The organism is Micromonospora sp. LZ34, from assembly GCF_052981855.1.
The window spans coordinates 1-57,671 of sequence record NZ_JBRIQN010000024.1; the positions used below are offsets into that span (position 1 = coordinate 1).

At 73.6% G+C, this 57,671-nt stretch carries 34 protein-coding genes and 3 pseudogenes (1 of these 37 running past the window's edge); 7 read left to right on the forward strand and 30 right to left on the reverse strand.

The annotated features are described in order from the left end of the window. Positions 1-329 precede the first annotated feature (329 nt). The 4 genes from ACVCAH_RS23460 to ACVCAH_RS23475 all read left to right on the forward strand — a co-directional run bounded on the left by ACVCAH_RS23460 (position 330) and on the right by ACVCAH_RS23475 (position 8,059). Positions 330-611, forward strand: coding sequence for a hypothetical protein (locus ACVCAH_RS23460; RefSeq protein ID WP_447138346.1), 282 nt, complete (start codon positions 330-332; stop codon positions 609-611). Between the two features lie 14 nt (positions 612-625). Further along, complete coding sequence (locus ACVCAH_RS23465; RefSeq protein WP_447138347.1) at positions 626-3,592, forward strand: hypothetical protein; 2,967 nt, start codon at positions 626-628, stop codon at positions 3,590-3,592. 497 nt (positions 3,593-4,089) lie between these two features. Next, positions 4,090-5,418, forward strand: coding sequence for an alkaline phosphatase PhoX (locus tag ACVCAH_RS23470; RefSeq protein ID WP_447138413.1), 1,329 nt, complete (start codon positions 4,090-4,092; stop codon positions 5,416-5,418). 247 nt (positions 5,419-5,665) lie between these two features. Continuing rightward, positions 5,666-8,059, forward strand: a complete 2,394-nt coding sequence (locus ACVCAH_RS23475) for an ATP-binding protein (protein WP_447138348.1) — start codon at positions 5,666-5,668, stop codon at positions 8,057-8,059. Positions 8,060-8,068: 9 nt separating this feature from the next. Here the strand turns inward: ACVCAH_RS23475 and ACVCAH_RS23480 are convergent, their stop codons facing one another. From ACVCAH_RS23480 to ACVCAH_RS23605, 26 genes are all read right to left on the reverse strand, one after another. Beyond that, the gene (locus ACVCAH_RS23480) at positions 8,069-8,818 is read right to left on the reverse strand and encodes a hypothetical protein (RefSeq protein ID WP_447138349.1); all 750 of its coding nucleotides are present in this window, start codon (positions 8,816-8,818) and stop codon (positions 8,069-8,071) included. Beyond that, positions 8,815-13,923, reverse strand: a complete 5,109-nt coding sequence (locus tag ACVCAH_RS23485) for a hypothetical protein (protein ID WP_447138350.1) — start codon at positions 13,921-13,923, stop codon at positions 8,815-8,817. Before ACVCAH_RS23485 ends, ACVCAH_RS23480 begins: the two co-directional genes overlap by 4 nt. Beyond that, a complete protein-coding gene (locus ACVCAH_RS23490; RefSeq protein WP_447138351.1) occupies positions 13,920-14,417 on the reverse strand; it encodes a hypothetical protein in 498 nt (165 codons plus the stop codon). Before ACVCAH_RS23490 ends, ACVCAH_RS23485 begins: the two co-directional genes overlap by 4 nt. Positions 14,418-15,598: 1,181 nt before the next feature. Continuing rightward, positions 15,599-18,052 carry a hypothetical protein gene (locus ACVCAH_RS23495; protein WP_447138352.1) on the reverse strand — a complete coding sequence of 818 codons (2,454 nt, stop codon included), beginning with the start codon at positions 18,050-18,052 and terminating at the stop codon, positions 15,599-15,601. After that, positions 18,049-19,659: a hypothetical protein gene (locus ACVCAH_RS23500; RefSeq protein WP_447138353.1), complete on the reverse strand. Its 1,611-nt coding sequence runs from the start codon at positions 19,657-19,659 to the stop codon at positions 18,049-18,051. Before ACVCAH_RS23500 ends, ACVCAH_RS23495 begins: the two co-directional genes overlap by 4 nt. Continuing rightward, positions 19,628-19,852, reverse strand: a complete 225-nt coding sequence (locus ACVCAH_RS23505) for a hypothetical protein (RefSeq protein ID WP_447138354.1) — start codon at positions 19,850-19,852, stop codon at positions 19,628-19,630. The genes ACVCAH_RS23500 and ACVCAH_RS23505 overlap by 32 nt, the downstream gene beginning before the upstream one ends. 5 nt (positions 19,853-19,857) lie before the next feature. Next, positions 19,858-21,078 (reverse strand): phage baseplate assembly protein V, encoded by a 1,221-nt coding sequence (locus ACVCAH_RS23510; RefSeq protein WP_447138355.1) that lies wholly within the window; start codon positions 21,076-21,078, stop codon positions 19,858-19,860. Beyond that, entirely contained in the window at positions 21,075-21,290 is a 216-nt protein-coding gene (locus ACVCAH_RS23515) for a hypothetical protein (protein ID WP_447138356.1), read from the reverse strand. The genes ACVCAH_RS23510 and ACVCAH_RS23515 overlap by 4 nt, the downstream gene beginning before the upstream one ends. Beyond that, a complete protein-coding gene (locus ACVCAH_RS23520) occupies positions 21,287-21,610 on the reverse strand; it encodes a hypothetical protein (protein ID WP_447138357.1) in 324 nt (107 codons plus the stop codon). Before ACVCAH_RS23520 ends, ACVCAH_RS23515 begins: the two co-directional genes overlap by 4 nt. Before the next feature lie 28 nt (positions 21,611-21,638). Next, on the reverse strand, positions 21,639-29,411 hold the full coding sequence (locus ACVCAH_RS23525) for a hypothetical protein (RefSeq protein WP_447138358.1): 7,773 nt from the start codon (positions 29,409-29,411) through the stop codon (positions 21,639-21,641). Positions 29,412-29,439: 28 nt separating this feature from the next. Next, positions 29,440-33,135: a phage tail protein gene (locus ACVCAH_RS23530; protein ID WP_447138359.1), complete on the reverse strand. Its 3,696-nt coding sequence runs from the start codon at positions 33,133-33,135 to the stop codon at positions 29,440-29,442. Next, positions 33,132-35,576 carry a baseplate J/gp47 family protein gene (locus ACVCAH_RS23535; RefSeq protein WP_447138360.1) on the reverse strand — a complete coding sequence of 815 codons (2,445 nt, stop codon included), beginning with the start codon at positions 35,574-35,576 and terminating at the stop codon, positions 33,132-33,134. Before ACVCAH_RS23535 ends, ACVCAH_RS23530 begins: the two co-directional genes overlap by 4 nt. After that, positions 35,573-40,096 (reverse strand): hypothetical protein, encoded by a 4,524-nt coding sequence (locus ACVCAH_RS23540; RefSeq protein ID WP_447138361.1) that lies wholly within the window; start codon positions 40,094-40,096, stop codon positions 35,573-35,575. Before ACVCAH_RS23540 ends, ACVCAH_RS23535 begins: the two co-directional genes overlap by 4 nt. After that, a complete protein-coding gene (locus ACVCAH_RS23545; protein WP_447138362.1) occupies positions 40,093-40,503 on the reverse strand; it encodes a GPW/gp25 family protein in 411 nt (136 codons plus the stop codon). The genes ACVCAH_RS23540 and ACVCAH_RS23545 overlap by 4 nt, the downstream gene beginning before the upstream one ends. Before the next feature lie 10 nt (positions 40,504-40,513). Beyond that, positions 40,514-41,815 carry a phage late control D family protein gene (locus ACVCAH_RS23550; RefSeq protein ID WP_447138363.1) on the reverse strand — a complete coding sequence of 434 codons (1,302 nt, stop codon included), beginning with the start codon at positions 41,813-41,815 and terminating at the stop codon, positions 40,514-40,516. Continuing rightward, positions 41,812-42,093 carry a hypothetical protein gene (locus ACVCAH_RS23555; RefSeq protein ID WP_447138364.1) on the reverse strand — a complete coding sequence of 94 codons (282 nt, stop codon included), beginning with the start codon at positions 42,091-42,093 and terminating at the stop codon, positions 41,812-41,814. Before ACVCAH_RS23555 ends, ACVCAH_RS23550 begins: the two co-directional genes overlap by 4 nt. Continuing rightward, positions 42,090-42,899, reverse strand: coding sequence for a CIS tube protein (locus ACVCAH_RS23560; RefSeq protein WP_447138365.1), 810 nt, complete (start codon positions 42,897-42,899; stop codon positions 42,090-42,092). The genes ACVCAH_RS23555 and ACVCAH_RS23560 overlap by 4 nt, the downstream gene beginning before the upstream one ends. Positions 42,900-42,912: 13 nt before the next feature. After that, complete coding sequence (locus ACVCAH_RS23565) at positions 42,913-43,116, reverse strand: hypothetical protein (RefSeq protein ID WP_447138366.1); 204 nt, start codon at positions 43,114-43,116, stop codon at positions 42,913-42,915. A gap of 15 nt (positions 43,117-43,131) precedes the next feature. Further along, positions 43,132-43,998 carry a hypothetical protein gene (locus ACVCAH_RS23570; protein ID WP_447138367.1) on the reverse strand — a complete coding sequence of 289 codons (867 nt, stop codon included), beginning with the start codon at positions 43,996-43,998 and terminating at the stop codon, positions 43,132-43,134. Continuing rightward, positions 43,998-44,486 (reverse strand): phage tail protein, encoded by a 489-nt coding sequence (locus ACVCAH_RS23575; RefSeq protein WP_447138368.1) that lies wholly within the window; start codon positions 44,484-44,486, stop codon positions 43,998-44,000. The genes ACVCAH_RS23570 and ACVCAH_RS23575 overlap by 1 nt, the downstream gene beginning before the upstream one ends. An 18-nt stretch (positions 44,487-44,504) precedes the next feature. After that, positions 44,505-45,017: a phage tail protein gene (locus ACVCAH_RS23580; RefSeq protein ID WP_447138369.1), complete on the reverse strand. Its 513-nt coding sequence runs from the start codon at positions 45,015-45,017 to the stop codon at positions 44,505-44,507. Positions 45,018-45,200: 183 nt separating this feature from the next. After that, the gene (locus ACVCAH_RS23585) at positions 45,201-47,576 is read right to left on the reverse strand and encodes a phage tail sheath family protein (protein WP_447138370.1); all 2,376 of its coding nucleotides are present in this window, start codon (positions 47,574-47,576) and stop codon (positions 45,201-45,203) included. Continuing rightward, positions 47,569-49,569, reverse strand: coding sequence for a hypothetical protein (locus ACVCAH_RS23590; RefSeq protein ID WP_447138371.1), 2,001 nt, complete (start codon positions 49,567-49,569; stop codon positions 47,569-47,571). The genes ACVCAH_RS23585 and ACVCAH_RS23590 overlap by 8 nt, the downstream gene beginning before the upstream one ends. Before the next feature lie 4 nt (positions 49,570-49,573). Then, positions 49,574-49,951, reverse strand: coding sequence for a hypothetical protein (locus tag ACVCAH_RS23595; protein ID WP_447138372.1), 378 nt, complete (start codon positions 49,949-49,951; stop codon positions 49,574-49,576). A gap of 80 nt (positions 49,952-50,031) precedes the next feature. Then, positions 50,032-50,706, reverse strand: coding sequence for a LuxR C-terminal-related transcriptional regulator (locus ACVCAH_RS23600; protein ID WP_447138373.1), 675 nt, complete (start codon positions 50,704-50,706; stop codon positions 50,032-50,034). Positions 50,707-51,025: 319 nt separating this feature from the next. Beyond that, complete coding sequence (locus ACVCAH_RS23605; RefSeq protein ID WP_447138374.1) at positions 51,026-51,337, reverse strand: DDE-type integrase/transposase/recombinase; 312 nt, start codon at positions 51,335-51,337, stop codon at positions 51,026-51,028. A 198-nt stretch (positions 51,338-51,535) separates the two neighbouring features. Here ACVCAH_RS23605 and ACVCAH_RS23610 point away from each other — a divergent pair. The 3 pseudogenes from ACVCAH_RS23610 to ACVCAH_RS23620 form a co-directional block, all read left to right on the forward strand. Next, positions 51,536-52,306, forward strand: a pseudogene (locus ACVCAH_RS23610) (transposase family protein); the annotation flags it as partial. Positions 52,307-52,471: 165 nt separating this feature from the next. Further along, positions 52,472-52,633: pseudogene (locus ACVCAH_RS23615) on the forward strand (IS3 family transposase); the annotation flags it as partial. After that, positions 52,599-52,988: pseudogene (locus tag ACVCAH_RS23620) on the forward strand (DDE-type integrase/transposase/recombinase); the annotation flags it as partial. The pseudogenes ACVCAH_RS23615 and ACVCAH_RS23620, both read left to right, overlap by 35 nt. A 413-nt stretch (positions 52,989-53,401) precedes the next feature. Here ACVCAH_RS23620 and ACVCAH_RS23625 read toward each other — a convergent pair. From ACVCAH_RS23625 to ACVCAH_RS23640, 4 genes are all read right to left on the reverse strand, one after another. Further along, positions 53,402-55,090, reverse strand: a complete 1,689-nt coding sequence (locus tag ACVCAH_RS23625; RefSeq protein ID WP_447138375.1) for a family 43 glycosylhydrolase — start codon at positions 55,088-55,090, stop codon at positions 53,402-53,404. 101 nt (positions 55,091-55,191) lie between these two features. Continuing rightward, the gene (locus ACVCAH_RS23630) at positions 55,192-56,199 is read right to left on the reverse strand and encodes a substrate-binding domain-containing protein (RefSeq protein ID WP_447138376.1); all 1,008 of its coding nucleotides are present in this window, start codon (positions 56,197-56,199) and stop codon (positions 55,192-55,194) included. Positions 56,200-56,223: 24 nt separating this feature from the next. Continuing rightward, entirely contained in the window at positions 56,224-57,288 is a 1,065-nt protein-coding gene (locus ACVCAH_RS23635; protein WP_447138377.1) for an ABC transporter permease, read from the reverse strand. Further along, on the reverse strand, positions 57,285-57,671 hold the final stretch of the coding sequence (locus ACVCAH_RS23640; protein WP_447138378.1) for a sugar ABC transporter ATP-binding protein. The gene runs 1,152 nt beyond the window's last position; 387 of the gene's 1,539 nt are visible here — the last part of the coding sequence; its start codon lies off the right edge, out of view; its stop codon occupies positions 57,285-57,287. Before ACVCAH_RS23640 ends, ACVCAH_RS23635 begins: the two co-directional genes overlap by 4 nt.

Here is a 57,671-nt window from a genome sequence, read left to right on the forward strand (position 1 = left end):
CGCCGTGCGCTACGAAGCCACCGTGCACGTCGCCGCGATCAGCGAGTGGCTGTGACCGACTTCGACACAGGCCCTAGGCCGCCGGCCAAGACGTCGACGATCGCGGCTAGGAGGCCCTCCTCGCCCAGCCCACCGCGCACCCGCCCGGCACCCCGGGCCGGGGCGCCCACACAGCTCGGCCTGCGACAGGCCGCTCTATTCCTCTTCCCGCTCCTTGTCGGCACGGCCCGCTACTCAACGCTGGTCGACGGAGTGACTCGTCGGTGACGGCGGGAGGCGTCGCTGAGCCGTGATCCGGATCCGCTTCGGCCGCGGGCACAATGTACGCCGTGCTCGCCGCCACCCGTACCCTGCTGACTTCGCTCGGTCCGCTGCCGTACCCCCAACGGATGAACCGCCTTGCGGAATGGGCGCGGACAGCGCCCGCGCGTGCCCGGGTCTGCGCCGACCTGCGCGAGCAGGGCCCCTACGAGCGGCATCTCGCGCTGTTCGCCGCGATGGTGGTCCAGGATGCCGACGGTATCGCCGCTGCGACGCGCGACCCGCAACCCTCGATCAGACTGCCGCGCTCACCACGGCGCTGCGCACCGGCATCCCGGTCGGCGATCTGACCGACCGGCCGGCGGTGGAGCGGCGGCGGGTCTATCGGGCCCTGCGCCGTCGGTATGCGCCGGCCGTCGCCGACGCGCTGATCAGCGAGGTACGTGCCCAGTTCGGTGACGAGGAGGCCGCCGCGCTGCTGCCGGCCTGCGGCGCCGATACCGTACGGGCGTTGCTGCCCGACCTGGAGCACGCGCTAAACCTTGAGCGGCTGGTCCGGCGGCACCCCGGCCCGTTGCTGGACCGGATCCGCGAGCGGCTGGCCGCGGCCCCGCCCGAGCTGCGCGGAAGGATCTGGAGCCGCGCCGCCGATGCGGTGTTGCGGTGTGACCCGGCGCAGGCGCTCGACCTGCTCGACCGGTACGCGTCCGAGGAGTCGCTGCCTGGCCCGCTGGACGCGTACGGGAGGCTCGCGGCACATGACGCGAGCCGCGTCGCCCGTCTGCTCACCACACCGGGCCGCACGGCCTGGCTGCAGCGGAACACGCTGCCGCCGGCCCTGCTGCGTCGCCTCGCGGCGCTGCCCACCGACGAGCTGGCGCCGCTGGCCAGCCGGTTGCGTGAACAGAGCAGGGCGTTGGCGGCGCTGCTCGACGCCGTCGCGCCGAGCCGACGTGGGGAGCTGTACGACCGGGCCTTGGCGGAGGTCGACAAGGCTGCGCTGGTTCCGGCCGCCGAGGTCATGGAGGTGCTGCCGACCGCGGTCCGGATCCGTGAGGCGACCCGGGTACTGGGCCTGGCGAGGATCCGTGAGCGGGAGGCCGAGGTGCGCTGCTGGAGTGCGTACCTGGCCTGGCCGGACGCGTCCGCGGCGCTGGACGTCGCGCTGCGCTCGGGTGACGCCGACGAGCGGGCGCATGGTTACGCCCTGTTGGTGGAGGCCGCCCGCCGCTCCCGCGACCCGCAGACGGTGGCTGAGGTGATCGTGCGGCTCGGCCGGCCGCGCAACGAGCAGGATCCGGTACGCGCGGCCGCGCTCACCGCGTTGGCGAAGGTGGCACCGCTGCTCGCCGCGGACACGGCGGCCCGGCTCACTCAGCTGACCACCGACGCGGTCGACGCCCGCGACGCCTCCGCCGCGACCACGACAGCGTTGAGCACGCTCGCCGCCGATGTCCTGCAGCACCACGTGGCCGTGCCGCAGCTGTGCGAGTGGGCGCTGCTCACGATTGACCTGGTGAGTACCGCCGCGAGCGTGCCGGTCCTGCGCCGCTTCGACACCGTGCTGCGCCGGGGGCAGGAGGCGATGGTCTTCGAGCGACTGCGCGGCTGGGTCGAGGCCGGCATCGCCCGCGGTCGGTACGGTCCGCTCTTCGCGCTCACCCACGCGCTCGGCAAGCGGGCCTGGCGGCTGCCGCAGCTGCAGGACCTGTTGCGTCGGGCGATCGGTCCGGGCACGCTGCCCTCGGTGGCTCGGACGGCGATCGGGCTGTGGCTCGACGATCCGCGTACGCGCTCGGAGCGGGTCGCCGAGGTGCTGATGATCGATCCGACGGCGGTGACGATCCACGAGGTGTGGGCTACGGTCTGCATGTCCCGCACCGACCTGCTCGACCAGGTGCTCGACCGCCGCCCGCGCGGCCGGTTCGTCGAAGCGGGGACGCGATGGGTGCCGGCCTGGGCGTCGCACGCCGAGCGGTGGCTGCCCCGCCAGCGGACCCGCTTCGTGGACCTGCAGGAGCTGGTCGTCGCCGACACCGAGCAGGGGGTGTGGCGGCGAGCGGCGGCGATCCGGGCTGCCGTCGGCGTCCCGGGTGTGGGCCGCGAACTGGTGTTGCGCCACCTCGGCGCCCCGGAGGTGCCGATCGCCGAGGCGGCGCTGGGCGCGCTGGTCTGGACGGACCAACCGGACGAGGCGCTTCCGGTGCTGCTTCGGTACGCCAACGAGGACCGGGCGCGGGTGGCGCTGTACGCGGCCGGCCGCGCTGCCCGGCACGTCCCGCCGTCCCGGCTGGCCGATCTGCTCGGCGAGGTGGTGACCGGCCCCGCGAAGATCACAAGCCGGAAGGAGGCGGCCCGGCTGCTGGCACGCTACGGGCCGCCGCGGGTGATGTCGACGCTGCTCGACGCGTACAGCCACCCGGACACGCACCGCGACGTGCGCGCGGCGATCGTCTCCGCCGCCCGGCGGCGGCTGCAAACCGAGGCGAGCTGGACCATCGTGCGGACCGCGGTCGACGGCAGCCGGGAGGAGCGGCGTGCGGTCCTGAGCGCGTACCCGTACACGATCCCGGAACGGCACCGCCCGCGCTTCGGCGCGCTCATCACCGCGGCGTGCCGTGCTGCGGACCGGGAGGTCCGGCGGGCCGCGTTCGGCCAGCTCGGGGAATGGTCGCCCTGGCTGGCCGGAATCACCGAACTGGTCGTGGACCGGCTCACCGACCTCGACGAGACGATCGTGCACATCGAGGTCGCCAACCTGCTGAAGGCCGGCGGCGACGGGGTGCTCGGCGACGCGCTGGCCCGGCTCGTGGACCGCGACGCGGACGACGATCATCCCGGAGACCCGACGGCGGACCGCCCCGCCCGACGCCGCATCGAACTCCTCGCACGCGGCGCGGTCGTTCGGTCCCGGAGCCGGCCGGCCAACACCGACCAGACCGCGCTGATCGAATCAGCGCGGTGGCTCGCCGGCCATCCCGCCCACGCCGGTACGGCCACGGGGCTGCTGGTCGACCTCGGCCGGCTGGACAACCTGGACGAGATCTCCGGGCTGTGCGGGGGCCGGCCCGTCCTCGCCATCCGCACCGCCGAACGCGTCGGCGCCCGCCTGCGAAGCCTCCGCGACTGGCCTGACCCGGCGATCCTCGCTGGCACCGTCGCGCGACTGGCCGGCCGCGGCGACCTCGCCGGCGGGCTGTTCGCGGTGGCGCTGGTCCGCCACGGGGCCAGCTTCGGTTGGAAGGCCCCGTGGCGGGATCTGCTGATCGGGCTACGCCGGCACCCGGACGCCGACGTACGAGAGGAGGCATACGCCATCGACATGAGCTGATGGTCCCTCGACGCGTTCCCACGATCGATGGCCGTAGGCGCGGCGGTCAGGGATGACCGAGCGATCATTGGGTTCCCACAGTGGTGCGCGCTTGCCGTGCGCAAATGCCGACTTGAGTGCGTCGTGGGTCCGGAATCCTCGACGGGTCGTGGCCCGACCTGCCCTCGCGCACGATCCGATGGTTCCTCCTTGTGGCTCGATCGTTAGCACCTGCCAACTGCGGTCGCGCCGTAGTTCGGCTTCGATGTGACGGCTGCCGAGGCGGCCTGGGACGGCTGTCTGGCGGCGCCGGACTGGGACCAGGAACCCGTATCGACACGGCGATCAAATCGACCGATGTCTTGACGGGTGGGGCGGGATGTGACGTAGTGGATCGAGCCGTTCGGGTCGATATCGGCCCGGGCCGCTACGGGCCGCGACGTCTAGGAGGTCTGTCCGTGTCTTTGTCTCGCCGCCAGTTTCTGTCCCGCTCGGCCGGAGCCGGTCTGGCTGTGGCCGTGGCCGGTTCGGTCGACGCCCTGTTCACCGCGGCACCCGCGCTGGGGGTGTCCGGCCCGGATGTCGGGTACGGTCCGCTCGTGCCTGACCCGGCCGGCATGCTCGACCTGCCGGTGGGCTTCCGCTACACGGTGCTGTCCCGCGAAGGCGCCGTCCGGCCGGACGGCGGCATCGTGCCGAGCCGGTTCGACGGTATGGGTGCCTTCGCCGACAAGGCGCGCGGTACCCGCCTGGTCCGCAACCATGAGTGCTCCCCAACCGCGACGATCAGGGTCGTGGCTCCGCCGGAACGCACGTACGACCCGGCCGCCGGGGGCGGGACCAGCACGATCATCGTCAAAGCATCAAGACGCGCCGTCTCTGAGCACGTCAGCCTGGGCGGCACGGCCATCAACTGTTCCGGCGGCCAAACCCCTTGGCGCACCTGGCTGACCTGTGAGGAGACCGAAGACAAGGCGGGTGCCCGCGGATACACAAAGGACCACGGGTTCATCTTCGAGGTTGACCCGTACGACGATGCTCGCAACACCGATCCGACACCGCTGACCGCAATGGGCCGGTTCCAGCACGAGGCAGTCGCGGTCGACCCGCACACCGGCATCGTCTACGAGACCGAGGACGCGTTCGTGGCGCCGCTGGGCAGCTTCTACCGCTTCCTGCCGAACCGGCCGCTCGGCGGTCACGGGAGCCTGCGGGCAGGCGGCGTGCTGCAGGCCCTGCACGTCCCGGACCTGCCGGACCTGTCCGTGGTGACCGAGGCGGGCGCGTCCTTCTCCGGCATCGAGTGGCTTGACGTGCCGGACCCGCTGGCGATGACGGAGTCAGTCCGAGCGCAGGACTACGGCAAGCCGATCACCGGTGGGTACAAGATCGAGGGCGCCTGGTGGGGGGAGAAGGACGCCTGCGCCTACTTCGTCTCGTCGTTCGCCCGGCGTGAGCTGGGCTCGGCCCGCGACCACGACGGCCAGGTCTGGCGGTATGACCCCCGAGCCAACACTTTGCGCCTGGAAACCATCTTCACCCGCCCCACGCCGGCACCGGAGAACCCGGAGTTCGACGCCCCGGACAACATCTGCATGTCCCCGTACGGGGGCCTGATGATGTGCGAGGACGGAATCGGGGACCAGCACATCCTCGGTACGACCGCCGACGGCGAGGTGTTCGTCTTTGCCCATAACCGGGTCAACGTCGGCACCGCCGAGGACCCGGAGTATGGCGAGCTGGCCGGCGCGACGTTCTCCGCAGACGGCCGGACCATGTTCTTCAACGTCTACAACCCGGGCATCACGTACGCCGTCACCGGCCCCTGGAACCGTCGCCAGGGGTGACGCCGCAGCCACCGTGCGGTGCTCCCCGGTCCACATGTGAGCGGGGAGCCTGCGGGTGGGCTGGGCCGATGGGGCGTTGCTAGCCGGCTCGGCGCAACACGGTTTCGGTGTCTACCACGGTCTTCACCGGCTGTCCGCCCCCGTTCCACGCCGCGTCTTCGTCCGCACAACCAGCCGCACGGCTGACGAGGGTGTGAACCGGCGCCCGACTAGGCTTGACCGTACTGGAGGAAGGGGATGCCTGGCGATGCTCGACGTCTTCCTCGCCGATGCCCTGCAGCGACTGGACCGGCGCATCCTCGACGTCTGCGCCGAGGAGGAACGCCGCGCGGCACAGCTCGCGGGGGACGGTGGGCGGGGCTGGACGGCCGTGCGCAACCTTGTACGCCCCTCGGTAGACGACCTCATCGGCAAGCCAACCGACCGGGCCGGGCTGCTGCCGGGTGGGCCGCACGTCCTGCGGCGGATCGGGGCAGCGCTGGGGCTGGTGGAGTGCGAGCTCGAGGTCTTGCTCGTGCTGCTCGCACCGCACGTCGAGCCGCGGTACCAGTCCGTGTACGCCGTTCTGCAGGACGATCTGCACCAGCCGCGGGCGACCGAGCGGGTCCTGCACACGATCCTCGGCCGGGACGCCGAGCGCCACCGACTACTGGCTGCGTCGCTCGGCGCCGCAGGCCGGCTGGTACGCAGCGGCCTCGTGGTGCGCCTGCCCGGCACGTACGCGCCGCTGGCGCGGCCGCTTGATCTGCCCGAGGACCTCGTCGCCGCCCTCTTCGGCTCATCGGAGCCGCCCGTGGCCCAGGCCCTCGGTCAGCGCTGGACAGGGACGGGCGAGCAGCCCGGCCCGCCCGAGGGTGCCGGGGAGCCGCCCTCGCCGGCGCTCCAGGTCGTGTTCGGCCACGGCGACCTCGCGGAGACCGCCCTGTCGCTCGTGCCCCAGCAGCGCCGGGTGGTCGTCGTGGCTGTGCCCACCGCGACCGCCGACGCGACCGCCGTCGCCGCTGCCGCGTGGCGGGCCGGCCTCTGCACCGGGGCGCTGCCCCTGCTCGACCTGAGTGCAGTCCAGGAGGCGGAGGTCGGCGGCGTGGCGCGGACCGTCGAGGAACTCGTGGCGCTCGGCGGCACTGCATGGCTGCTGTGCCGCGACCCGCTGCCCGTTCCGGTTCCGCATCTGGAGGTCGGGCCCCCGACGTGGGCGGGACGCCGAGACACCTGGCTCGCGGAGGCGTCGGCGCGTGGGGTCGCGCTCACCTCTACCGAGGCCGGTGCCCTCGCCGCTCGACACCGGTTAGACGGCCGCGGCGTCCGACGGGTCCTCGACGTGGCGACCAACAGCTGTGCGACGCCGGACGCGGACGCACTCGACGTCGTCGCGGCGGGCATGGGCGTGGAGCATGTACGGCACAGCCGGCGCACAATCCCGACCCGCGGCTTCGAGGACCTGGTGCTGCGCCCCACGACCCGCGAGGCGCTCGACCGCCTCGTCCATTACGTGAAGCACCGCGATCAAGTGGCGGAGGACCTGGGACTCGAACGCCGGTACCGGTTGCAGCGTGGGCCGATCGCGCTGTTCTCGGGCCTGTCGGGCACGGGCAAGACCCTGGCGGCCGAGGCGGTCGCCGCGGCGCTGGGCCGCCCGCTGCACACGGTCGACCTCGCCCGCCTGGTGAGCAAGTACATCGGCGAGACCGAGAAGAACGTCGACGAGGTGATGTCCCAGGCCGAGCAGGCGTCCGCGGTGCTGTTCTTCGACGAGGCGGATTCCCTGTTCGGCAACCGTACGGAGCGGACGTCCAGCGCCGGCGACCACTTCGCGAACATGCTCGTCGGCTACCTGCTGCAGCGGATCGAGCAGCACGACGGGACGACGATCCTCGCGACGAACCTGCGCGGCGGCATCGACGAGGCGTTCCTGCGCCGTTTCCAGTTCCGCATCGAGTTCCCGTTCCCCGGAGCCGACGAGCGGGAGCGAATCTGGGAGCTGATGCTGCCCGAGCGCGTAGTCCGGGCGGACGACGTCGACCTCGGCCGGCTGGCCAAGGCGCACCGACTGGCGGGCGGCGACATCCGCAACGCCGCACTGAAGGCGGTGTTCCTCGCGCACCGGCGGGGGACGCCGCTCAGGCAGGACGACCTGGAACGCGCCATCGCGCTGGAACTGCTGGAGATGGGTCGACTCTCCCGACAGCCGGACGGCGCCCAGCCGGGGCGGCGGCCTCCGGACCGCGGCGAACTGCTGCGCGCCGGCCTGGACGACCTGCACGACCAGCTCGTGTTGTGCCTGCGGCAACGGTTCCTCAAGGAGATCCACGTCGTACACGGCTCGCCGACGGACGAGTTGCTCGCGGGCAAGAAACCCGCTGTCTCGGTGGCGCTGTTCCGGGTCGCAGCCCGGCGCGGCGCCGACGGCCTTCGCGCCGGGTTGGTCGTCTCCGCCTGGTCGCACCGGGCGGAGGAGGAGAGCGAGCTGCTCGGCGTCGTCCACGAGGCGCTGACCGGCATGACGCTGGCGCCCGTCCATGGGCGGCAGGCGCGGTTGCGCGTGCAGGAGAGCCACGACTTCGACCTGCTCCACCGGTTCTGGAGCAGCCACAGTCATCCGGTGCGCCCGTCTGTGGTGCTGGACGTCGAGATCGAGTGACGCACCCGCCTACGACGACGCCGCCACCCGGCGCACCTCGTCGTGGATCCAGCCCGCGACCTCGCGCACGGGCACGCCCGCGGCGCCGTGGCCCACGACGCGCGCGAGCCACGGCACGGACACCTCCGCGAGCACGTGCATCTCGAAGAACGTGTCCACCGTCAGGAGGAGCAGCTCCTCCCAGCGCGGCCGCAGCTCCGCCCACGGCAGCCGCCGCTCGACCGCCGCGACGAGCAGCGCCAACCACGCCTGGATGTTGAACCCCGGGCTCGCGCCGGACTCCGCGTCGACCGGCCCGGTCTCCGGCAGCGCGGCGATCGTACGCGCCGTTCGCAGGTCGCCGAGCGCGAGCGCGGCGAGGCCCCGCGTCCAGTGCATCCACTCCGGCTCGAGGCCGGCGGTCTGCATCCCGGCGAGCCAGCCGCTGCCGGTGCGGACGGTCGCCTCTGGCACGTTCAGGCCCATGATCTGCAGGCCGTTCATCACGCCAAGCACCGAGAGGTTGGGTTGCACGGCGTCGGGATCCGCCGCGTCCAGCGCGGCGACCTGCCGCACGACCGCAGGCACGAGCGGCTCGAACTGCCAGGCCTCGTGCCCGCCGACCGCCACGATCGCGTCGGCGACGACGGGCTCCTGGGCACCGACGTCGAACCGGGACGGCCCGTCCGGCGGGAACAGCCCCTCGAGCCCTTCGCGCAGGCCGTCCCGGTCGATCTCGAACCCCGCCGTGCTCGACGACACGAAGTCCTCCAACGTCACTCTGCTTTCCCCGCCTTCCTGGCCTCGATCGCCTGTCGCTGGTACGTCGCCTTCACGTCGGTCGGCCCGCCCACCTTGAGGTGCACGTTGCCTGGTTGCGAATCGACGGACGCGCGGAGCCGGCGGAGGACCGATCGCGCGTCCAACTCGTCCGCCCCCATCTTCGTCTTCGGGCCGAGCCAGATCTCCACCTGGACGTCTCCCGCCTTCGACGCCTTCGACAGCGCCTTGGCGGCGTGGGCCTCGCCCGCCTTCCTCAGCTCCGTCGCACGCCCCCGCAGGACGGTCCGGAGATCGGCGAGGTTGGTGGCGAAGTTGTCCGTGATCGCCGTGAACTCCGCCAGCGGCACGTACGAGTTCGGGTAGTCCTTCACCTCCAGCACCCGGATGAGGGCCGTCATCTCGGCACCTTCCCCGTGGAACTCCACCACGACCCGGTCGAACCCCCAGCGTTCAGGACCGCGAGGCACCATCCACCAGCCGGTCAGGGTCGTACCATGCCGTCCCGCCTCACGCGTCAGGTCCACCGCCACCTGGAGCTCGGCCGCTTCCTCCAGGATCTCCCCACGCGTCGTGCGGGACGACCCTCGCTCCACCCAGTTGCCCTTGGCGTCGAAGACCTCTTCGACCTGCCGAAGCACCGTCTTTCCGCGCCGCACCTCGATCAGGCGATAACGCTGGGACCAACCACCCAGGCGCGTTCCACGCTCGACCGTCGCGTTGAGGACCATCCCCGGCTCGGTAGTGCCGCCGGCCTCGATCACATAGACCCGTGGCTCTCCCCCGCCGGTCGGCGTCACCGTCACCGCAGTCGCGCCCTCGACCCGGTCGATCGCGGTCACCTTGCCCTCGATCCCCGACGTCACGTAGGTGTGCTTGGGCCACTCGTCGCCAACCTGGTACGCGCGCTGGCCGGTCTTCGGGGCGGGCGAGTCGGTGACGACCTTCGCGGTCCGGCCACGTCCCGACGTGGGGACCAGGGTGCGTTCCTCGACCGTCTCGCGTCCGAACAGCCGCGCCTCCTCCTCCATCCAGCTCGGGCGCGGACGCGTGCCGGCGTTCATCTCGGCGATGGCCTCCGGCGTGAGCGCCCGGGCCTCGGCCTCGTGCCGGTTCAGCTCCGCCAGCCGGGCCTCCGCCTCGGCCAGTTCGGCGGGAGTGACGTCGCCGTAGGGCGCCTCCTCCTTCAGCGCCTCCACGATGCGCTCCTGCGCGTCGATCTCGAGGCGGCGCTGGACGTCGAGCAGGTGCAGCCGGTCCTCGGCCGACTTGTCCGCCCAGTCGAGCAGATTGCGCTCGGTGAGGAAGCGCACGTCCGCGGCGAAGTCGGGGTCGGTGAGCTGCCGCAGGTGCGCGGCCTCCTGCAGCATCTGCGTCCGCACGGGGGCGTCCGAGCTCACGTAGACGACCGCCCGGTCGCCCTCAAGCAGGGTCAGCGCGCGGCCCTGCCGCGTACGGAACATCCCCTCGAACGCCTCAGGTGGCAGCACGCGCACCTCGTAGGGCGGCATCGCGGCACGCTCGGCCGGTGAGGCGAGCTCACCCAGCGCGTCCTCCAGACCGCGCCCGAAGGCGTGCTGCTTGGTGGTCAGCTCCTCTGGGGCGAGCCGGATCTCCCCGTAGAGGATCTTGCGAATGTGCGTGACGTTTCCGGCGCCGAGGTCCGCCTTCAGCCGCTTCAGCAGGTCCTCGATCGGTGTGACGTCGAGCCGCGGCCGTTCGCCGGGCCGCGTCGGCCCGGGCTCGTACTTCAGGCTTCGGCTGATCTGTCGGGCGTTTTCCAGCTCGCGAAGCATGTGGTCGGGGACCGACGCGCCGTCCACCGAGCTGCCCAGGGCACGCCGGTACAGGTCCTGGGTCAGCGCCTCGCGCTGGGCGCCGCTCAGGTCCAGTTCGTCGAGTCGGCGGAGGGCGACATCGAACCGGCCCTGGTCCGCGAGGGCCGCCACCTGGTCGAGCCCCGATGCGACCTCGCCGCCCACGATGCCCAGCTCGCGGCCGGCGACGCGCAGCAGCCGTCCCGCGCCCTTGAACGCGCCTCCCATCACCGGCGACGCGATCGCACCTGTAGCGCCGCCCCAGAACGCGCCCTGGGCGGCTGCGGAGAGGAAGCGGGCGAAGACGGCCGAGGCGCTGCGCTCCCACGTGGCCCGGTCGATCGCCGTGGTGAAGACAGCGTCGCCCGCGCCCCCGATCGCCCCGTCGATCGCGCCCTCGACGGCCAACCTCGCTGAGCCGGCCACCGCCTTGTTGATGGCGCTCCGGGCGGCGTAGCGAGCCATCTGCTTGCCGAGCATGGCGCCAACCGGCTGGGCGAAGGCTTCGCCCGCCACGGTCAGCGCCCCCGTGACGGCGCCGTGGGCAAGGTCGTCGAACGCCTGGTCCGGCGTGGTGTAGTCGCGGAACTGCGCGGCGACGCCCGCGCTGGCGCCGGCGCCCAACCCGGCAGCCATGAGCATGGACACGACCAGCGGCGTGCCCGTGCCGCCCGTGGCGACAATGACGACGACGCCAGCCACGACGGCGGCGAGCTGGCCGACGAACTGGGCCGCCGCGTTGCGCTCGCTGCGGTTGCGGTCGATCGCGTCCAGCGCGTCGTAGTAGGCAGCGGCGAGCTGAACCAGCCCGGAGTGGGGCCACCCGGTCGTCGAAAAACGCGCCCAGACCCTCTCGAACTCCGTCGCCATCTCGGTCACGGTCTCTGGCGACCAGCCGAAGACACCCGACGCGTCGATGCCGGCCGACGCTGCGGCCAGCTGCTTGTGCAGGCGGATCCGCATGAACTCCGCCTCGAGCGCCGCTTCCTGCGGCGACATGTCCGGCCGCGTGATGTCCGGCTCGCCGAGGAACGCCTCCTCGGCGCGCAGCCGCGGGACCGGGTCCAGCCGGTCGATGACGAACATGCGGTTCTCGTAGGCGGTGGTGAGCTCCGACCCGATGTCCAGGTCCGGCGGGACGCCGCGGCGGAGCATTGCCAGCCGCGTGCCCATCCAGCCCGAGCCGCCTGCGGCAGCTCTCTCCTCGTCCTCAAGGGACTCGAGCACGTAGTGGTAGCGCAGCAGCCGCCGGTCGCGGGGATCGACGGCGAGGCCCTCCGCGAGCTTGCGAGCATCGGCAACATCAAAGGCGTATGGCACCTCGCCCACGAGGCCGGCCGCGATCAGCGCGTCCGCCGCGACCTGAAGGTCCGCGGACGGGTCCGCGATGACGTCCGCGATCGTCCTCGGCGTCTCGTCCCATCGCGAGGACCGGAGCTTCTCGAGCGCCGCCGCGAAGTACGCCTCGTTCTGCAGCGCAGCCCGTTGCGAGCGGCGCAACGGCCGCACCGCCGCCACAACACCCGCCAGGTCGTTGGTCTGCGCCGCCCGGTGGATCGTGTAGGCGGCGACCACGACCTGCGGGTCCGCGGCGTACGGGTCCGACTGCGATGCCAGCTGCCACGTCGCGGGCGGCCGCATCTCGTCGATGTCGACGTCGGGCTCGAGACCGACGGTCAGCCCCTGCGGGATGCTCACCGCCAGCGTGCCGTGGGAGAAGGCGAACGACAGGCTCGGCTGCGCGCCTTCCAGCGAGGCATACGCATCGAGCACCCGATCCATCGGCAGCGTAACCTCAAGCCCCTTGTCCGCCAGGTGCTGCTTGACGTCACTCGCCTCGAGGATGGCCGACACGTTGAAGCGGTGCAGGCCCTTGAGCGCGTCGACGAGCTGCGTGGCCGTCGTCGCCTGCAGCACCCGGTACCGGGCGACCTCCGCGCGCGAGAGGCCGAGCCCTTGGCGCACCAGCTGCTCCCCGTCGGGCAGGGCGAGCAGGCGATTGACCGTCGCGCGGTTGTCGCCCATCTCCTGCAGCCGGGTCCGGACCTCCTCGCGGTCGGACTCCGTCACCTTGGGGTTGCCCGCGGTCTCGGTCAACTGCCGCAGGGCCGAGCCCAGCGCCTCGGCCGCCACCCTGATGCCGACTTCGTTCTCGGAGTCGTTGTCCTGAGCGGCCTGCTCCTGCGAGAGGTCCAGGGCGCGCATGATCACGCTGACGTCGTCGTTGGACTCGAGCAACGCGTACAGGCGCTTTTGGAACGTCCCGCCGAGGTTGGACGGCGTCCACGACTGGACGTACTGCGACTGCAGCCAGTACCGCTCCACCGGGCTCAGGTCCGTGACGGCGAGGTAGCCCAGGTCGGGGCTCGAGCGGCGGTCCGCCTCGCAGATCCGCAGGAAGGCCGCCTTGACCCGCAGCTCGCTGGTGAGGTTCACGGCCGCCTGGCGGTCGGCGGCGTCCAGTTCCGGACCGGTCGCGCTGGTGACGCGCTCGAACCGGGCGATGAGGGCGCGTAACGCGCGGTACCCGTTGTCGTCTTCCCGGCGCAGGATGTGGCTGACCGTGCCTAGGAGCGAATCGGCCGATGTGCCGGTGAGCTTGCCGGTCTTGCGGTAGTCGGAGACGAGGCCGAGAATCTCCTCGTCCGGCATCCGGTCCAGCGTGCGGATGATCCCGGCGACGTCGTTGCTGAAGTAGCCGTCCCACAGCTTCACCAGCTGCTCGGCCGGCACGACCCCGCGCAGGAGGGGAAGGATCGCGCCCAGCTCGGTGTCGTCCATGACGTCGTTGAGGTCGTCGAGCAGGTTGCTGCCGGAGCGCTCCCAGATCTCCCGCGCCTTCACCCAGGACGCCCGGTCCCCGAGGCGCAGCACCTCGGGGATGGTCAGGTGCGGCGGCGCTCCCGGCACGGGCGCGCCTGCCCAGCCGCTTCCCGTGGCGTCGGACCAGGCGAACCACAGCAGGGCGACCAGCGCCGACGGCTCCGCCGGAGCGCCCTCGGCGATCCACGTCTCGTACTTCTCCCCGGGGAGCTGGACGAACCGACCCGGCAGGATGTCCAGGGAGGACCCCGCCGGAGCTTGGGCGTCCACGAGCGGCGTAGGGGCGAGCTGCGGGCCGGCGGGCACAAAGTCCTGCCACGCAGTACGGGGGACGGCGGGTCCCGCCGGCAGCCGCCCGAGGGTGAGCGCGGGGAGGAGGAGAGTGGCGGGCGGATCGGGGGCGTTCTTCTGGGCAGGAGCGGTCACGGCCTTCTGCTGCTGCGCGCCGATCGGCCCGCCGTTCATGACGCAACGGCTTGCCTGTGGGGCACCGGGGTGAGCACTGTGCGGCTGGCCGCCGACCGCGCGAAAACCCGGGCTGACACGCGCCCCACCGTCCCCGGGTGGGGAGCGGCGGACCGGCCGTCGGCGGACGGCGTCACCGGGCCCGACCAGGTCGCCGTCCAGCCTTCGTCGGCGCCGTGGACCGCGAGGCGGTAGGTGGCGTCCTCGTCGTCGGGCGGCAGCAGCACGGCCAGCGGCGGAAGATCCACGACACCGAGTGCGGCCCACCGCCCGAGCACAACGTCGACCAGACGTGCGGCCTCGGCCGGTGCGAGTCCGGACGTCGCGGCCCGCGCGCCGTCGGCCGTGGCGACCCGGCCCAGGGCCTCGCGGCCATCGACGAAGCGGCCTGCCTCGAGCAGCACTCCGTACCGTTCGGACAGCCATCTGGCGACCGCCTGCAGGACGTGGGCGAGCAGGGCGTCGCTCGGAACGGAGTTCATCCGGACCTCCATACGGACCGGTCGAGGAACCGGCGGTCGGGCCGCGCGCGCACAGGCGAGGCGCCGCGGCTGCGCAGGCTGGGCGCGGGGCGTGCACGTCGTGGTGGCGCGGGGGCCAAGTCCTCGTCGGGCTCGTCCCCGGCCGTGTCCGGGGGTGCGTCGTCGACCGCGGCGGACGCCTCAACAGGCGCGGCGGCGGTCGAGGTGGCACGCAGGGGATGGACCCGGTCCGCTGGCGGCGCAGCGGGCTGCGGTGCCGGTGGTGGCGCCTGCGGCAGCGGCGGCGCGACGCCGGCCACGGGTACCGTCGGAGGTCCCGGCGTCCTGCGCGCGACCGACAGGTCAGCGGCGACCGGAACCGCCGCTGGCGCCGCATGCGTGCGTGGCAGCGGCGGCCCTGGATCCGGGTCCGGGTCCGGGTTCGGGTCCAAGTCGCGCGGCGGGGACGGCGCCGGCGGCCCCTTGCCCGATGGTGGCGCGGCGGGCACCGCGGGGTCCGGCCGGGACGGTGCGGGCGGCCGCGCGGGCACCGCGGGCCCGGGCGGCAGCCGCTCGTCGTGCGCGATCGGTGCGGGCGGAGCGATGCGACCGGTGCGCACGGCAGCATCCGGCGGCGCCGTGACGACGTCCTCCGGTGGCACGGCGGGCAGGACCGGCGGCGGACCGGGTGGCGTCGGGTGGATGAGTGGCCACGTGTCCGGCGGTGCGGCCGTGATGGCACGCGCGGCCCGAGGTTCGGGCGGCGCCCCGGCGGGGGTAACCGCGGGCGGCCGGGGCGGCGGCGCGACCACCGGCGGGTCGCGGTCCCCTCCACGAGCCGCAGGCTGGGGGGCCGCCCCGATGTGCGCGGGCTGGACGGGCTCCGGCGGCGGGGCAGGCGGCTCGACCGCGCGCGGCATCCCGCCCCCGGGTACCGGCGGCGGCTCCACCCACGGCGTGCGGATCGCTGGGGGGCGCGCGGCCGCCAACGGCGGCCGGGGGGACGCCGTCCACTCCGCGGCGGATCGCGCGGCCGGGGCCGGCGGCGCTCCCGGCACGGTGGTCGGCGGTAGCGGCCCCGGGACGCCCGGCAGGGGACGGAACTCGCCGCCGTCGGTCACGGCGAGCGGGTGCAGCACGCGCTCCAGGTCGCGAAGCAGGAGCGCGACGCGGTAGGCGTCCTGGTTCGTCGATGGCTCGGGCACGGGTCCTCCTCACTCCAACGTGTGACGCGTCCAGCCGCGGAAGATCTCGAGCGCTGCCGCGAACTCCTCGGCGCGGTCGACGTCGGGCGGCCCGGCCAGCTCGGCCGCGGAGCGCCCGGTCACCTCGGCGAGGAAGTCCAGCGGCAGCAGGCGACCGGTCGCGAGGCTCGGGACGTCGAAGCCCGCGAAGTCCCGGCGTAGCGTCACGTCGCCGACGAGGGCCGTCGCGAGCCACGACCGCCGCAGCACCACGACGGCGACGTCCTCCTGGGGCCCGCACACCAGGCACGAGCCGGCGTCCGGTTTCGGGAGCGCCGCGGGATCGGAGGCAAGGATCGCGGCGGAGGAGGTGTCCATCCGGTCGACGACAGACGCCGTCGTGCGCACCACGCTGTCGACCTCGACGACCGCCTGCACCATCGGCCCGGGTGGCCCGGTCTCGGGGTCCGGCGCGGCGCGGCCCCGCAGCAGGAGCAGCTCCCCGGGCCGGGCGATGAGCGGCACGCGGTCGGCCGGGGTGCCGGTCCAGAACTCTGGACGCAGCCGCGCGAGGACGAGGCTCGTCGCAAACGCGGGGACGGAGCCGTGCAGCGGCATCGCCTGCAGCGGCACGGCCGACGGCTCGGGAACCGTCCGCACGGCGCCCGACCCTCGGATCTCCGTGTCGATCACGCCGCGTCCGTGCACGAGGCACAGCCGTGACCACAGGCCGACGGCTTCGTGCACCGGGCCGTCGGCGTGCGGGCCCGCCGCGGCCTCGCCCAGCCGCAGCTCGGTGTCGGTCAAAGGTGCCGCGAGGCTGCCGATCGTCGAGCCGGCGGCGACGATTCCCGGGCTCCCCGGTGGCCCGTGGGCGATGGAGACCCGCAGCGGCGACGTCACCAGGGCCAGCCGGCCGGCCCGGCGGTCGAGGCCGACGATCACCGCCGCCGCCGGCCGCTCACCCGTGACGACGCCGACGGTGCCGGGTTCCAGCTCCGACAGCGACGGCCCGAGCGAGGCCGGCTGGGCCGTCGTCAGCGTGTCGCTGCCGACCGTCACGTCCTCGCCGACGGTGAGGCCGACGTACAGCAGGCCGGTGTCGCCGCCGTTGACCAGTGCGCGGACGCCGAGCACGGACGGTGTGCGGAACCGCACCGCGAGCCCGTCGAGCAGCAGCCGATGCCGGTCGGAGAACCAGCGCACCAAGCCGCGCCAGCTCGACGAGAACGTCGCCTCCAGCAGGCGTAACTGGCGCAGCGTCCCGTCGGGGTAACCGATGCGGGCGGCGGTCGCGTCGTCGAGGTCGGCGCGCAGTGGTCCGCTCTCCACGGGCGCGGCGAGCAGCTCGGGTTCGCCGCCCGGGGCCAGAGCCGCGATCGCGTCGGCCATGGTCTTGCGTGAGTCGGCCGAGGATGCCAGCCGAGCGTCGTCGGCGGCGTCGGCCAGGGCGGTCCACGCCGCGGCCGAGCCACCCAGCGCGGCGGCGGCGTCTGCCACGGTGTCCGGCAGGGACGCGGTGCGGCACCCGAGCTCCTGCAGCTCTGTCGCGGCCGCGGTGAGCACGTTGCCGTCGCCCGGCAGCGCCGCGGCGACCGCGCGGGCCTGCGCGGCGATCGAGACGAGCCCTGGCGCGGCGGCGACCGGCGTCAGGATGCCGATCCGCAGGCCGTCGAGCACCGCGGTCGCCGCGGCGAGGAGGCCGCCTGTGGCGGGCAGGGGGCTCGACTTCGCGATCGTGAGCTTGACGTCGTTGCGCGGCGCGGACCGCCGTCGCGCGCAGAGCGTCCCCCACGCGAGGACGGCCTCCGGGGGCTCGTCCGGCTCGTCACCGGCGCCGTCCATCGATAGGAACGGCACACCGGTCATCGCAGCGTCGCGGCGTCGGGCCTGGCAGAACAGGCTCACGCGGTCGCCGCTGCGTCCGCGGTCGTCACCCTTGGGATCGGCGGCGACGTCCACCGTGCGGCCGGACGGGCCGACGATGGACGCGGACTCCACGCCGGGGTAGGCGGGAAGCACCAGCAGCGAGGGCGGCTGCCCCTCGCCCGGCGAGCGAGTGAAGATCGATCGGGGGCGTGGAAGCCGCACCTCGTCGTGCAGCGTCGCCTTTGGCTCGTCGTCGTCGGAGAGCGTCACGCGCAGTTGGGCGACCGCGAGCTCCAGGTCGTCCGTTCCCGGCACGCGCCACACGCGCAGCGCCGGGTCCCAGCCGTCCGTGACCGCGACCTTCCTTTCGGTCTCGACGTCCCAGTACTGCTGCGGCAGGGCGTCGACCACCGGCTCGCTCAGCGCATCCTCGGGGTCGGTGACCGCCCGCCGCCGCTCGACGATGCCCGCCACCCGCAGCAGGACCTCGAGCTTGCGCCGGTGGGGGCCGTCGGCGTCGCGCGCGCCGTCGATCTGCTCGAGGAACGTCTCGACCTGCTGCCAGGCCATCGCCCACAGGTCGGTCTCGCGTCGGAACGCCCGTCCCACCTTCACGACGCGCCCCTGCCGTTGCCGCTGCCCTGCCGCGGGCCGAGCGACATCGCCAGCGACCGGCTGCCGCGACGACGCGCCCGTCGGGTGGACTCCACGAACGCCAGCGTCGCCGGGTCCAGCGGCGCGCCCTCGGCGAGCAGTTGCTCGAACCCCTCCGCGACGGCGGTCGGGAACGTCTCGATGGCCTTCTCGAGGTCGTCGCGCGTGGTGCCCAGTTGGGTCACCAGCTCGTCGGACAGGCCCGAGATGCCGAGGGCCTCGGCACCGCCTTCACCCTCGGCGCCCTCCCAAGCCTCGCTCGCGAGGGCCTTGGCGTCGGCGACGGATGCCTCCGCCTGCTCGGCGAGCGTGTTCCAGTCCTCGATGAGCGCGGCGAACGCCTGGTCGGCCGGCTTGCCTTGGCCGAACAGCGTCCAGATCGGCGCGATCTCGCTCGTGCCGGCGAGCAGGCAGATCCCCATGACGGCGTTCGCGGTCTGCACGCTGCCGTCCTCGGCCGAGGTGTTCGGCCGGTTCTCGGCCTCAAGGAACGCGTTCACCAGGCCGTCGACGCCCTCGTCGGTGTGGACGAACAAGCCGTGCAGCCCGGTGGCCACGAGGGCGGCGAGCGCGTCGATGACGCCCTGAAGGATCGCGACGATCTGCCGCAGCACGTCGATCTTCTCGCGGACGGCGGCGACGAGGGACTTGATGAGGTCGATGACGTTGTCGACGTTGAGCAGCAACGCCTCCAGCCACTTCGGGACCTTCTCGAGCATCCGCAGCGGGTAGTCGTCCTCCGACGCGAGGTCGCGCAGCCGCCAGTCGTTCCAGTCCGGACGCACCGACGTGGACCGAATGCGGGTGCGGTCGGGGTCGGCGGGCCACTCGGGGAACGTCGAGGCGAAGTTCTCCCAGGCCTTGCCGAACGCCTTGGTATCGAACAGCGAGGCCAGTAGCGGGCCGATCGCCGCGAGATCCGGCAGCTGCGGCGCCGTGGCGACGATGAACAGCGCCTCCACCGGCGCGCCGTCGGAGAAGGTCGGCCGGTTGAGGTCGCCGGGGTCGTCGAACGACTGCCGGAAACGGTAGGCCCACTGCGCGAAGCCGTCGGCCGGGCGATCGGGCTTGGGTGGGGTCTGCCCGGCGATCCAGGTCGGCGGCTCGACCTCGCTCAGGCCGAGGTCCTGCATCGTCGCGATGTTGGACGTGAGGCCGGGGGCGTCGACGTACATGTAGGCGCCGGAGTTGAGCAGGTCCTCGACGATCGTCGTGAGCAGCTCGATCGCCGCGAGGACGAGCGCGCGGAACGGATCCGTCAGCCCGATGAGCAGCTTGGAGACGACGTCGAGGATCCCGGCGACGAACTCGAGCACCGCCGAGATGACCTGCACGGGAACCTGCGCCGTCGTCACGACCTGCTGCAGCCCGGGGATGCCGCCCAGCGTGAGGCGGCTCCAGCGCAGGGGCTGCGTGCCGCCCTCGTCTGCGGCTGCCTCGCCCGCCGCCTCGCCCAGGGCGACCGCCGCGCTCGCCAGGCGCAGCAGTGTCTCCTCGGCGACGTCGGGGCAGTGAAGCTTGAGCAGCTCGAGGAGCTCAGCGGTAGCGTCGCCGGTGCGCGTCGACATGGCGCTCCTCCCCCAGCCTGCGCTGCAGTTCCGCCATCGCCGTCAGGCGCGCGCCGTCGCTCGCCGCCGTTACGACGGCGGCCTGCTGCAGCAGTGCCTGCGCCTGCGTGAGCCGCTCGATGAGCCCCGAGGCGTCCATCCGCTGCCACGTGTGCCGCCGGTCCGTCCGCCGCCCGTTCGATCGCCGGTCCATCGCCGTCACCCCACCGGGAAGCGCTTGACGAAGCCGAAGTACGACAGGTCCATCGTCGGTGTCATGGCCGCCCAGGTGTCCATCACGGGCCCGTACGCCGGGGCCAACACCGGATACACGAGCCTGAGGAGCTTCGCGAGCATGTTGTGGTGGATGGCGAGCCCGTCGCCGAGCACGAGCGGCGAGGTCGCCGCTGTCCCGCCGAGCTGCATGATGCCGATCTTCGTGTTGAGCGAGAGGTTGCCGGCGAGGGCGTCGACCGAGAACGCCTGGAGGGTGAGGTCCGGCATTCCGGCGGCGATCTTGACCGGTCCGGCGGCGGCGACGTTCACACCCTGCCCGCTCGTAAGCCCGTAGCCGCCGACGACCGTGTCGCGGACGGCGCCCGAGACGGTCCGGGTATGCGAGCCCGACACCGACTCCGTGAGGGGGCCGCCGACGGAGATGGTCGTGCCGTTGGCGTTGACCGTGCGCACGAAGGCCGTCCTGGCTATCCGTTCCGTGAAGTCGCCGCCGACGGTCAGCTCGCAGTCGCCGTCGACGTCCCGGGTGTCCGACCCGCCGATCTCCTCCGTGCGTTTGCCGCCCAGGTCGAGGCTCGTGTCGCCGTCGATCTGCTCCGAGAGCGAGCCCTTGTTGAGCGTGCGCTCGTTGCTCATGATCCGGTCCAGGCCCTCTTCGCTCAGGATGAGCCGGTTCCCTGTGCGGTCGTGGATCTCGATGCGCTCGTTGCCCTGCCGGTCGTCGAGCACGATGTGATGCCCAGTGGCCGACTTGAGGATGCGCACCTTCGGCGTCGCGCTCTCGCGCGGGTACTCGTGCTGCGGCACCTCGGGCGTGCGCTCGGACGAATCGTTCCGCACGGGTGGTGCCCCCGCCCGGGCGGTGCTGTCCGGCCCGCCGACGTCGCCTCCACCCGGCGACCCCCACCACATGCCGCTGTAGATGGGCTTGGACAGGTCGCCTTCCTCGAATTCCATCCACACGCCCGTGCCGGGTTCGGGGACCGCGAAGAAGCCCTGGTCCGGGCCCGCGTACGGCGCCGCCGGCATCGCCCACCCGGTCGGGGTCGAGTCACCGAGCAAGCGAGGCACGATCGCCCGGATGCGGCCGCGGTTCTCCGGGTCGTCGACCGCGTGCACGTAGCCGCGGTACTTGCCGTAGTACCGCTGGTCGAGCCGCTCCAAGAGCTGCGCCACGAGGTCCTCGATCGCTCCGTCGCTCATCGGAACCCCCGTTCCGGCTCCTCGACCGTCGGCCGCACGCCCGAGACGTCACCGAGCGCGAGCACGATGTCTGCCAGCCCGTCCGGCCGCGCCAGGCGGATCGCGTCCTCCTCGATGTCCACGACGGACCCCACATAAACGTGGCCGAGCGTCGTGAAGACCAGCAGCTGGGCCTCGGCCGGGAAGTTCTCCAGCTGCGCCCGCAGCTTCACGTGACGAGCCCTTCGCGCACGCGATCGAGCACGAAGCGGCGGGCCGCGAGCTCGTCGGTGTCCAGCCGGACCCGCTCCCCGCGCAGCCTGCGGCGGGCCGCCTGCACGAGCTCGGCGAGGCTTTGCTGCTGCGGCGGCTCGGGCAGGATCGTCAGGCGGACCCGCGCTCCGTCGGCGATCCGCAGCAGCGTGTCCACCCGGTCGAGGCTCGCGACGAGGATCGGCACCGGGTCGTGAGCCGTGTCGGCCTCGTCGTCGCGCGCCGGGGGCACGACGGCGTGCGCAAGGTGACCAGCGGTGAGGCTGGTGGGTGGCGGCATGGCGGGCTCCCTGGGTCGTCGGGGTGGGTCAGAGGTTGTTCTCGATGGCCTGCGCGGCGTCGTGGACGTGGACGCCGGCCGTCGTGACGTTGCCGGTCGCGGCGACGCGGCTGCCGCCGACGACGACCATCGAGTGCCGGCGCGGGTCCGGCGGCGGTGGCGGGACGGCGATGATCGGCGGCCCGACCGGCGTGAACTTGCGGTTGCGCAGCAGCATCGCGAGCAGGTTCTCCACGGGGTGCGCCCGCTCGACGCGCTCGGTGACCGTGGGCCCGACGTCGACGACGCCGGTGATGACCGCGAGCCCCCCGGCGAGCGCGGCGGTCTGGTCGCCGCCGGCGCGGGCCAGCTGCGTCTGCACGAGCGCCCGCGCCTGGTGCGCGGGCAGCCCGGCGCTGACCGCCATCCCGTAGAGCTTCGCCGAGCCGGGCAGCTCCCTGTTCTCCAGGATCGTGTTGGAGACGACGAAGGCTCTCTCGACGTCGGCGTCCGGCGGTGCGGCCGTCACCGCGGGCTCGGTGTCCCCGGCGTCGCCGCTCTCCTCGGCCGACCGCGCGGCCGGTCCACCCGTGACGACCGGCCCGGCAACCGTTGGGCGCTCCAGGACCGGACCCGCCGTTCCCCGCTCGAATCGGAAGATCTTGTCCCGCGCGCCGAACGTGAGCACGTTCGCGACGCCCGGCCCCGTGACGAGCTTCTGCTGCTTGGCGAAGAGGTTGAACGTCGCCTCGGCGTCCTCGCTGACGTCGCGGTACGACGTCTCGACGGTGGTGTCCAGGGCGTTGAGGACGGCCTGCTCGTCGAGCTTGAGGTTCATCGTCGCCTGCGGGCCGACCTTCACCTGGAGCACCAGATCGCTGAACTTCCCCAGCTCTGGGTGCACCGGGATGAACGGCGGCGGCGGCGGTGCCGGAGGTTCCGCACCGGCGGCGACGTTGCCCTGCACGCCGACTAGGGACTTTCCTGCACGTAGGACGACGACGTTCGTCAGTCCCAGGCACTCGCAGCGGTTCGACGCGAAGACCGTCGTGTCCACGCCCCGCAGGTAGACGGCACCGGTGGGTGCGGTCGACTCCAGCTCATTGCCGACGACGGTCGCGGACACGATCGCGCCCTGGGCCAGCAGGAGCAGCGCCGGACCGGCCGCGACGACGTCGTTGCCGGCCACGTGCACGGCGCGCCGCACGAGTGGCACCGGCAGCACGAACGGCGGCGGGAGGCGCAGCAGGAACTCCACCAGCGGCTCGAACCGCGCGGTCGGGGCGGTGGCCACCCACTCGTCGGCGCGGTTCTGCGGCAGGTCCACCGACGGCGGGGGCGGTGGCGGCATCGTCGTGACGGTGACCTCCGGCCGCGTCGAGCGGGTGGCGAGTCGGAAAGCTCCCACCCCGAAGGTGCCACCGCCCGCGAAGGCACCGGCGCTCGCACCCAGCCCGGCCGCGAGGAGCTCGTCCGCCTGGGAGAGCACGCCCGCGCCCGGGGTGAACACGCCGCCGCCCGGCTGCGGGAACGGCTTGTTCACCGGCAGCGGCTCGACGTCGAGCGCCGGCCGCCGCGCCAGGCCGTGCAGCACGCTCGGCGTGACCTCGTCGACGAGCACCGCCAGGCCCGCGCCGCCAGCGTCGCCGCCGGCGTGCCGGACGAGGTTGCCGCGCACGGTGACGTCCCCGCGCCAGTCGAGCAGTAGCTCGTGCACGGGGCCGCCGGAGCGGCGATTCCCGTTACCGTGCAGGCGGTTGTCGGCGACGAGCAGCGAGCCCTGCCCGGTGACCCGGACGACTGCCTGGCCGAGGTCGGCGCCGGACGTCGGCGCGGTGCCCGCGCACGCGGTCGCCTCGTTGCCGATGACCGACAGGGCACCCGTGCCGTCGGGTGCCAGCTCGAGCGCCGCGACAACGCCACCCGTCACCGTGTTGCCCTCGACCGCGAGCGTCGCGGCGGCAGCGCCGAGCGGCGCGAGCGGGTGTGCGGGCGGCGCGGTGACCGTGACGCCCGTGCGCGCGTCGTGGAACGCGTTGCCGCGCACGGTGAGCGCGCGCGCCACGCCCGCGCCGAACAGGCCGTCGGCCGCGTGCGCCTCGATCCGCACGCGCTGTAGCGGCGGCCGGACGGTCGGCCCGATGTCGAGGTAGCGCCGCAGGCCGCCCCGGACGGCGGCCAGCGTGCCGCGCAGCCGCGTCTCCCGCAGCACCTCGCTCACGGTCGACGGCGAGAGCACCGCCTCGTTCCCGGTGATCCATCGCGACACCGCGACCAGGCGGGTCTCCTCGTCGGCGCTCGGATCCAGCGCCCGGGTGACCGTCCCCGACAGCGCATACACGGCGCGCGCGTCGGGCACCGAGTTCGCGGCCTGCGCGGCGTGCAGGGACACCCGCTCCAGCGCATCCGACAGCACGTGGAGCGCCGCGGCGACCGCGTCCGGTCCCGGACGGGACGTGATCGTGGCCAGCGCAGGTCCGAGGGTCGCGAGCATCGACTCGCGCTCGCTCCCACGGATGCCCGCAGCGTCGATCTGCCGCCGCAACCCCTCGTCGAACAGCCGGGTGCCCTCCTCGCGGACGGCGTCGTCGGTCGTGTCCCGCAGCTGCAGCAGCAGCTCGGTGAGCGCGGCGAGCTGCTTGGCGTCCACGCCGTCGGTGGGCGTCGTCGCCGCGACGTCGGCCGGCTTGGTCACGGAGATCCCGGCCTTACGCGACTGGACCTCCTGCAGGTCACGCAGGTGCTGGCGGGCACGCGCGGTGTGCTCGGAACGCCGCTCGACGTCGGTGACCGCCTGCGCGATCGCCTGCCGGGCCTGGCGCGCCGGGCCCGCGAGTTCCGGGTCGGTGCCGACGAGGTTCACCAGCTGCCCCGCGCTCTGGCCGAGCAGCCGCAGGTTCCGCGTGGCGGCGGACTCTGTGTCGAGCGCGAGCCCCTGCACCCGGCGCTCCAACCCGTCCGCGGTGAGCGTGACGAGCTCGGCCTGGAACCGGGCCTGCTGCGCGGCGACGTCCTCCGTGCGCACCTGCACCCCGCCCGGCGTCCCGGCCGCGACCGCCCGCGCGGCGTCGAGGGTGCCGAGGAAGCGCTGAACGGACTGCCGGTCCGGCCGCCCGCCTGCCTGCCGCAGCAGGCGGAAGTCGTGGCGTACGCGGTCGGCCAGCGGCGGGTGGGCGCCCCGCAGGACGTCGGCCAGCGCCGTGGCGCCGCGTTCCAGGCTCGCGATCGTCTGCTCGTTGAGTTCCGCAGGATCGGGGACGTCGAGCGCCTCGATGCTGAGCCGCACGATGCCCTCGGCGACGTTGCGGTCGCTGCCCGACAGCACGCCGCCCGCCGCGGCGCGCTCGATCGACAGCCGCTGCCCCCGCCCCTCGGCGGTCGTGCCCAGGGCGGCGGCGAGCTGGAGGCGTGCCGCCGTCCGCGCCTGCTCGCTGCCGCTGCCAACGATCACGGCCTGCGCCTTGCCGGCGAGGTCGAGCTCGAGGGTCTCCAGGCCCTGCGTCAGCTCGGCGGCGCCCTCGAGCACGTCGGTCGCGGCGGACAGAATCCCCTCGGGGCTGCCGAGCACGGCGCCGTCGAAGCGCGCGGCGATGTCCCAGGCGCGCGCCGTCTCCTCGTCGGCCGCACCGAGCGCGGCCACCTTCGACAGCGTGGCGCGGACGTGGGTGGCGGCACGAGTGTGGTCGGCGGTGCCCTGCGCCTCCTGCATCTCGCCGATGCCGCCGGAAAGTTCCAGCGCCAGCCGGCGGCCCTCCGGCCCGGTTGCCTCGAGTGCCTGCGCGAGCGACTCCATCGCGGTGTAGATGCGGCCGCCGACGCGCTGGCGGACGGACCGGTCCCCGGCGGCGTAGTCCATGACCGACCGCCGCAGCGCGACGGCCGCGCCGTAGGTGTCGATGCCTTGCGCCCGGGTCGTCGCCAGGCCCATCGACCGCAGCACGTCGAAGATCGGCGGGCGTCCGGGTGCCGGCCCGGGCGGCACGTCGACGATCACCTGGACCGGCGCGAGGACGCGCCGCACGCGGTTGCTCTCCACGACGAGGTCACGGCCGCCGCAGGCCACGACGCCCGCGGTGCGGATACCCGCGCCGGGGCCGGCGAACCCGGGCGGCAGGGTGGGCGTCCCGACGTCCGCGACGCGGTTGCCGCGCACCTCGCTCTCTTCGACGAGGCTGAGCACGATGCCGCCGCGCAGGGTGGCGCGCTCGAGCCACCGCAGCACGTCGTCGATCGGGGCCTCCACGTCGCCGGGCGCCGCGAGCAGCGCGCTGAGGGCGTCCCGCGGCGAGGCCGTCGCGGGCAGGGCCAGGCCGCTGCGCGCCGACAGGTCGGCGACCGCGTCGGCCCCCCATGATAGGTAGCCGCGGGCGGTGGCCTCGACGTCGTTGTCCTCGATCCGCAGGCCGCCGACGGAGCCGCCGTACCCCCACGCGCGCACGCCGGCGTCGCCGAGGTCGCGCAGAGTGTTGCCGCGCACCCGGACGTCGAAGACCGGCTGGGCGCCGCCGACCAGGATGCCGGTGGCGAGCGAGCCCTGCCCCTCGACGCGGTTGCCGTTGACCTCGACGTCGTGCACCGGGCGGGGCACAGCATGGGCCTTGCCCGGCGCGGTGTGCTGGGCGACGATGCCGCTGCCGACGACGATGCCCGCCTGCAGGGCGAAGGCCACCGCGGGGCTGGGGCCGGGCAGCTCGACCCAGCAGTCCCTGATCCGGCCGGCGCTGCCGGTCACCTGGATCCCGGCGGTGAGCCCGTCCAGCGGGCGGTCCGGCGCGGCGACGCGGACCTCGTTGGCGGCGACGTCCACGCCGTCACCGGCGACGGAGATGCCGACGTCCCGGCAGCCGGTGACGACGTTGCCCGCGACGACGGAGGAGTCGGCGGCCTCCCCGGCCCGCGTCTCGGCGCGGTCCTGCAGCGAGATGCCGCGCGCGAAGCCGTCGATCCGGTTGCCCTCGACGACGAGCCCGTCGACGACGCCGTCGGCGACGCATACCCCGTCGGATGCCGAGCCGGAGGCGCGGATGTCGTTGTCGCTGATCTCCAGGCCGTGCAGGAACAGGCCCGACCGCGGCCACAGCACGAGGGACTCGGGGCGGAAGGACGTGCCGTACGGGGCGGCGACGACGCCCGAGGGCGCCTGCAGGCGGCAGCCGGTCACGCTCACGCCCTCGCACGCCCCGGCGACGAGCACCGCCGCGTTGACGACGCCGGGCAGCCCGGCCTCACGCGAGGTCACCGTCAGTCCCTCCAGGCGCACGTGCCGGCAGTCAGCGACCGTGACGACCCCGTGCGGCAGCGACCGCAGGACGGCGAGCTCGTCGGGCGCGACCTCCTCCAGCGGGCGGCCGGGTCGCTGCCGCTGGAGCCGCCGCAGCTGGGCGACCGTGGCGACGACGGCCTCGGCGCCGCGACCCTCGAACGGACGGATCTGCTTAAGCCGCGTCGCGAAGCCGGCGAGCAGGTCGACGGCAATGCCCGCGCCAGGCAGAAGATCCGACGGCTGCAGCGGACGTGCCGTCGTGTCGCCGCCGGGCGCGCCAGGCACGTGCGGCGCGAGCGTGTCGACGCCAACGGGCACGAGCGGCGCGGACGACTCCACGAGGTTCAGCCGTTCGAGCGACACCTCGCCGTCGAAGCCGCACCAGTCGAGGAAGAACGCGCCGCCGGCGCCGGTGATCTCCACGCGGGTGGCGTCGCCGTCCCCGAGGATGCGCACCCGGCTGCGGCCGCGCACGAGCACCGGGTGCTCCAGGCGGTACGTTCCGGCGCGCAGGTAGACCGTGCCGCCGTCGACGCCGAGCCGGTCGAGCGCGGCCTGCAGCGCCTCGTCGCCGGTCACGCCCTCGACGAGATTTTGATCGATGTCGCCGAAGGTACGGTTGCCGTCGCCGACGACGACCGTGAATGCCCCCGGCGACAGCTTGTGACGGCCGAGCTCGACGAGCCGGTCCCGGACCTCGTGTAGCGGCAGGAACCGGGTCCGCAGGTCCTCGAAGGCGCGCCCGGTCGGCGTCCAGGTGATCCGCGAGAGGGGCGCCCGCTCGTGCCGCGGCCCGTGGACCGGCGCATGGACGAGGGTCTCCACCACGCCGCGCGCCGCCCCGTCGGGGCTCGTGACGCGCGCGGTGAAGCTCCAGTACTCGCCGAGGCGGAAGTCCGACCCGGCGAGGGCGAACGTGATTCCGTCAGCGAGGTTGTAGCGGATGCCGTCGAGCAGCCAGTCCGCACCGTCCCAGCGCCGGACGGCGGCCGCGTCGGCGAGCACGAACGCGCGATCCAGGCCGCCGCCCGCGACGAGCGGCTCGGGGTCGGTGCTGACCGCGTGTCCGGCAGCCTCCAGCTCCAGCTCGCCGGTCGCGGCATCGACCGCCGCCAGCCGCCGAAGCACCGCGCGGTGAGACGCCCGGCCGCCGTCCAGGCGGCTGCGCTCGTCCTCAACGACGACGACGTCGCCGGCGACGAGGAGCTTGGCGTCCGCTGGGTCGACGAACACGGCGGCGGCTCCGGCGACGGCGTCCCGCACGAGGGGCGCGACGAGGGAGGCGTTCTCCCGCGACCAGCCGACGACGGGCCGCGCTAGGTGTGTGGCGAGCACCTCCACACGGACGTGGACGTTCTGCGAGCCCGTGTAGCCCTCGCCGATCGCGGCGTTCTCCGTGAACAGGCACCGGTCGCGGCACGGGTCGGGCGCCTCGGGCGGGAAGCGATCCGGCAGCTCGCCGGAGGGCACGTTGGTGGTGAGACGGCCGTCGCCGGTCGGGGTAGGCAGCGTCTCCGAGCCGCCCGGCCCGACGGGCAGCGCGCGCACCTGCGTCACCTTGCGGCTGCGGAACGCTGTCTCCTCGCCGGGCAGTGCGTCCTCGGCGAGGAACCGGTCCTGGAACCGGTGCCACGACCGCTCCCAGACGTCGACATAGACGACGTGGTGCCCGGCGGGTGCGCCGTCCGGTCCGGCCGGCGGCCGCTGCAGCGGCTCGGGATCGGGCAGGTCCGGCTGCAGGCTGTACCGCCAGTCGTGCTCGATGAAGGTCCGCAGGCCGCCGACGTAGAGGCGCCCGGCACCCATGAGCGTGCCGTTGCCGCCCCGGACGGCGACGTCGCCGCCGCCGAGGGCGGCGTCCTGCGCGAGCAGCGCGTCTATGTCGGTCTCCGCACGCGGCGGCAGGCCGCCCAGGCCCCAGCCGGTCAGGACGAGCGTCTGGCGGCCGTCGACGTCGCGCACGAGGGGCGCCAGCTCGGACCGTGCGATCCGCACGGTGATCCAGCCGGGTGCGGGCTCGCCGAGGCTGGCGACGGCGTGCTCGGTACCGTCCGCGTCCACGACGACGACACGCACGTCGACGATCTCGTCGTCCGTCGGCGGGCGCTCGAACCGCAGGTTCACGACGAGGGCGGAGGCCGCGTACGTGGCGCCGGCCGGGTGCAGCGGCACCGGCAGGCGCGCGAGGTCGATCGGCACCGGCAGCGTCCGCCGGACGGCGACGTGCCCGCGGGTGCGCAGCACGTGCGGCAACGTCTCCGGCTCGCGGCGGGCGAGGGTGAGCCGACGCGGGATGATGCGCTCGTCGTCGAGCGGCAGCCCCTCGGCGCTCCACCCGGCGAGCGTCGTGATCGGGTCGACCAGGTGGGTGTCGCCGATGGCGAAACCGTCGTCCGGCGAGCCCTCGGCAACGTCGCCGCTGCGGCGTCGCGCATCCGTGCGAGCCAGCACCACCTGCTCGTTGGTCTCGGAGTCCAGCCGCACCTGCCCCATGCGCTCGCGCACGCCGGTGAACCGGCGCCGCTCGTCGAAGCGCTCGCGGGATGTGTAGGCCTTCACGGCGCCCTCCTGGTCTCGTGCAGGGTGGTCATGGGGTGCCCTCCAGGCCCATCCGGGCAAGGTCGGCCTCGGCCGCGTCGACGTGGTGCGGGACCAGCGACAACGGCAGAAAGTCGTCGGTGCGCTCGATCACCTCGCGCAGTCGGGCGGCGAGGCCGGAGTGCGCGCCGGGCGTGCGCCCGCCCTCGCCCGCGGCGAGCACGAGAGGGGGGTTGTTCGGGGCGAGCGCCAGGTGCAGCGGGTTCATGGGGTCCAGCGAGCACAGCGACGCGTGGTGCCGCTCGCTGCGGTAGGCCAACGGCGGCCGGCCCTTGCCGGTGTGGACGCTGTGCCGCAGCCAGCCCGCGTCCGGCCGGTCACAGGTCACGGCGCCGAGCAGCACGCACGACGACGCGGCGATCCGTCCGGTTTGGACCTGCCCGTGGATCGTGCACTGGGTCAGCCGCACGTCGGCACCGCCGGCCGCGATGGCCACACCGTCGCGCGACCCGGCGTCGAACGTGCAGCCACTCGCCTCCAACAACACCCACGGCGGCAGCTCGACGCGCCCGAGGCGGCACCCGGTCAGCCGCACGCGCACGGTGACGGGCGGGAGCGTGAGCCGTAGCAGCGGCGCGGCGTGGCCCGCGCCGGCCACGCGCAGGGCCACCTCGCCGGGCGTCCCGAGCGTGCACCAGCCGAGGTCGAGGTCGCCTCCGGCGACGGCGAGCTCGACCGATCCCGCGGTTTCCAGGCCGGTGATGGCCCAGGACGGGCCGGCGTCCGGGTCGTCGTCGATGTTTCCCGCGGCGGCTTCGTGCAGGGTCAGCGAGACGCCGTCGTCCGCGAGCACGTACGGCACGCCGCCGGTGTCGGCGGGCCGCACCGACACTCGCTGCCGCTGCTCCGCCGCGAGGGTCTGTGCGGGCAGACGCGGCGAGCCCAGGACGCCGAGCCGCGCGTCGCCGCCGCGCGCCCGGGCGAGCCCGGCGGCCAGATCGGGCTCGATCGGGACGCCGTCGGCGGCGGGCACGCCCGCGCGCTCCGGCGACACCCACGACGTCGGGCTCTGCCGGCCGGGCGGCGCGAACCCGGCGCCGATGGGCGCGGCGCGGGCGACGCGGTAGGACGCGGTGACGGGGCCGTCGGCGAGCGCGGCGGGCACGAGCAGGCGGCCGAGCCGGGGGTCGAGGCCGACATGGGCGTCGAGTTCGTGCGCGCCGTCCTGGGCCAGCGGCGTGTCCCAGCGCCCGAGGCTCACCTGGCGCAGCCGCAGCGGCGCCCACGCGAGGCGGCCGGGCACGCCGAGGCGCTCGGCCGGCGCGGTGCGCCGGTCGGTTGGCGCGGCCCGCCCGGCGCCCAGCCGCAGCGACGGCTCCGCGACCTCGCCGGGCAGGTGGCGGCGGGCGGTCGAGCCGTCGTCGCGCACGGCGTGGACGGCGACGGCGTCCGCCGCGGGCAGGTCCAGGGCGGGCAAGAACGCGATGCGGCCGCGGCCGGCCAGACGGAACGTCACCTCGCTGGGCGGCAGCGGCGGCGGCCCCACCACCGTCAATTCGTCGCCGACGAACAGCGCCTCCCCCTCCGCGGCCGGGTTGGGCGCGTCGAGTTCCGGATCGCCGCTGGTCCACCGGTCACGCGTCGCGTCGTAGTGCAGGACGGCGGGCGCGGTGCTGTCGGCCCATGCGACGGCCTCGATCACGTCGCCGTCGACGCGGGCCCACAGCACGCCAGGACGCCCCGCCGGGACAGGCAGGTCCGCCAGCGGCTCCCAGGACGGGCGCGCGCGGGTCAGGTCGACGCGCCGGACGGTGACGTCGAGCGAGCCGGGTACCGACGCCCCGCCGAGAAGCACGAGGCCGCCGGGCGTCGACAGCAGCCGCCCGCCCGTGCGCCGCGGGCGGTTCCGCGCGACGTGCGGCGTCCACCGGCCCGCGTCGGGACCGGACGTGGCGATGGACCACAGGTCCTCCAGCACGCGGTTCCCGCCCGTTCCGGCGAAGACGAGCACCCGCCCGCCGTGCAGGCACACCGACGGTGCCAGGCGGGCGGCGGGGCGGCGCCCGGGCGGGGTGTCGAGACGCTCGAGCGCCGGTTTGGTGCTCGACGGGTCGGGGATCCGCCACGCCGCGAGCCCGTCCCCCGACGCGAGGGTGCCGACCGCCACGATCGAGCCGTTACCGAGCCCGACCAGGGACACCTGGGGGCCCTCGATCCCCCCGTTCGCGGCGGCGGGACGCTCGGCGGTGGGCACCCCGGCGAGGTTCAGCACGCGCGCGGTCCACCGTGACGCGGGTACGTCGGGCCGCCAGCTTGCCAGCGACAGGCCACCGGCCGCGCGGTGCTCCAGCCGTACGACGAGCCGCGTTCCCGCGACATCGATCAGCGCGACGTCGCTGGCCGGTGCCGCGCGGCGCTCGCCTATCGTGAAGGGCTGCCAGCCGCCCGCACGCCGCCGGTGTCCCGTCGCGGTCCCGGTCCGCTGCAGGCGCAGCGACACCGTTGCACCCCCGCGCGGTATCTGGGCCGCGGGCTGCTCCTGGACGGCGTCCCGCGCACCCCGGCGCGCGACCGCCCGCAGCAGCGCCGGGTTCGCGGCGAAAACGTCGCCCGAGGGCTCCGCGGCGAACACGTCCGCCGGGAGGGTCGCCGGATCCCCCACCGCGACGAGGTGGAGGATCCAGTCCTCCCCCGGCCCAGGCCGTCCCGTGTCCGACAGGCGCAGGACGGGCGACGGGCCGACCGGCTGCACGGCGAGGTCGTCGCCCGCGGCGGGCTCGGGGTCGGCTCCGACGACGCGCACGCCGTCGACGAAGACCGTGAGGCTGTCGGCACGCTCCACCGCGTCGGGGTCCTGGGCCAGCGCCGTGGGCGTCAGCATCCGCGCGCGGCCGGCGTCCGGCGGCGGCGGGGGCGCGGGCTCGTGCAGGTCGGTGAGCGCGGCGAACGCGTCCGGCGGCGCGAGTGGCAGGCGCCCCGCGAGCGGCCCGTCGCGGCCGCCCGGGTCGAGCACGACGCCGGCGAACGCGACGTCCGCCTCGCCGCGGCGCACGACCTCGCGGCGGGCACCGGCCTCGACCTGTTCCAGCTCGGCCACGTCGACCCGGCTGGTGGCGACGACGGCGCGCTCGGGCCGGGCCCAGCCGAGGAAGTCGACCGTCCGCGGCGATGTTGCGGACCGGCCGGCGTCGACGCGGCCGAGCCGGGCGAGCGCCTCGTCGACGTCCTCGCCGCGGCGCCGGGCCAGATGCTCGGGGTCGGCGCCCGAGGTGCGGCGCGACAGGGGGTCCGCCACAGCGATCGGGTCGGCGAGGTCGAGCACCCGCCCGCGCCACGGCGCCGGGAACGCGAGATCCTGCGTCTGTTGCAGGGACCGGAAGGCCTCGTCGACCTCGGCGTCCCAGCCGCCGGTGACCCGCAGCACCTCCTCGAGCGTCGCCTGGGTGCCCTTGCGGCGGCGCCAGTGCGCCGTGCGCGCGACGACGCCCCGGTTGGTCCGCGCGTCGTCGCCGAGCAGCCGGGCACCCACGAGGTCGGCGAGCAGCGGCAGGGCCTCGGGGGCGGCGCGCTCGACGAAGTGGTCGTCGCGCAGGCGGTCGATGGCGGCGTCGAGCTCGGCGAGCGGCGCGGCGAGAACCTCGAGCAGCACGTGCAGCGGCTGGCCGTCGACGGTCGCGTCGCGCGAGAGGTACACGCCGGGCAGCAGGGCGGCCAGCGCGCGTGCGGCGGGGCTGAGTGTGCTCACAGGTCGCGCGCCTCCTCCCACACCACGTCGAGCGGCTGGTCCGCCGCCCAGAGCGCGAGCTCGGCCGGGCCGACGGCGACAACGTCGTGACGAGCCGGCGGGGTGCCCTCGCGGTACAGCAGGTCGACCAGCACCGAGGCCAGGTACGGCACGCCGTCGAGTGCCCGGTACGCGTCGGAGGCGTGGACCGGCCGGCCCAGCTGCGCGACGTCCGGCTGCAGCAGACCGGGCGCGGCGCCGTCCTCGGAGTCGGCGCCGAGCCGCAGGCGCACCTCGCGCACGACCGCGAGCGGGTCACGGCCCGGCTCGACCCGCACGACGACGCGCATCCGCACCGGCACGACGCCGCGCGCCACCACTGTGACGGCGGTCCCCGGCGGCGTGCGGGCCAGCAGGAACGCGCGCAGGCGCGCGGCGTCGGCGTCGGCGAGCGCCGCGCCGCCCTCGCCGGAGACGACGACGGTCAGGTGGTCCCGGCGCCGCACGGCGTCCCGCAGCACCGCCGCCTGGCGCACACCGCCGAACGCGAGCGCCAGGGCACGCAGGTCGTCCGCGGAGACGGCGCGCTGCAGCGCGTGCGTGCCGGCGCGGGCCCGGTTGCGCGACGTGTCGGCGTCCTCGGGATCGACGCCCCCGGTGACCGGCAGCGGGTTGAACGTCTCGGCCACGGCGGGGTCCGCACTGGCGAGCGCCTTGACGGCGAGCGCCGGCCGGTTGCCCGCGACGCCCGTGCCGGTCCGGTACGTGATGGTGACGGGCGTGCCGTCGGCGAGCGCGGGGGCGGCACCGCCCTCGGCCAGCCGCAGCCGGCTGGTCGCGTCGGGCGCGACCTCGACGGCGAACGTGGCAGTCCCCGCCCGGCCGCGCAGATCGCCGGCCCGCTCCCACGCGCGCCCGGCCACCTCCAGCGACACCTGCGGCAGGCGGCCGTCGGTCGCATCCGGGCTCGCCGAGCGCAGCCACGTGAGGGGCCCCGCGGCCAGGTCGAGGTGCACCTGGTCGCCCGCCCAGACCGGGTGGTCGCTCGTGGTCGTGCCGTGGGTGATCTCCGCGACGTTGCCGAGGAGCACGGTCCGGTCCAGCCGGTACCGGCGCACGAGCGGCGGCGTGAAGGTGACGCGGACGGCCGTCTCGGTGTCGCCCGCCGGCACCTCGCGGCGCAGGCGCACCACCTGGACCGCCTCCCGATACTCCCGGGCCGTCGCTTCGGTGCCGTCGGGCACCGGCACGTCCTCGGCGACCACGAGCCAGTCACCCGGGCGCAGCAGCTCCGCGGCGGCGTCGAAGTAGAGCGCGTCGGTGCCGGGCGCCGCGACGCCGCGCCCACCGCGGCGGCTCGGCAGCGTGAACGATGCGACCGGCGACGCTCCGCTCACCGCACGGTCGGCGGCCTCCAGTGCACGCGGCCCGTGCAGCCGCACGACCTGGTCACGGGCCTCCTGCAACAGCGCGGTGACCAGCGCGTCGAGGAACGTGGCGATGCGGTCCAGGCGGCCCGACCACGCCGCGTCCGCCTCACCGGGCTGCCGGGCGAGCGCGTCCTGCAGCGCCTGCACCGCCGCCGGCTGCCGGGTGCTCATACCGCGCATGAGGGACAGCAGCAGCTCCTGCGACTCCGACAGCGGGCCGGGCAGCGGGTCGTAGCCGGCCTCGTTGGCCAGGCTCTGCGCCTGGCAGAGGTCGTCGCAGAGTTGCTCGAAGAGGTCCGGGCACGCCTCCGGGCCGCCCGCCGCCTTCAACTGCGAGACGACGTCGGCCAGGGCCAGTGCCTTCTGCCGGGCGCGGACGGCGTTGCGCTGCGCGAGGTTGCCCGCGCGGGCCGCGGCGAACCGGTCGCCGAGCTCGTCGGTCAGCGCGACCGCGCCGGCCACCTCGGGCGGCGGGACGGACACCTCGGGCTGGAGCAGCTCGACGGCGTACGCGACCGCGCCCGTTGTGGGCGGCGACGGCGGCCCGAGCGGCAGGAACGGCCGCAGCTCGTTGAGCTGCGGCCAGAGCCGGATCGCGCGGATGGTCTCGAACACCGCGGCGGGCTGCCCGCCGCCGGCGTCCGCGCGCACCCGGAAGCCCGGCGGCAGGGTCGTGGTCGCACCCTCCCGGCACCGGAAATGCTGCAGGCCCGCCGCGGCGAAGCCGGGGTCGCCGGCGTACCCGACGAGTTCGAGCAGCCGGCGCACGGACGCGGGGATCCGGGCCGTGGCGAGGAAGCCCTCGTCCGCCCAGGCCTCCTGATACACCCACAGGACGTGCAGGCCGACGGCGAGGGCGTCGAGCAGGCCGCGGCCGTGGTCGGCCAGATCGGGCGAGTCCGGCTGCGCGGCCGAGCGCACGGGATCCCAGGGCCGAGGCAGGATCCGGCCGCGGCGGCGGCCGTCCCGCGCCATGGCGTCGAGCAGCGCGCGGTGGTCGCGGGCCCGGTGGGCGGGCAGGGCGGGCCTCACGACGTCCCCCCGCAGATCTCGACGGTGAGCACCCCGTGCGGGTACGCCGGGCCGTACGGGTGGCGCAGGATCGCGACCTCGTCGCCGGCGACGGCCAGCACACCCGCCGCCACCCGCTCCGGTGCCCCGGGCTCGAGGCGGCGCAAGCGCCGCACTCGAACCGCGACGACGCCCGGGACGCCGAGCACGCGCCGGTGCAGCGCGTCGACGTGTACGTCGCCGCCGAGCCCGGAGGTGTCGGGATCCAGCGCGCCGCCGGGCCCGCCGAGCGCCGCGGTGACGGCGTTGCGCACGGTCTCGCCGAGGGCCCAGGGCGCGATGTCGACGACGAGGTCCAGGTCGAGCGGCACGAAGCGCGGCGGCACGAGCTCGACGTCGAATCCCAGCAGGCGCACGGACTCCAGCCGCTCGCGGGCCAGCGCCCACCGGCGCAGCCGCTCGGCCTCCCCCGCCTCGCCGGCAGCGGCCAGCGCGTCCTCGTCGCGCAGCAACAGCGTGACCGAGACGGCGGGGCGCTGCCCGATGGTCCGCACGCGGGCCCGCGCGGCGGCGACCTCGGGCAGCTCCTCCAGCAGCCGCTCGTAGTCCTCTCCGACGACGGCCGACCGTAGGTCACGCACGCCGAGGGGCGCCGCGTACCGGATGTGCTCCAGCGGCTCCGGGTCCCGGCCACCGGTCGCCGCGACGGGGTTGGACAGGCGCAGGTGCTTGTGCAGCAGGTCCACCCGCTGGGCGTCGCCCTCCCCGCGCAGGAGGTCGGCGTCCCCGCCCTCGCCGAGCGCGAGCAGGCGGGTGAGCGTCCCGGCCGCGACGTTGGCCACGGTACCGAGCCCGATGCGCACCGCGAACTCGACGGAGACCTCGCGCGCCGGCAGGGCCGCGCCGTTCACGCCGTCGCCGAAGACCGCCGCGACGCCGCCCGCCCGGCCGGGACGCAGCACGTAGCTCTCGTCGGCGGGGCCCAGCGTGGCGAGGTCGTCGGCCAGCGTCCAGGGCTCGCCGTCGACGCTCACGGCCATCTGCGATACGCCGCAGCGCGCCGGGTGTCCTGGCCACGGCCAGCCGGGCGCGTGCACGCTGACCGGCGCCCAGGGCAGCTCGACCTCCCGCGACGGGCCGCCCGGATCGCTGACGGTCAGGCGCTCGCGCCACGGGCGCAGCAGGTCGTCGCCCTCAATGCCCTCGAGGACCGCGGCCGCTCCCTGCGCCGACAGCGGCGTCAGCGGCAGCCCGTGGTGCGCGGGGACGACGTTGCCGAGGACCGTGGCCGCGTCCGGCAGGTAGCGCGCGGGCGAGGGCCGGCGCGGATCCCAGGAAACGTGCGTGGTGTCGGTGCCCAGCTCGACCCGGGTGACCCGCACGACGTGCGGCGGCGTGTCCGGGTCGGTCAGCGCCGGGTTCTCCGGGTCGGTCTCCAGGATCACCAGCCAGCGGTCGCGAGCCAACGTCGTGTGGTCGCCAGCGAGCACCGCCGAGGTCGCGCCCGGCTCGATCGGCTCGGCGAGCCGGCACGTGTCGAGCGCGCGGTCGACGGCGAGGTGGGACTCCGTCGCGAAGACGACGAACCGGTCGTTGGCGTCGGGGTTGACCACGAGCGTCCCGGCGGGAATCACCAGGCTGCCGGTCGCGGCGAGGTGCCCGGCCAGGCCGAGCGCCGCGACACCGTCGTCGTCGAGCTCGACCCGGATCATGGTGGTCGCGGACAGTCCGGGATCAGCGTGGTGGTCGACGAGCCGCGCGTGGTCCTCCACCGAGCGCCGCGCCTGCGCGGTGCCCAGGTAGCCCTCGGCGACGGCGACCTCCTGCCGGTACGCCAGCGCGTCCAGGCGTGCGGCGAGCAGCTCCAGCCACATCGTCGTGTGGTCGGCGGGGCCGGTCGGCGCCCAGCCCGGCATGGTGCGGCGGGCGCGGTCGGTCATGAGCGCGAGCAGGCTCCGCGCGTCGCGGGCGCGGTAGTCGACGGGCGGACCGGGCACCGGCGGCGGATCGACCGGCGGGGGCGGTGGCGGTTCGGGGTCGCGCAGCGCGCACCGCCCGGGCTGCGCCGGCGGGTGGGCGCCGAGGACGGTGGGCGTGCCCTCGGCGTCGCCCGGGACGCGGACGGCGACGTCATGCGCCCGCAGGTCGGACAGGCGCAGGTCCACGGCGGCGGCGGGCGCGAGGTTGCCGGCTAGCACCGAGGGTGGGATGCCCGCGGGCCCGGGCACCGTGTACGGCAGGGGGTCGGGGGCCGGGCGGAACGGCGGCGGTGCCGCGGCCGCGAAGGTCACTAGGACGTCGGCGAGGTCCGTCTCCGGGCCGGTCATCACCGCGGGGCCGCTGACCACGCCGGTGAGCAGGGCGTCCACGGTGGACAACGTGCAGGGCCCGAACTCCAGCCCGGTGTGCATGCGATGCCACGTCGCCTGGGCCAGCAGCACCCGCTCACCCCGCACGGACCCGCCGCGCACCGCCGTCCACGCCTCGACGCCGCGGATCTCGACGTCCCGCAGCTCGGCCTCGATCTGCAGGGCCGTGCCGCTGACGCGCCGCAGCGCGGACGCCGCGACGGTGACCGCGCCGGCGTCCCCGCCGTCCGCGCTGGCCGTCCCGTCGGTCAGGAACGGCTCGATGTCCTCGACCGGAGCGCACACGTGCAGGCCGGTGACCTCGTCGACGTGCGCCGGGTCGGCGGTCGGGAACGGAGACGGCGGGCCGGCGTCGGCGCCGTCCGCGATCCACGGCCGCAGCCGCTCCAGCCAGGCGCGCCAGGTGGGCGACGGTTCGGCAGACGGCCCGACGCCGGGCGCTCGGACGGCCTCGACGTGGACGTCGCGGACCGTCACGGCCGAGCGCGAGGGCAGGCAGAGCAGGCGCACGCCCGCTGCGCCACGGGCCGTGCCGCGCACGTCCTTCACGGTGCCGCCGAGCCAGTCGAGCTCGCCTCCGGCGACGGCCAGGACGCCGATCGCGTCCGCGGCCTCCAGTGCCGCCACGGTGAGGCCGCGCATCGCCACGTCGCCGCTGCAGAAGGCCACGAGCGCCTTGGCGGCTTCCGTGCCGCGGATGGTACGCAGGGCGACGTCCAGCAGCGACAGCTCCCGGTGTGTCCCGGACGGGCCGACGACACGCACCTGGGCGCCCTCGGCGGTACCGCCGGTGACGCCCTCGATGTGCAGCGACGCCACGTCGGCACGCACGGATGCGGTGAGGCCGATGCCGGTCGCGGCCGGGCCGTTCACCTGGGTGACCGCGACGCGGGAGAGCCGCACCTGCTCGCCGGTCGCGGCGACGCCCACGGCGAGGGTCGTGGCTGCCGCTCCGGCGGCGCGGACCGCCCGTACCCGCACGCCCGTGAGGGACACCCGCGGCGCACCGATCTCCACCGCGACGGCGCTGTCGCCGCGTGCCTCGGCCACCTCGACGCCCCGCAGTGCCGCCTGCGACGTCCCGGTCACGCGAAGGCCCACGAGCGCGCCGGTGGCGCGGGCGCGCAGCACCAGGTCGCGCACCTCGACGCGGCCGCCGCTGATCTCGAGGGCGACGAGGTCACCGGCCACCGCGGCGGCGTCGCCGACGACGAGGCGCGTCTCGAGGCCGGGCGTCGTCGTTCCCGCCACCACCAGGTGGCGTCCGGCGGCGCCGAGCTGCAGGCCGGCGTCGAGCGCGAACGCACCGGGCGGTAGGTTCCAGGTCTCGGATGTGCCGGCGGGCGCGGCGGCGAGCCGGGCCTGCGCGGCCTGCAACCAGGCCGCGAGGTCGTCGCCGTCGGCGACGGGCGCATCGCGGTGGGCGACCAAACGCTCGACGCGCACCCCGGCGGCGACCTGGACGACGGCGTCGACCCCGCCGGGCGCGGTGGCGGTGAGCCCGGTGACCGTGACGTCCGCGAGCAGGCCCCGGTCGGCGTCGGCGGCTACCCCGCGCGCCTGCGGGCCGCGCACGCCCTCGACCCGCACCCCGCGGGCGGCGATGTCGTCCGCGCTGACCTGGACGCCGGTCGCCAGGCCGTCGGATGCCACGACCTCGGCCGCCGCGCAGCCCGACACCTCGACCCGCGGGGCGGTCACGCGCAGACCGGTCGCCGTTCGGGCGTGGACGCCGCGCACCGCGACGTTCCGCGCGGCGGCGCGGTCGGTGCCCTCGATCCGGATGCCGACCAGGTCGGCGGCGACGGGCGGGCACTCCACGGTGACGCCCTCGAGCACCACCGCGCGGCCCCGCACGAGCAGCGCCGCGACCTCGGCCGTACCCGCGGCCGCGGCAGCGGCAGCGGCAGCGGGTACGACGGTGAGCACGGTGTGCTCGCCGCGCACCGTGAGCGCGACGCCGTCCGCGCCCAGCTCAAGAACGCCGTCGAGGGTGTGCGTGCCGGGCGGCAGCTGCCAGATCTGATCGCCCGCCCGGCCGTCCGCGGCAGCGACCGCGAGCTCCTCCTGGGCGGCCTCCAGCGCGGCGCCCAGGCCCACCGCGCCGAATGTGCGGTTCACCACGGCGGACGGCCCACCGGTCCGCGGTGTGCGAAGGGTCGAGGCGGTCACGGCGCCACCTCCAGCGGCTGCGCGACCGTCGCGACGAACTCTTCGCCCGTGTCCCGCAGCGTGTAGAGGACGTCGACGAGCAGCAGCGTGTCCTCGACGGTCACGCGCACCGCGTCGACGGTGACCAGCGCGCCCAGGTAGCGCTGCACTGCGGCGGACACGACGTACTCCGCGGCCGCGGCGACCTCCGGGCTGGCGCCCCCGAACACCAGGCGCTGCACGCCACAGCCGAAGTCGGGCCGGTTGACGCGCTCGCCGGGAACGGTCAGCAGCAGCTGCTCGATCGACTCGTGGATCGAGCGCGCCCGCGGGGAGAGCTGCACCACGCCCCGGTCGCCGGCGCGGAAGGGAAACGCCATCGACCTGGCCATCGAGGTCGTCAGCGGGGATCGGATGCTGTCGCCCATTTGCCCTCCCTCAGCCCATGCCGCCGAGCGCGTTGCGTACGAGGGTCACGTCGGCCTCGTAGCGGCGCATGGACGGCTCGGTCTCCGGGTCGGTCGGGTCGACGCCCCAGCGGTGCCGGACGGCCTGGACGTACCAGGACCCGTCGAGCAGGTGGCCGGCGCCGGATACGGTGATCGGCCGGCGGGAGCGCACGATCGACGGGTACCGCTCGCACATGACCGTGCCGTTGCCGACGGCGAACCAGTCCACGAGCCGCAGCTGCGCCCGGGCGAGCGCGTCGAGCTCGGCGTCGGAGTGCGGGACGTCCGTGGTCTGCAGGTCGGCCGACTGGGTCGGGTTCTGGGAGGTCGCCACGCGCACCGGGCGGATCGCCCCGAGGCGCTCGGCCAGCACGTCGGCGCGGCTGTGCGTGCCCATCCGTCGGTAGCCGGGGTCGTCGACGTCCGTGCGGCGCAGGCGGCGGCTCTGCTCGTCGATGTGCCAGCCGAGGACGCGCGTCGGCTGGTGGCTGTCGTAGCGGGCACGGAACGCGATCAGCGACGGCGCGTCGCGCGGGAACAGCTCCAGCGGCGGCTGTTCCGGGGGCTCGACGTTGGGCGAGCGGAAGTGCCCGGTGAGGGTGTCGCCGGGGTGTGGCCCCTCGCTGACCGGTCCCTGGCCAGGTTCGACGTACGCCTCGAACCCGTTGCGACGCGCCAGCATGCGCAGGAACTCGGCGTCGGTCGCGCGCTGCACGAGGACGCCGCGTCCGAGCGGGCGGTCCAGGCCGCCGTCCTCCACCGACGTGCCGCCGCCGGCCGCGCCGGGCCCGGTCACCGCGAAGCCGTACTTCGTGTAGATCTCCGTGGCGATCTGCGCGTCGGTGATGTCCGCCCAGGTACGGGTGACCGTCTCGAAGTGCATGAGGCACGACGCATCCAGCCCGGTGAGCTCCAGCCGCGAGTCCGGCACGCGAGACTCCCCGAACACCGGCTCCACCGCCGTCACGTAGCCGTCGAACACGACGCCCGTGATCGGCTGGTCGTCCGGGACGTCGCTGGCGAGCGAGAACTCGACGGTGACCCGCCGGAGGAGGCGGAAGTCGGGGATCCGTAGATCCTCCGCGAAGCTCGCGTGCTCCAGCACGTCCCAGTCGCCGGCGCCGCGGTCGCCCGCGATCGGACTCATGTCCACGACGAGCCGCAGCGACGACGCCTCGTCGCAGCGCTCCTCGACCTCCAGCTGCAGCACCCAGTCCCCCGGCCGCTCGACCGGGCGGCCGTCGAGCCACAGCCGCAGCCCGGGCCGGCGCTGGCGCCGCGGGGGTGTCACCGCGACCGCCCGGGGATGCCGAGCGTGCCACCCGGTTCGGTGAGGGCGTCGAGGTCGGCGTCCGGGTTGGCATCGGCGATGCGCCAGAAGGCGTGCGGGTCGTCGAGGTAGCGGTACGCCAACAGGTCGAGCCGGTCGGCGCCTGTCACCAGGTGCTGCCGGGTCGCGGCGGGGCACGTGCGCAGGCGCGGCGCGAACAGCTCGGCGTCGTCCGGGCCGCCGGGGACCGGGCGGCGGTAGGTCGGCAGATCGGCGTGGCGCGAGGAACGGTCGGTCATGCCGTCACCTGCTTCGGCGCCTGGAACGGATTGCGGGTGAGTTCGCGGTCGATCGCGGAGACGACGGCGTCCTCGGCGGCGGCGGCGCTGGACAGCGTCGCGCGGCCGGACAGCAGCCGCGCGTACGCGGTCGAGATGGTGCCGCTGTACGCCGACTCGTCCGGCTCCAGCACGGTGAACTTCAGGTCGGCGTCGGCGCGCAGCGGCACGAGCGTCGGCAGGAACTTGCTCTCGGTGATCGTCATGCTCGTGAGCACGACGGGGAACAGACGGCGCCGGCCGAGGACGAGCAGCAGCTCGTCGGGGCGCACCGGCTGCACTGTCTCGCGATCCTGGTTGGCGGCGTTGCCCTCCTTGCCCGTGGAGAGCACCTCGAGGAACGCGAGCTGCGGGAGGACGCCGTCGGTGCGCTCGGCGTCGATGCGCCGGGCCAGCAAGGCCTCGGTGGCGTCGAAGACGACCTTGAGCGAGATCGTCTCGGACTCGGCGAGCAGCGCGGACGACCCCTGCCCCGAGCGCTGGCGCACGGCCTGCGGGGTCTCGACGGTCAGGCCGCGGCGCTTCTTGCGGGGCTCCCACTTGCCCGTGCGGGTCCGGCTGATGGTCTCGGGGTTGTACTGGAAGTACAGGACCTTCCCGCTGAGCGCGGGCGAGGCCTGGGACGCCGGCGATCCGGCCGGCGACGAGCCGCCGCTCCGGCCACCGCTCGCCGACGACGCGGTACCGGCCGGGTCCAGGCGCATGATGGCGCCGCGCTCGAGCTGGGCGTCGAACGCCACGAGCCGGGGGTCAAGGTTGAGTGCCATCGCCGTCCCGCCGTCAGGAGCCGTCGGGCAGGTCGGTGCGCGCGGTTTCGGCGGCGTGCGCGGCCAGCGCGGCGTTGTTGCGGTCGATGAGCGTGACGACGAGGTCGCCGATGAACTCCGGCAGCTTCGCCGGGTCCTGCGGGCGGCGTCGCATGAGCCAGGACAGCTGGTACTCCAGCTGGTGTCGCGTCAGTCCGTGGTGCGGCACCTCATGCATCGCGCGGTCCCCCTTTCAGGTCAGCGGGCGGCCCTCGAGCTGCCGGCGGAGCAGCTCCAGGTAGCGCCAGCGGCGGGGCCGGGGTAGTGCGAGGATCGCGTCCTCGGCCCAGCCGTAGTGGAAGGCCAGACAGTGCACCTCGGCGAGCAGTCGCTCGGCGCCGAGCGCCAGCTCCCGGGCCAGCAGCTGGAACGGGTCGAGCTCGAGCTCCAGCAGCGCGCCGCACGCGGGGCAGGCGGACACGAACAGCAGGTCCGGCAGGGTGCCGCTGGCGGCGAGGGTGCGGGCAAGCAACTGCTGGGTCACGGGGTCCAGGTCCGTCCACACCGCCGGCGGGTCGCCGACGTCGAGCAGGCGGTCCCACAGCACGGCGGCGCGCTGTGCCGCGTCACCGCGCAGGTCCGCGCACACCTCGTCATCGGCGCCCGTGGGCGCGCGCACGTGCAGCATGCCGTCGGGGGTATCCACGGCCCAGCACTGCGGCTCGGGGTCGGGCTCAGTGGTGCCGCCGTCGCCGAGGAGCGAGCTCACCCGCAGCTCCAGGTCGGCCAGCTCGCCGCAAACGGCGCTCGGGCAGGACAGCGTGAGCACGAGGGGGTCGCCCAGCGCGATCCCGCGCAGCGCGAGGACCAGCCGCTGGCGGTCGCCCCGCGTGAGGGCCGCAGCGTGCTCGGCCGTGACGCGCCGATAGCCGCCGAGGCGCTCGATGCAGGCGGCGAGCACCTCGTGCACCGTACGTTCGTCGGGCGCGCCGCCGTCGAGGGACACCGCCTCGGCGAGTGCCGCCTCCTCGTGGCCGCCGAGCGGGCGCAGCGAGACGCGGCGATGACGGGCGCCCGTGGCATCGACGAGACCGCGGTGCAGGAGCAGCTCGCTGGGCATCAGGCGATGTCCAGCCGCTCGAATCCCTCGTGCGTCAGCTCCAGCGTCTCCATGATCGTGTCCTGGCCGTCGCCGGCCAGCTCGGACATGGCCGTGTATTTGGAAACCCACGCGCGGTGCAGGACGTACTTGCGCACGAGCGTCGTGTTGTCGATGTCGTAGACGTGGATCTCGACCTCGCGCCGGAAGTTCGGCTCCCGGGTGGCCGTCGGGCGCTCGTCCATCTGCACGAGCTGGTTGGCCCAGGCCTCGAACGTGCGGTCGTTGGTGACACCGCCCTCGAACGTGACCGGCTGATACTCCGTGCGGCCGGGCAGCATCTCGTCCACCGTGGACTTGCTGTTGCCGGCACGGAACTTCGTGCTGTTGACCGTGACCTCGAGCGCCGACATCTTGCGGCATGCCGCGACCTCGATCCCGCCCATGACGATGCGAAAGTTGAAGTTGCGGAAGGGATCGCGGCGGTCGGACTCTTCGAACCTGGGCATACGGTTCGCTCCGTTCGTTCAGGCCGTTTCGTTCCGGCTGTTCGTTCGGGCCGTGGTGACGGCCGGTGCGGTGGCGGACGGCTGGTCAGCGTGCCAGCCCTCGTGCGTCAGCTCGACCGACAGGAGTGCTACCTCGTCGGCCAGGGCGTCGAGCTGCGGAATGGCGCGGAACTTGCTCACCCAGGCGTTGACGACGACGTAGCGGCGCAGGCGCTGGTCGACCGAGGCTCCATTCGTGGCCTCCGCGGGCTCCCGCCCACGCGAGAGGTCGAAGCCGTGCAGGCGGGTGTCCCATACGTCGATGACGACGTTGCGCTTTACCGGCTCGCCGGGCTCGACTCGACCGGTGCGCAGGAACCTCAGGACCGCCGCCGCCCAGCGCTCGAGCGTGTCGTCGATCGCGAGCCCCTGTTCCAGCGTGATCGGGTCCCACGTGGCCCTGTCCGGGTTGGCGTAGCGGTGCAGCGCGTTGCCACCCTCCCACGTCTCGTGCGCCGAGACCGTCAGATTCAGCCCGGACACCCGCTGCACGCCCGCGACGTACCCCTGCAGGTCCCGCGCGGGCTGCGGTGAAGTCTCGCGCGAGGGTCCGACGGGCGGACCGAGGAAGGTCCGTCCGCCGGACGGGTCCGCGGGCGGCGGGAGGATCCCGACGCGGAACTGGTACGTCCGCAACGGGTACCATGGCGTCAGTGGGGGCTGGTTCGGCATGCGTCACACCGCCAGAAGGCTCTTCTGGCTGATCTGGATGACGACGAACTCCGCGGGCTTGAGCGGTGCGAACGCCACCTGGGCGGTGACGATCCCGGCGTCCACGAACTCCTGCGGGTTCGTCTCGCGGTCGCACTTGACCGCGAACGCCTCGTCCGGCGTCGCGCCCTGGAACGCGCCCTGGCGGAACAGGCCGAGCATGAAGGCCGAGATATTGATCCTGATTCGATCCCACAGCTCGTCGTCGTTCGGCTCGAACACCGCCCACTGTAGGCCGCGTCGCAGCGACTCCTTGAGGAAGAGCGCGGTCCGCCGCACGGGCACGTACCGCCACTGCGGGTCCGACGACAGCGTGCGCGAGCCCCACGAGACGATCCCGGCCCCGGGGAACTGCCGGATGCAGTTGACCCCGATGACGTTGAGCAGGTCCTGGTCGGCGTTGACGAGCCGGTGCTGCACGTCGACGGCGCCGCTGACGACGGCCTCGATGCCGGCGGGGGCCTTCCACACGCCGCGCGTGGCGTCGGTCCGTGCGAAGACGCCGGCGACGTGGCCGGACGGCGGCACCATCCGCCGCGGGGCGCGGCCGACGCCGACAGGGTCCTGCACCTCGATCCACGGGTAGAACAGCGCCGCGTTGTTGGAGCGGGCCGGCAGGCCCTCGACGAGGCGGCGGACCTCGTCGGCGGAGATCTCGAACTCCTGGTCGATGCTGCCCACGCCGTCGGCGACCAGGAAGACGTCCTCGTTGTCGCAATACGCCATCGCCGCCGACAGCAGGTCCGGCGAGTTGCGGCCGGGCATGACCAGCAGGTTCACGTCGACGGTGTCAAAGGCGTGCAGCCCGGTACGGCCGGCCTCGGTGACGGCGCCGGTGTACTGGAAGACGCCCACCTCACCGGTGCCGTCGCTGCCACCGAGGAGCCGCAGCGGCGTGTCCTCGGTCGCCGCGGGCCGCAGGAGCGGGTTGCCCGCGTCGTTTTCCACCAGGCCGTTCGCGCGCACGGACGCGAAGAGCGTCGAGAGCGCGCGCCCGACGCCGAGCTGGATGATCTCCCCCACCGTGACCTCCACCGCGCTCAGATCGTCGACCACCATGCCGGCGGCGCCGCCCGCGCGGCGGGGCGCCGGCCACGGCGCGGCCGCGCCCACGGCCTCGATGACGATGGTCACGCCGTCGGTGGCCGCAGGTGCGGTGAGCACGACGAAGCGTCCGGCGCTGTCGACCTCCAGCCCGTACGGGTTGCCCGCGGCCGCGTCCTCGATCGCCTCCGCGATGCGCTCGGCGAGTTGGGCGGGCGACAGCTCGTCGGTCTCCGGGTCGGTGGTGTCGACCTCGTAGACCTGCTCGGCGTCGCCGTTGGCCTGGGCCACCCGGACCCGCACGGCGTTCACCGGCGTGAGGTCGAAGCTGTCCTCGTCCGGCTGCGGGGTGATCGCGAGGTAGGCGCGCGAGGCGACGGCGGGCTCGACCCGCACAACCTCGCCGTCGCCCGGCCGCGAGACGCGGAAGTCGTCGCCCAGCGCCGCCGCGAGGATGCCGCGCAGTCGCTCGGGCGTGAGGAGACCGACGCCGTTCTCGACGCTGCCGCCGGCGCCCTCGACGGTCGCCTCGGTGAACGTGACCGACGGCGGGGCCGAGGCGTCGGTGCCGAGGCCCGAGACGGCGTCGCGCCAGGCGAAGGTGAGCCGCGCGCCGACGGGAATCCGGTGCTCGTCGCCCGCGGGAGCCCGGGTGGTGACCGCGGGCAGCTCCTCGGGCAGCGGCGGGACCGTACGCTCGGGTTGGTCGAGGGCCTGCTGGTAGAGATCGGTGACGCGCAGGTACTGCGAGGTCTCGTTGACCAGGCGCGGGCCGTAGTCCTCGGACTCCGGGTCGGTGCTCAGGTTGTCGAACAGCTCGACGGTGCGGGACCGGCCGCCCTCGACCCACTCCACGCGCAGGCGGTACGCGCGGTCGGTGAACGACGTCGAGGGCTCCACGTGCAAGCGCAGCTGGTCGGACCAGGCGCCGTTGCCGCGGGCGTCGAATCGCAGGACGTCGCGCGTGACGCCCCACACGTCGCCGGCGCGCGCGGCGATCGGGCCGACGAAGCCCGCCGTCGCGTCGGCGGGAAGTACGCGCACGACGTAGGCGCGCCGGCCACCGGCCGCGAAGAACGCCTCAACACCGGCCGCGAGGAACCCCGCCTCGCCCCGCCGGTGGCCACCGAAGCGGCGTTCGAAGTCCCGGAATCCCGACACGAACTCGGCGCGGTCGGGGATGCCGCGCGCCGCCTCGCCGATGAAACCGGCGGTCGACGTGCCGACGCCCTGGATCGGTCGGACGCCGCCGCCGACCTCCTCGACGTACACGCCGGGCGTGAGCCGTTCAGCCATGAGGAGCCTCCGACAGTGCGATGTCCGCTGTTGTGGTCGCTGGTGTGGTGAGCGGTGCGGCCGAACCGGTCACGAGCACGGCACGCGTGCCGGGATGGCCGTGGGCGGGCCTTGCGGCCCGCGAGAGGTCGGTGAGCTCGATCCGCGGCGTCTCCACCAGTGGCGCGCTGACCGATGGGAAGCGCTCGTCGAGGAAGGTGGATATGCGGTACTCGGCGCAGATCCGGTAGAGCCGGTTCATGAGGTCGTCCTGCCGCCGGAGCTGCCGCTGGGAGAAGAACAGCGGGCGCGCGAACACCAGCGACGCCGCCCGCGGGAACGAGCCGACGACCGGCCGGTCGAGGGTCAGCTCGTCGCCGTCGACCGCCACGACCGTGGCCGCGAAGACGTCGCCGGACGTCGTGACACCGTCCTCGGTGCGCCCGAGCGAGACGGGCTCGCCCGGCGCCCACGCCGCCGCGGGCGCGACGCCGGCCCGCGAGCGCGGGTCGGGCGGGCCGAGGGGACGGCCTTGCACGTGTACGTGACCCACGGTCACCGCCGGGGTCACGCCGGCGGGGCCGCCCAGGCGCAGGGTCAGCCCGGGGCCGCCCGCGGGCGTTCCGGGGGTAGGGTCGCCGTCCGGCGTCCCGACCGGCGCGCCGTCGAGGAACATGGTGACCGCGCCGGTCGCGGCGTCGGCGACGACATGGAGCTCCACGCCGGCGACCAGCCGTGCGGCCTCGACGGTGGCCACGGCGGCCGCGAGCGGCGTGCCGTCGTCGCGGCGTGCCTCGGCGCGGATCCGAGCCTGCGGCCCTCCGCCGTTGGTACCCGCCACGTGCTCGACCTCGACGGACAGCAAGGGCGCGGCCGCCTGCTCCAGCGCCAGCACGGGCGCGGTGTCGCCGACCGCGGCACCGACGTCGAACCGCAGTCCGGCGGTCACCGCGTACCCGCCGACCGCCGGGTGCTCGTGCAGCCACGGCAGCGGTACCGGCGGGGCGTCGAAGAACGTGCACTCCGCCCATGCCGAGCCGTCCAGCCGGATGCCGTCGGCGGCGGCGGTCGCGCCGTCCAGTACGGGGGCGCGGCCCGCACGGCGGTCGGTCAGGCCGCTCGCCCCGCCACCCGGCGGTTCGAGCTGCAGCAGGGTCCACCGGGTGCCGGGGTCTCCCTGCGGCTGGAGCCGGACCGTCGTCGCGCCGTGGGCGACGTCCGCGGCCAGCAGCGCGGGCCGCTCCAGAAGCTGCCCACGCGTCGGGGTGACCCGGATCCACGTGTCCAGCGCGTCCGCGAGCTCGAGCTGCGAACCGGCCCACAGGTCCACGCGCACGTCGACCGCGACCGCGGTCGGCATCGGCCGCCGATGCCGCACGAGGCGGCCGGGCGTGCCGGTAACCCCGGAGAGCCCCAGCGCGGTCGCCACGGTACCCGCCGGTGCGGGGACGGCGACGCCGCTCGGCCGACCGTCGGGCTCGGCCACCGGACGCGTGCCGCGCCGTCCCGATGAAATCACGAAGCGGCGTCCGGTGGCGTCCCAGCGCACGGTGAGAGCCGCCAGCTCCGCCACGCGTTCCGGGTCCGTGACGGGCACACCGCCGCTTCGGGCGGCGCCGGCGTGGACGGCGGCCCGGAGTGCGTTCTCCACGGCGCCGGCGACGGCGACTGCGACGCCCTCCGAGGTGAGCGGCTGCCCGGCCAGGGCGCCGGCGTCCACCGTGGCCGTGACCTGCACGTCGCCGTCGAGCATGAGAGTAAGCGGGCCGGGGGCGGGCGCGGTGTTCGCCGCCGTGCGCGGCGTGCCCGCGACGTGACCGGGGGTCTGCACCCATAGGTGCGTCGCGCGTGGCGGGTCGCGCTCGGGCTCAAGCTCGACGTTGAGCGGGCCGACCACCGAGACGTACGGCAACCGCGGTGGCCGGTACGCCGGGTCCGCCATGCCGTGCCCCGCAAAGCAGGGCATCCGCTCCGTGCGGATGCCCGCCCGGGCGCGCCAGAGGAGGCTGGCCATGACGTCACCCGAGCCCACGGCCGCCCGCCTCCTTCCGGAGGATCGCCTCGTGCACGGTGGCGCGCAGGCTGCTGAGGGAGAGCTCGCCGAGGCTGCGCGCATACGGGCGGAGCTCGCAGATCCAACCCGAACGGGCATCCGCCGAGAGATTGAGCACCACCACGTCGGGGTGCGCGAGCAGCAAGTCGCACGTCGGGTGGTCATCCCCGCCTTCGGTGCCGATGATGACGACGTCGGGGCCGGCCCGGCGGATCGCGGCGGACACGTCGCCATCGGCGGAGCGGAGCACTTCGACGGACACGTCGGGCTCGGCCACGAACGCCTCGCGGACGACCTCCACGAGCATTTCCGGCAGGTGCGAGACGGCGAGGCGGATAGGCACGCTTATGAGGGTGGCCCGGCGCGGCGTTGCGCGTAAGGAACCAAGGATGCAGACCCCGCCCCGTATCCCAGAGCAAACCGTCAGCTGGTCCTTACCTGGTACCCGACTGGTACCTGCCGGCGGAAGGCGGCCACCGCCTCCCCCCGCCGCCGAGCGCCGACCTTCTCGAGGATGTTGTGCACGTGGTTTTTCACCGTCCGCACCGTGATCCCAAGCCGCTCCGAGATCTCCTGGTTCGAAAGGCCCAGGTCGAGCAGCCGCAGGACATCGTCCTCGCGAGCCGTCAGGGTGGGCGCCCGTGGACCGCGAACCCGCTGCCCAGCGAGGGCCTGCACCCGCCGTAGCAGCATTGCCGATGTCCGCGGTGAGCAGAGGCTTTCGCCCGCGACCACTGACCGCACGACCGAGAGCAGATGGTCCAACGGTTCTGTGCGCAACAGGTATCCAGCGACGCCAGCCTCGGCGCAGGCTATGACGTCGTCCTCGGCCTCCGAGACCCCCAGCGCGACGATGGCTACCTCCGGCCGCCGGGCGCGCACCGCATGCAGCGGGGCGTGGTTACCGCCGGCCACGTTGACGAGAATGACATCAGGGTCGTGGTGGTCTAGGAGGGTGATGGCGGACGCAGCATCATTCGCCGTCAGGACCTCGTGGACGCCGGACTCCCGCGCCATGATAGCGGCCAGGCCCTCGCGGTAAAGGCGGACGTCATCGACGATTAGGAGGTGCAGGGCCACCGGGTCGGCGAGAGCCATGGGAACCCCTTCCACGGTTCGGTACACGGAAGATGCCCACGAGATGAGTCGAAACCCTGCCAGCATCATCCGCCAAGGCCCGATGCCTTTTGCGACAGCGCTTATGAACTATGTGCGGCTATCGTTTGCGTGGCAGGCTAACCGACGAAACATGGTCAAGAAAGACACCGTCGGTTTAGTTACACATCGAATTGCCGGCTGCCCAGGGTGATGTTGGAGCCGACCGGGCCGGCTCGGCGTCCCTCGGGGATTGGGTGCGTATCGCGCGTCTCTGTGTCGATCAAGAAACACCGAGAACGAAGTACGCCATGAAGCTAGATCAGTTGCTCTGCGTGTCCCGCGGCAGGTTCGCGTCATCGTGTCGGTCAGGATTGGGCGTCGACTGGCCGCCCGAGTCTTCGCCCTCGCCGTGATCGGAGTGAACGCCGCGGGTGCACCTGCCGGGGCTGCCCGACCGCGTGATCCCCTTCAACTCCTCTATCGCTGACACGCGAGTGTCTGCGGCGTCGGTGACCACCTCTGCGGGTGTCGCCTTCAACGTCAATAGCGCCCGGCGGAAGTACTGCCGGACCGCGCCGGCGTCGCGGCGGGCCGAGACGAGCATGTCGATGACCTGCCCGTACTGATCCAATGGTCAGTGATCCTGGAGGTGGAGAACGAGATCCTGCGTCGGGCCGCGGCCTACTTCGCGCGGGAGAACGTCCTCCCAAAATGAGGGCTTTTCATCGTGATGGGCCTGCTCACGATGGGCGCGGCGGAGCATGTGTCGACATAGGACGAGTAAGACAGCAGTCGACCAAGATCCGATGCCCCAACCGGGAGCCTCGCTGTGCTGTCTTACCCGTCAACGGTCGCGCTGTCCAGCCGCACCCTGAACCACCTGGCCGACCTCATCCGCGCCGAACGCACCCGCCGCCGCGGCCGATGGCGACGTCTCGATGCCGGCCAGCAGGCACTGCTCGCATTGGCCCATCTGCGTAACGGGGACACCATCGCCCGTCCGGCCTGCGGCTTCGCGGTCAGCGTCACGACGGCCTGGCGGTACGCCCGAGAAGCCATCAACCTACTCGCCGCGCACGCCGAGGACCTGAACGCGACCATACGGCGCATCGCCCGGCTCGCCTACGCGATCCTCGACGGCACCCTGATCCCCATCGACCGGGTCGCGAACCAGAGGCCGTACTACTCTGGAAAGCACAAGCGCCACGGGGTCAACGTGCAGGTCATCGCGGACTGCAAAGGACGCCTCATCTGGGCCTCACCCGCCCTGCCCGGCACCGTGCACGACCTGACCGCCGCCCGCACCCACGGCCTGATCGACGCGCTGAGCAGCGTCAACGTGATGACCTTCGCCGACAAGGCGTACCAGGGCGCTGGCGGCAGCATCCGCACGCCCTTCAAGCGCCGCCGTCACCGACCGCGACTGTCCCGCCGGCAGAAGACCGTCAACCGGCACCACGCCAAGATCCGCGCCGTCGGCGAACGCGCCGTCGCCACCCTCAAGGGCTGGAAGATCCTGGCCAAGCTCCGCTGCTGCCCCCGACGTGCCACCACGATCGTCCAGACCATCCTCGTCCTACATCACGTCCAGACCAACCGAAACCCACGAGAAAAGCGCTCAATGATCTACCCGGTCGTCGCCGATCTCGCCGACGGCGGGATCGCGGTGGCGGTGGCGTGCCGGGTCCTCGGGGTGTCGACCTCGGGCTACTACGACTGGCGCGAGCGGCCTGTGTCGCGGCGACAGGCCGCTGATCAGGCGCTCGGTCAGCTGATCGGAGAGATCCATCAGATGTCGCGGTGCACCTACGGCTCGCCGCGGGTGCACGCCGAACTCCGGCTGGCCGCCGGGGTGCGGTGCGGCCGCAAACGCGTTGAGCGGCTCATGCGGCATGCCGGCCTGCAGGGCGTCTACCGGCGCCGGTGACGTGGCTGCACCGCGCGCGATCCGCAGGCGAGGCCGTCGACGGATCTGGTCAACCGGCGGTTCGTCCCGACCGGCCGGACGCGTTGTGGGTCACCGACATCACCCAGCACCGCACCCAGGGCGGCTGGGTGTACTGCGCGGTCGTCCTGGACGTGTCGCCCGCCGGGTCGTGGGCTGGTCGATCGCCGGCCACCTTCGCACCGAGCTGGTGATCGATGCCCTGGACATGGCCCGCTTGCGACGCCGCCCGACCGAAGGGCAGACCGTGGTGCACTCCGACCACGGCACCCAATACACGTCCTGGGCCTTCGGGCAGCGGCTGCGCTCCACCGGGCTGCTCGGCTCGATGGGCTCCGTCGGCGACTGCTACGACAATTCGCTGGTCGAGTCGTTCTTCGGGTCCATGCAGCTAGAGATACTCGACCGCCAACTGTGGGCGACCCGCCAGGAACTGGCCAACGCCATCTTCGAGTGGAGCCTGGTACAACCCACGCCGACGCCACTCAAGCCCTGGCAACCTGTCCCCGATCGACTACGAACGACACCACACCCCGGCCGCAGCCGCGGCCTGACCGTCACAGGCAAGCCGTCCGGGAAACCGGGGGAAGCTCACGCCGCGCCGCTGCGACGCCCTCCACGCGATGCTCCGCGACAGCATTCCTCACCGGCCCCGCCCTGCGACACCGATCGCAGCTTGACAGACCCCATAGGGACGCCCCCAGCCTGGTCCACAGCGCCGGCTCGCGATCGGGCAGGACGATACGACCGTTACCTCTGTCCGTTCAGGGCGGCTGCCAGCGCCTCGGCGTATGCCGTGTCCACGGCGGTCCCGCTCACCCCGAGCCGCCAGGTTCCCCCGGGGAGGTCGCCGACCGGCAACGACCGTCCGCCGGGCTGCCATAGTGGCTGCCATCCGATGGATCCGCTGGCACGGTGGAACCACCGGTTGTCCTCGCTCCAGGCCGAGCCGGCGCGGTAGGCGGCCACCAACGTGGTCGTGTCGTCGGTGGCGAGCGTCCAACGGGAGAAGTCTGCGGCGTCGCCGTCACGGCCCTGCTGGTTGGGGTCGCCGAGCCGCGGCAGTGCGGAGTCCAGGTTCCAGGCGGCTTCCCAGACTGGCGCGTTGGTCGGGCCGGTCACGTGCCAGACGAAGCTGAGGTCCGTGGTGGTTGTATCGAACCGGAACCGCCAGTCGACGGTCACGGGCTCGTCGCCGAGGGGGATGCCGGTAAGGCTCATGTCGGTGCCGTCGGCAGAGACGGTCACGTTGGTGGCGGCGCCCGCCACGTCCGTCGGTCCGAAAGCTCCGACTGCAAGGTAGGGCGCCGTGGAGCGGAAGGACGAATCCGTGACGGGTTTGTACTCACCGCGTCCGGCGGGATCCGCGTTGTAGGAGACCAGTCGGGCCTGGGGTGTTGTCTGGATGACCGCCTGGTAGTAGGGGGTGGTGACGATGCGGCCTGCGATCACCACCGGCGTATGCCAGTGCAGCGGGGCCAGCCAGAGCCCGCCCTGACCCCAGCCGGCGCCGGTGACGTACCACTGGCCGTCGCCAGAGTCGTCCTTGACCACCTCGGCGGCGTGCGCGTTGATCTGTCCGGCGAGTTGGTCGATCGTGAAGTGGAAGGGGTCGGCGCTGCGGTAGACGCGGGTGTCCTGGTATCCGCTTTCGCAGCAGACGAAGAGATACCAGAAGCCGTCATGGCGTATGACGAACGGCGATTCGGTCGGTCCGCCGAAGGTGCCGGAGACCGGATGCTCGAAGGCCGTCTGTCGGTCGCTCCAGTGCACGAGGTCTCGGCTGGTGCGGTACGCGACGATGTGGTGGCCGCCGGCCGGGCTGCTGTTGGCCGTGTAGTACATCACCCACTGGTCCCCGATGCGGGTCACCATCGGGTCTCGGCCGTCGAAGCCGTCGGTGAACAGCGGGTTGTCCGGATGCCGAGTCCAGGTCACGAGGTCCTTCGACGTGGCGAGGTGCATGCGGTACGCCTCGTGGTCCGCGGTGCCGCCGGCGTAGAACATGTAGTACGTGCCGGCGTGGAACATGACGTGCGGCGCCCAGATGTGGCTCTCACCGGCGCTCGGATCGGCTGCCAACGCAAACGGCTGCTTTGTCCAGGGGCCGTGAGGTGAGGGCGCGGTGGCGTGGCCGAAGAACCGCTCGTCTAGCGGCTGGGCCGGCTCGGCGTGGGTAATCGCGAAGACGTGCCACTGTCCGGTCTCGCGGTTACGCACCAGGGTGTGGTCGTTGTAGTACCAGCGCTCGTTCTCGCCGACGCTGGGGTCGTAGACGTTCGCGAACTCGCCGGCGCTGACCTGGATCGAGCGGTTCTCGTACGGCTGGTTGTCCACCTCGGCAGCGGCAGCCTGGGCCGGTGCCGGGGCCGCGACCAGACTCACGGCGAGGGCGAGCAGCGCGAAGAGCAGACCGGCGCGGGAAGTTGGGCGGGACATCGCGTTCCTCCAGGGCTTCGGGCGGGATGGCGGTGGTGGTTCCCGTGGGTTCGTGGTGCGGGTCCGCCGCCGGGCAACGGCGGCGGACCCGGCTCCGGCTGCTACTGCTTGCCGCCGAGCGTGGTGTAGGCCTGGGCGGCGTTTTCCTTGGTGATCTGCATGGTGCCGAGGGTGGTGGTCTTCGGTACGTCCGTCGCGCAGTCGACGAGGATCTTCTTGGCCAGATCGATCGCCTCGCGCCCACCGGTCGGGTACTGGAAGGTGGCCTGCAGGCGGCCCTGTTCGACGGCCTTGATGCCGCCGGACGGGACCGGCAGGGCGTCGATGCCGGTGAACTTGATCGTGGTTTCCTTGCCAGCGGCCTTCGCCGCCAGGTAGGCGCCCTCTGCCATCGGGTCGTTGTGCGCGTACACGGCGTTGATGTCCGGGTGGGCCTTGAGCATGGCGTCCATGACGCTCTGCCCCTTCTCCCGCAGCCACTCGGCGGTTTGGGTGGCCACGATCTGGATCTTCGGGTTGCTCGCGATGCCCTCTCGGAAGCCCTGGGCGCGTTCGGCGGCCGGGGTGGAGCCGGGCAGACCGGAGATCTCGACGACCTTGCCGCCCTGCGGCAGCAGCGTCTTCGCGTAGTACTCCCCCGCCGCCTTGCCGATGGCCACGTTGTCGCCGCCGATGAAGGCGGTGTAGGCGTCGCCCTCGACCTTGCGGTCCAGCACGATCACCGGGATTTTCTGGTCGTACGCCTTCTGGACTACCGCGGTGAGCGGCTTCGCCTCGTTCGGGGAGATGATCAGCAGGTTGATGCGCTGGGAGAGGAAGTTCTCCACGTCGGCGACCTGCTTGCTGTTGTCCTGGGCGGCGTCGGAGACGACCACCTTGAACCCGGGCACGGCCTTGGCCGCGTTCGTCACGTCGTCGTTCATGACCTGGCGGTACGGCTCGGCGTTGTTGGCCTGGGACATGCCGATCAGGAAGTCTTTGCCACTACCGCACGTGGCCGAGGCGTCGGTGCTGCCGCCGCCGGCGCCGTCCTTCTCGATGCTGCACGCCGAGGTGGTGGCGAGCACGGTCAGGGCCAGGATGGCAACGGCTCTTCGGGTGTGACGCATGGTGTCCTCCGTTGGTGGTGGGGGTCAGGCGATGCGAGGGCGGAGCTTCTGCAACGCGGCGGCAGCCACGATGACCAGTCCCTTGACGACCAGCTGCACGTTCGCGTCGATGTTGTTGAGGGCGAGGATGTTGTTCAGGATCCCGAGCAGCAGTGCGCCGGCGATGGTGCCGCCCATGGATCCGCTGCCACCGGCGAGGCTCGTGCCGCCGATGACCACGGCCGCGATCGCGTCGAGTTCGTAGCCGGCGCCGTCGTTGGGGCTGCCCTGGTTGAGCTGGCCGGCGTGGATGATGCCGGCCAGCGCGGCGAGCAGGCCGGCTATGGCGAAGACGGTGACCCGGACCCGCCGTACTGGCACGCCGGAGAGCCGGGCGGCCTTCTCGTTGCCGCCGATGGCGTAGACGTGCCGGGCGAAGGCGGTGTTGCGCAGTACCAGAAGCGCGCCGATGCCGATGGCGAGGAACAGCAGGGCCGGCACCGGCAGCACGCCGTTGATCGAGCCACTCAGCAGCGAGAATGCCTCGGGCGCCTCCTGCGGTCCGTCGCCGTAGGCGATGGGGATGCCGAGGCCGCCGGACCACATCCGGGCGATGCCGCGGGCCACCTGCAGGCCGGCGAGGGTGACGATGAACGACTGGATGCCGAGCCGGGCGACGATGAGTCCCTGCGTGGCGCCGAAGGCAGTGCCGATGAAGAGCACGATCAGGACGGTGGGCAGGATACCCAGACCGCTGTCGACCATCAGCGTGGCCGAGCCGACCGCGGCGAGCCCGAGCACCGCCCCGACGGAGAGGTCGATGCCGCCGATCAGGATGACGAAGGTCATCCCGACCGCGATGATGCCGATCTCCGAGACGGCTCGGACGATGTTGGCCAGGTTTCCGGAGCTGAGGAAGACGTTCTCGCCGTTGCGGGTGGGCGACACGATGATCGCGATCAGGAAGACGGCGACCAGCCCGAAGATGCTCTGAAACCGGAAGAAGGTCTCGACGATCGTGTGCCGGTCGGTGGGCAGCCGGAGCGGCCGGCGGCCGGGCGGGGTGGCCGGGGGCGATTCGGCGAGGGTGGTGGGATTGGGCGCGTTCATCGTGGCTCCTTGACGTTGTCCCCGTTGGCCGCGGCGAGAATGGCTTGTTGGGTGGCGGAGGCACGGGGCAGTACGGCCACGGTGCGCCCGCGGTGCAGGACCACCACCCGGTCGCAGAGGCTTACCAGCTCCGGCAGCTCCGACGAGGCGAGCAGGATCGCCATGCCGGTGTCGGCGAGCCGGTGCAGCAGCCGGTAGATCTCGGCCTTGGCCCCGATGTCCACGCCCCGGGTCGGCTCGTCGAGCAGGAGCAGCCGCGGGCGCATCAGCAGCTGCTTGGCGAACACGATCTTCTGCTGGTTCCCGCCAGAGAGGGTGGCGGCGGCGACCGCCGGTGAGGCCGCCTTCACCGCGAGGGCGGCGAGCTGTTCGGCCACCGTCTG

Excerpts from the sequence above, each read along its gene's own strand:
- ACVCAH_RS23475 (WP_447138348.1), top strand. The coding sequence starts at position 5,666 with ATGCTCGACGTCTTCCTCGCCGATGCCCTGCAGCGACTGGACCGGCGC.
- ACVCAH_RS23485 (WP_447138350.1), bottom strand. The coding sequence starts at position 13,923 with ATGAACGGCGGGCCGATCGGCGCGCAGCAGCAGAAGGCCGTGACCGCT.
- ACVCAH_RS23490 (WP_447138351.1), bottom strand. The coding sequence starts at position 14,417 with ATGGAGGTCCGGATGAACTCCGTTCCGAGCGACGCCCTGCTCGCCCAC.
- ACVCAH_RS23500 (WP_447138353.1), bottom strand. The coding sequence starts at position 19,659 with ATGTCGACGCGCACCGGCGACGCTACCGCTGAGCTCCTCGAGCTGCTC.
- ACVCAH_RS23505 (WP_447138354.1), bottom strand. The coding sequence starts at position 19,852 with ATGGACCGGCGATCGAACGGGCGGCGGACGGACCGGCGGCACACGTGG.
- ACVCAH_RS23510 (WP_447138355.1), bottom strand. The coding sequence starts at position 21,078 with ATGAGCGACGGAGCGATCGAGGACCTCGTGGCGCAGCTCTTGGAGCGG.
- ACVCAH_RS23520 (WP_447138357.1), bottom strand. The coding sequence starts at position 21,610 with ATGCCGCCACCCACCAGCCTCACCGCTGGTCACCTTGCGCACGCCGTC.
- ACVCAH_RS23545 (WP_447138362.1), bottom strand. The coding sequence starts at position 40,503 with ATGGGCGACAGCATCCGATCCCCGCTGACGACCTCGATGGCCAGGTCG.
- ACVCAH_RS23555 (WP_447138364.1), bottom strand. The coding sequence starts at position 42,093 with ATGACCGACCGTTCCTCGCGCCACGCCGATCTGCCGACCTACCGCCGC.
- ACVCAH_RS23560 (WP_447138365.1), bottom strand. The coding sequence starts at position 42,899 with ATGGCACTCAACCTTGACCCCCGGCTCGTGGCGTTCGACGCCCAGCTC.
- ACVCAH_RS23565 (WP_447138366.1), bottom strand. The coding sequence starts at position 43,116 with ATGCATGAGGTGCCGCACCACGGACTGACGCGACACCAGCTGGAGTAC.
- ACVCAH_RS23570 (WP_447138367.1), bottom strand. The coding sequence starts at position 43,998 with ATGCCCAGCGAGCTGCTCCTGCACCGCGGTCTCGTCGATGCCACGGGC.
- ACVCAH_RS23575 (WP_447138368.1), bottom strand. The coding sequence starts at position 44,486 with ATGCCCAGGTTCGAAGAGTCCGACCGCCGCGATCCCTTCCGCAACTTC.
- ACVCAH_RS23585 (WP_447138370.1), bottom strand. The coding sequence starts at position 47,576 with ATGGCTGAACGGCTCACGCCCGGCGTGTACGTCGAGGAGGTCGGCGGC.
- ACVCAH_RS23590 (WP_447138371.1), bottom strand. The coding sequence starts at position 49,569 with ATGGCCAGCCTCCTCTGGCGCGCCCGGGCGGGCATCCGCACGGAGCGG.
- ACVCAH_RS23600 (WP_447138373.1), bottom strand. The coding sequence starts at position 50,706 with ATGGCTCTCGCCGACCCGGTGGCCCTGCACCTCCTAATCGTCGATGAC.
- ACVCAH_RS23625 (WP_447138375.1), bottom strand. The coding sequence starts at position 55,090 with ATGTCCCGCCCAACTTCCCGCGCCGGTCTGCTCTTCGCGCTGCTCGCC.
- ACVCAH_RS23630 (WP_447138376.1), bottom strand. The coding sequence starts at position 56,199 with ATGCGTCACACCCGAAGAGCCGTTGCCATCCTGGCCCTGACCGTGCTC.
- ACVCAH_RS23635 (WP_447138377.1), bottom strand. The coding sequence starts at position 57,288 with ATGAACGCGCCCAATCCCACCACCCTCGCCGAATCGCCCCCGGCCACC.